This window comes from Streptomyces sp. NRRL S-646 (assembly GCF_000720765.1).
In the GTDB taxonomy this organism is placed as follows: domain Bacteria; phylum Actinomycetota; class Actinomycetes; order Streptomycetales; family Streptomycetaceae; genus Streptomyces.
This window is the reverse complement of the sequence record NZ_JODC01000013.1, coordinates 225,977-283,647: the sequence shown is the minus strand read 5'-3', so window position 1 is coordinate 283,647 and position 57,671 is coordinate 225,977. Positions and strand designations below refer to the sequence as shown.

General features: G+C 70.4%; 37 protein-coding genes, 1 tRNA gene and 3 pseudogenes (1 of these 41 cut by a window edge). 16 read left to right on the top strand and 25 right to left on the bottom strand.

Features of this window, described 5'->3' with window-relative positions; translation table 11 throughout:
• The 7 genes from IH68_RS51945 to IH68_RS50410 form a co-directional block, all read right to left on the bottom strand.
• Nucleotides 1-836, bottom strand: the 5' portion of a protein-coding gene (locus IH68_RS51945) for a helix-turn-helix transcriptional regulator (protein WP_051833864.1). 187 nt of this gene lie to the left of the window's left edge; only the first 836 of its 1,023 coding nucleotides appear in the window; the start codon lies at nt 834-836; the stop codon falls past the left edge of the window.
• A gap of 282 nt (nt 837-1,118) precedes the next feature.
• Nucleotides 1,119-2,735 carry a citramalate synthase gene (cimA, locus tag IH68_RS0133480; protein WP_030942481.1) on the bottom strand — a complete coding sequence of 539 codons (1,617 nt, stop codon included), beginning with the start codon at nt 2,733-2,735 and terminating at the stop codon, nt 1,119-1,121.
• Nucleotides 2,732-3,874 carry a branched-chain amino acid aminotransferase gene (locus IH68_RS0133475; protein WP_051833863.1) on the bottom strand — a complete coding sequence of 381 codons (1,143 nt, stop codon included), beginning with the start codon at nt 3,872-3,874 and terminating at the stop codon, nt 2,732-2,734. Before IH68_RS0133475 ends, cimA begins: the two co-directional genes overlap by 4 nt.
• Nucleotides 3,871-4,617, bottom strand: a complete 747-nt coding sequence (locus IH68_RS0133470) for a thioesterase II family protein (protein WP_030942477.1) — start codon at nt 4,615-4,617, stop codon at nt 3,871-3,873. The genes IH68_RS0133475 and IH68_RS0133470 overlap by 4 nt, the downstream gene beginning before the upstream one ends.
• Nucleotides 4,614-6,104, bottom strand: coding sequence for an AMP-binding protein (locus tag IH68_RS0133465; RefSeq protein WP_051833862.1), 1,491 nt, complete (start codon nt 6,102-6,104; stop codon nt 4,614-4,616). The genes IH68_RS0133470 and IH68_RS0133465 overlap by 4 nt, the downstream gene beginning before the upstream one ends.
• Nucleotides 6,101-7,369: an MFS transporter gene (locus tag IH68_RS0133460; RefSeq protein ID WP_051833861.1), complete on the bottom strand. Its 1,269-nt coding sequence runs from the start codon at nt 7,367-7,369 to the stop codon at nt 6,101-6,103. The genes IH68_RS0133465 and IH68_RS0133460 overlap by 4 nt, the downstream gene beginning before the upstream one ends.
• Nucleotides 7,366-9,279, bottom strand: coding sequence for a condensation domain-containing protein (locus IH68_RS50410; RefSeq protein WP_030942473.1), 1,914 nt, complete (start codon nt 9,277-9,279; stop codon nt 7,366-7,368). Before IH68_RS50410 ends, IH68_RS0133460 begins: the two co-directional genes overlap by 4 nt.
• Before the next feature lie 303 nt (nt 9,280-9,582).
• Here IH68_RS50410 and IH68_RS0133450 point away from each other — a divergent pair, with 303 nt between their 5' ends.
• The 6 genes from IH68_RS0133450 (at nt 9,583) to IH68_RS0133425 (ending at nt 26,453) form a co-directional block, all read left to right on the top strand.
• Nucleotides 9,583-11,376, top strand: coding sequence for an acyl-CoA dehydrogenase family protein (locus tag IH68_RS0133450; protein ID WP_051833860.1), 1,794 nt, complete (start codon nt 9,583-9,585; stop codon nt 11,374-11,376).
• Nucleotides 11,373-16,304 (top strand): non-ribosomal peptide synthetase, encoded by a 4,932-nt coding sequence (locus IH68_RS0133445; protein ID WP_030942471.1) that lies wholly within the window; start codon nt 11,373-11,375, stop codon nt 16,302-16,304. Before IH68_RS0133450 ends, IH68_RS0133445 begins: the two co-directional genes overlap by 4 nt.
• The gene (locus tag IH68_RS51940) at nt 16,301-22,351 is read left to right on the top strand and encodes a type I polyketide synthase (RefSeq protein ID WP_051833859.1); all 6,051 of its coding nucleotides are present in this window, start codon (nt 16,301-16,303) and stop codon (nt 22,349-22,351) included. Before IH68_RS0133445 ends, IH68_RS51940 begins: the two co-directional genes overlap by 4 nt.
• Nucleotides 22,352-22,437: 86 nt before the next feature.
• The gene (locus tag IH68_RS0133435) at nt 22,438-24,372 is read left to right on the top strand and encodes a non-ribosomal peptide synthetase (protein ID WP_051833858.1); all 1,935 of its coding nucleotides are present in this window, start codon (nt 22,438-22,440) and stop codon (nt 24,370-24,372) included.
• Between the two features lie 136 nt (nt 24,373-24,508).
• The gene (locus IH68_RS0133430) at nt 24,509-25,501 is read left to right on the top strand and encodes a helix-turn-helix transcriptional regulator (protein WP_030942464.1); all 993 of its coding nucleotides are present in this window, start codon (nt 24,509-24,511) and stop codon (nt 25,499-25,501) included.
• A 31-nt stretch (nt 25,502-25,532) separates the two neighbouring features.
• Entirely contained in the window at nt 25,533-26,453 is a 921-nt protein-coding gene (locus IH68_RS0133425) for an AfsR/SARP family transcriptional regulator (protein ID WP_324607693.1), read from the top strand.
• 36 nt (nt 26,454-26,489) lie between these two features.
• Here the strand turns inward: IH68_RS0133425 and IH68_RS53855 are convergent.
• The 12 genes and pseudogenes from IH68_RS53855 to bldG form a co-directional block, all read right to left on the bottom strand.
• Nucleotides 26,490-26,681, bottom strand: a pseudogene (locus tag IH68_RS53855) (JmjC domain-containing protein); the annotation flags it as partial.
• 380 nt (nt 26,682-27,061) lie between these two features.
• Nucleotides 27,062-27,138 (bottom strand) — tRNA-Thr (locus IH68_RS0133420).
• Nucleotides 27,139-27,245: 107 nt separating this feature from the next.
• Complete coding sequence (locus IH68_RS0133415; protein WP_030942461.1) at nt 27,246-28,829, bottom strand: alpha/beta hydrolase; 1,584 nt, start codon at nt 28,827-28,829, stop codon at nt 27,246-27,248.
• 106 nt (nt 28,830-28,935) lie between these two features.
• Nucleotides 28,936-30,141: a DNA polymerase III subunit delta' gene (locus IH68_RS0133410; protein ID WP_030942459.1), complete on the bottom strand. Its 1,206-nt coding sequence runs from the start codon at nt 30,139-30,141 to the stop codon at nt 28,936-28,938.
• A 346-nt stretch (nt 30,142-30,487) separates the two neighbouring features.
• Complete coding sequence (gene tmk / locus IH68_RS0133405; protein WP_030942457.1) at nt 30,488-33,703, bottom strand: dTMP kinase; 3,216 nt, start codon at nt 33,701-33,703, stop codon at nt 30,488-30,490.
• Between the two features lie 180 nt (nt 33,704-33,883).
• A complete protein-coding gene (gene topA / locus IH68_RS0133400) occupies nt 33,884-36,697 on the bottom strand; it encodes a type I DNA topoisomerase (protein ID WP_030942456.1) in 2,814 nt (937 codons plus the stop codon).
• A gap of 249 nt (nt 36,698-36,946) precedes the next feature.
• Entirely contained in the window at nt 36,947-37,144 is a 198-nt protein-coding gene (locus IH68_RS0133395; RefSeq protein ID WP_030942454.1) for a hypothetical protein, read from the bottom strand.
• 376 nt (nt 37,145-37,520) lie between these two features.
• Nucleotides 37,521-39,056 carry a DUF7059 domain-containing protein gene (locus tag IH68_RS0133390; protein ID WP_030942452.1) on the bottom strand — a complete coding sequence of 512 codons (1,536 nt, stop codon included), beginning with the start codon at nt 39,054-39,056 and terminating at the stop codon, nt 37,521-37,523.
• Between the two features lie 44 nt (nt 39,057-39,100).
• On the bottom strand, nt 39,101-39,694 hold the full coding sequence (locus tag IH68_RS0133385) for a hypothetical protein (RefSeq protein WP_030942449.1): 594 nt from the start codon (nt 39,692-39,694) through the stop codon (nt 39,101-39,103).
• Between the two features lie 192 nt (nt 39,695-39,886).
• Nucleotides 39,887-42,292, bottom strand: a complete 2,406-nt coding sequence (locus tag IH68_RS0133380; protein ID WP_030942447.1) for a sodium-translocating pyrophosphatase — start codon at nt 42,290-42,292, stop codon at nt 39,887-39,889.
• Nucleotides 42,293-42,601: 309 nt separating this feature from the next.
• Nucleotides 42,602-43,033 carry an ATP-binding protein gene (locus IH68_RS0133375; RefSeq protein ID WP_030942445.1) on the bottom strand — a complete coding sequence of 144 codons (432 nt, stop codon included), beginning with the start codon at nt 43,031-43,033 and terminating at the stop codon, nt 42,602-42,604.
• A gap of 118 nt (nt 43,034-43,151) precedes the next feature.
• Nucleotides 43,152-43,493 carry an anti-sigma factor antagonist BldG gene (bldG, locus tag IH68_RS0133370; protein ID WP_003975386.1) on the bottom strand — a complete coding sequence of 114 codons (342 nt, stop codon included), beginning with the start codon at nt 43,491-43,493 and terminating at the stop codon, nt 43,152-43,154.
• 161 nt (nt 43,494-43,654) lie between these two features.
• Here bldG and IH68_RS0133365 point away from each other — a divergent pair, with 161 nt between their 5' ends.
• Nucleotides 43,655-46,153 (top strand): DEAD/DEAH box helicase, encoded by a 2,499-nt coding sequence (locus IH68_RS0133365; protein WP_078912726.1) that lies wholly within the window; start codon nt 43,655-43,657, stop codon nt 46,151-46,153.
• Here IH68_RS0133365 and IH68_RS53850 read toward each other — a convergent pair.
• From IH68_RS53850 to IH68_RS0133340, 6 genes and pseudogenes are all read right to left on the bottom strand, one after another.
• Nucleotides 46,092-46,493: pseudogene (locus IH68_RS53850) on the bottom strand (Rv3654c family TadE-like protein); the annotation flags it as partial. The gene IH68_RS0133365 and the pseudogene IH68_RS53850 sit on opposite strands and share 62 nt — an antisense overlap.
• The gene (locus tag IH68_RS0133360) at nt 46,490-46,855 is read right to left on the bottom strand and encodes a TadE family type IV pilus minor pilin (protein WP_030942441.1); all 366 of its coding nucleotides are present in this window, start codon (nt 46,853-46,855) and stop codon (nt 46,490-46,492) included. The gene IH68_RS0133360 and the pseudogene IH68_RS53850, both read right to left, overlap by 4 nt.
• Complete coding sequence (locus IH68_RS0133355; RefSeq protein WP_030942439.1) at nt 46,842-47,051, bottom strand: DUF4244 domain-containing protein; 210 nt, start codon at nt 47,049-47,051, stop codon at nt 46,842-46,844. Before IH68_RS0133355 ends, IH68_RS0133360 begins: the two co-directional genes overlap by 14 nt.
• A gap of 98 nt (nt 47,052-47,149) precedes the next feature.
• Nucleotides 47,150-47,938, bottom strand: a complete 789-nt coding sequence (locus IH68_RS0133350) for a type II secretion system F family protein (RefSeq protein ID WP_030942438.1) — start codon at nt 47,936-47,938, stop codon at nt 47,150-47,152.
• Nucleotides 47,935-48,795: a type II secretion system F family protein gene (locus tag IH68_RS0133345; RefSeq protein ID WP_030942436.1), complete on the bottom strand. Its 861-nt coding sequence runs from the start codon at nt 48,793-48,795 to the stop codon at nt 47,935-47,937. Before IH68_RS0133345 ends, IH68_RS0133350 begins: the two co-directional genes overlap by 4 nt.
• Nucleotides 48,788-49,135, bottom strand: a pseudogene (locus IH68_RS0133340) (ATPase, T2SS/T4P/T4SS family); the annotation flags it as partial. The pseudogene IH68_RS0133340 and the gene IH68_RS0133345, both read right to left, overlap by 8 nt.
• Nucleotides 49,136-49,196: 61 nt before the next feature.
• On the opposite strand from IH68_RS0133340, the gene IH68_RS0133335 reads away from it, so the two are divergent.
• The 9 genes from IH68_RS0133335 to IH68_RS0133305 all read left to right on the top strand — a co-directional run bounded on the left by IH68_RS0133335 (nt 49,197) and on the right by IH68_RS0133305 (nt 57,257).
• Nucleotides 49,197-50,732, top strand: coding sequence for a recombinase family protein (locus IH68_RS0133335; protein WP_030942432.1), 1,536 nt, complete (start codon nt 49,197-49,199; stop codon nt 50,730-50,732).
• Nucleotides 50,733-52,067: 1,335 nt separating this feature from the next.
• Entirely contained in the window at nt 52,068-52,337 is a 270-nt protein-coding gene (locus IH68_RS0133330) for a hypothetical protein (RefSeq protein ID WP_030942430.1), read from the top strand.
• A 178-nt stretch (nt 52,338-52,515) separates the two neighbouring features.
• Nucleotides 52,516-52,824 (top strand): HNH endonuclease, encoded by a 309-nt coding sequence (locus tag IH68_RS59900; protein ID WP_078912724.1) that lies wholly within the window; start codon nt 52,516-52,518, stop codon nt 52,822-52,824.
• Between the two features lie 662 nt (nt 52,825-53,486).
• Entirely contained in the window at nt 53,487-53,702 is a 216-nt protein-coding gene (locus tag IH68_RS56600; protein ID WP_159403760.1) for a hypothetical protein, read from the top strand.
• A 227-nt stretch (nt 53,703-53,929) separates the two neighbouring features.
• Nucleotides 53,930-55,120, top strand: coding sequence for a phage major capsid protein (locus IH68_RS0133320; RefSeq protein WP_030942426.1), 1,191 nt, complete (start codon nt 53,930-53,932; stop codon nt 55,118-55,120).
• 153 nt (nt 55,121-55,273) lie between these two features.
• Nucleotides 55,274-55,522: a hypothetical protein gene (locus tag IH68_RS56595; protein WP_159403759.1), complete on the top strand. Its 249-nt coding sequence runs from the start codon at nt 55,274-55,276 to the stop codon at nt 55,520-55,522.
• Nucleotides 55,523-55,632: 110 nt separating this feature from the next.
• On the top strand, nt 55,633-55,878 hold the full coding sequence (locus IH68_RS0133315; RefSeq protein ID WP_030942424.1) for a hypothetical protein: 246 nt from the start codon (nt 55,633-55,635) through the stop codon (nt 55,876-55,878).
• Nucleotides 55,879-55,880: 2 nt separating this feature from the next.
• On the top strand, nt 55,881-56,396 hold the full coding sequence (locus tag IH68_RS0133310) for a DUF6879 family protein (RefSeq protein WP_030942422.1): 516 nt from the start codon (nt 55,881-55,883) through the stop codon (nt 56,394-56,396).
• A gap of 12 nt (nt 56,397-56,408) precedes the next feature.
• The gene (locus IH68_RS0133305; protein WP_030942421.1) at nt 56,409-57,257 is read left to right on the top strand and encodes a helix-turn-helix domain-containing protein; all 849 of its coding nucleotides are present in this window, start codon (nt 56,409-56,411) and stop codon (nt 57,255-57,257) included.
• Nucleotides 57,258-57,671: the final 414 nt, after the last annotated feature.

Genomic DNA, 57,671 nt, shown 5'->3' with positions numbered 1-57,671 from the left:
TTGTTCACACTGAAGTGGAGCCGGTTCGCTATCTGCATGCTCGTGAGGCCCTGCGCGGTGAGTTCCAGGATGGTGGCCTCCGTGGGGGTCAGCGTCGGCTTGTCCGCGGGGCGCCCGGCCTTCTCCGTCGCCGGTGTCTCGACCTCGTCGTGCAGGACGACCAGGTGCTGCGCGCCCTCCTCCGGCCAGGGAATCCAGGTGCAGCACGCCAGGAAATCGCTGTCGTCCGCGCGGACGAACCGGACCCGGTCGCCGTCACCGCCGTCCGCGCGAGGCGGGCGGCCTCGGGTGAGACGGGACAGCGGGCGGCCCGCCAGTTCGTCCGGGGCAGCGCAGCCGAAGAGGTCGGCGGCGGCCGGGTTGAGGTGTACGACCACTCCCTGGGCCGAGACCTTCAGCAGCGGAATCGGCAGCCGGGACAGCTTCAGGTCCATCTCGTCGGCGGACCACGTCGTGGCGGACGGGGACGGTACGAACGGGGTGTCCTCGTCCGAGGTCCGTAACGCCGCCGGGTCCGCGGGCTCCGTCGTGGCCGGCATGTGCCAGGCCGCTCCGATGACCCCGGCGACGGTGCCGTCCGCGGCCCGGTCCGGGGAGAGGACGACCTTCCACAGCTGGGTGTCGCCGCCGACCTCCAGAGAGATGGTCCGGCCGCTCAGCGCCAGGCGGTGGGCCCTGCCCAAGCAGTCGGCCAGGTCCGGGTCCCGCCCCGTCAGCATGGTGACGTGGTCTCCTCGGCTCAGTCCGATCCGCCAGGCCGACCCCGCCATCACGGACACGGCCAGGGACCGGTCCGTCTTCCAGGTCGCTATCGCGACCGGACTTTGAGTGAGCACCTGGAGTACACCTCCGCACGAACAGGCTTGTGTCGTGGGCCCGGGCGAGGCGTCCTTCTGCAACCTCTCGCCAGCTGACATGATCATTGTCGTGGGCGGGAACAAGCGCTGTCATCGCCTGCGGCTGGCCACAACCGGAATGGCATATTCCGTCCACCGAGGCGTGCATGGTGTCGCGGGGCAGGCGGGAATCTGACGACAGGACCCAGGACACACAGAGGCGGTGAGGCCGCCCCTGGCAACCGCCTCACCGCCTCCGCTGCCGCCCGCCGCCGGAACCCGTCAGGGAACGGCCTGCGCCTCCGCCTCATCAGCCGTCACGACACCGCTGTGCAGCAGCCCGTGGACATAGGCGTCGTCGAGGGCGCGCCATGTGGCGGTGACCAGGTCCCCGCCCGCGCCGACCGTGGTCCATCGTCTGGTGCCGGAGGCCATGGTGAGCAGGACACGGCAGACACATCCGCCGCCGGTGTCGAGCGTGCGGACCTTGAAGTCCACCAGCCTCAACTCGCCGAGTTCCGGGTACATCTGGCCGAGGCCCCGCTGAACGGCCATGTGCAGGCCGGCCTCGGGGCTGGACGCCTTGGCCATGGCCACGGTCTGCTGCTGCCCGGCCCGCAGTTCGACAATGGCCTCGTGGACGGGACGGCCCCCCGCTCGTCGCTCCGAGACGACCCGCCAGTACTCGACCTCGAAGGGGCGCGGGAAACCGGCCCCGGTCTCCTCACGGATCAGCATTTCGAGGGAGGCGTCGGCGGATTCGTAGGAGTATCCCTCCAGTTCGCGCTCCTTGACGCGGGCGATCAGCCGGGCCGACAGCTCGCGGTCGCCGTGCAGGCCGATGCCGAGTTCCTCGGCCTTGAGTTCGAGCGAGGCCCGGCCGGCCAGGTCGGAGACGAGCATGCGCATGCTGTTGCCGACCAGTGCCGGGTCGATGTGCTGGTACAGGTCCGGGTCCACCTTGATGGCGGAGGCGTGCAGGCCGCCCTTGTGGGCGAAGGCGGACGCGCCGACGTACGGCTCGTGCGTGGGCGGCGCCATGTCCGCGATCTCGGCGATCTCGTGCGCCAGCCGCGTCATGTGTGCCAGGGCGCCCTCGGGCAGGACCCTGCGGCCGTGCTTCAGCTCCAGGGCGGCGACGACCTGGAAGAGGTTGGCGTTGCCGACGCGCTCGCCGTAGCCGTTGGCCGTGCACTGCACGTGCGTGGCGCCCGCCTCCACCGCGGCCAGCGTGTTGGCGACGGCGCAGCCCGTGTCGTCCTGGGCGTGCATGCCGAGCCGAGCTCCGGTCGCCTCGCGCACCTCGGCCACCGCGGAGTGGATCCGGCCGGGCAGCCAGCCGCCGTTGGTGTCGCACAGGACGGCCACCTCGGCACCCGCCTCGTGGGCCGTGCGGACGACGTCCAGGGCGTACTCGGGGTTGTCGGCATAGCCGTCGAAGAAGTGCTCGCAGTCCACGAAGACCCGTCGGCCGTGCGCGCGGAAGTGGGCGACCGTGTCGCTCACCATGCGCAGGTTCTCCTCCAGGCTGGTGCGCAGGGCGAGTTCGACGTGCCGGTCGTGTGCCTTCGCGACGAGGGTGACGATGTCGGTGCCCGCCTCCAGGAGGGCGGCGACCTGGGTGTCCTCCTCGACCCGGATCCCGGGCCTGCGGGTGGAGCCGAAGGCAACGAGCGTGGCGTGGCGGAGCCGTATCTCCTCCTTGGCCCGCCGGAAGAACTCGGTGTCGCGGGGGTTGGCGCCCGGCCAGCCGCCCTCGATGAAGCCGACGCCGAAGTCGTCGAGGAGGCGGGTGATGGCGAGCTTGTCGTTGACGGTGAGGTTGATGCCCTCGCTCTGCGCTCCGTCGCGGAGCGTGGTGTCGAAGACGTGGAAGCTGTCGTCGGGAACGGTGTTCATGCGAGGTCTGCTCCTTGGGGCGGGCAGGCGGGAGCCGACGGGACGGCGTGGGCGAGCCGGTGCATCCAGCCGTGGTGGTCGGGGACCCGGCCCGTCTGGATGTCCAGGAGTGCCTCCCGTAGCCGCATGGTCAGCGGGCCCGGCCGGCCGTCGCCGACGGTCCAGTCGCCCCGCGTGGAGCGCACCGAGCCGACCGGGGTGATGACCGCGGCCGTACCGCAGGCGAAGACCTCGGCGATCCGTCCCTCGGCGCACTCCCGCCGCCAGTCGTGCACGCTGACCCGGCTCTCGACGGCCTCGTGGCCGAGGTCGGCGGCGACACGAAGCAGGGAGTGGCGGGTGATGCCGGGCAGCAGGGAGCCGCTCAGCAGCGGTGTGACGATGCGGCCGTCCTCGTACACGAAGTAGAGGTTCATGCCGCCCATCTCCTCCACCCAGCGGCGTTCGACGGCGTCCAGCCAGACCACCTGGTCGCAGCCCCGCTCGGCGGCCTGCGCCTGGGCGAGGAGGGAGGCGGCGTAGTTGCCGCCGCACTTGGCGGCGCCGGTGCCGCCGGGGGCGGCGCGCACGTAGTCATCGGAGATCCACACCGACAACGGGCGGACGCCGTCGGGGAAGTAGGACCCGGAGGGGGAGGCGATGACCGTGAACAGGTACTCGCGGGCGGGCCTGATGCCGAGGCCGGGCTCGGTCGCGAACAGGAAGGGCCGCAGGTACAGAGAGCTCTCACGGCTGTCGGGCACCCAGGCGGCGTCCTGGGTTACGAGCGCCTCGATCGCCGCGACGAAGACGTCCTCGGGGAGTTCCGGCATGGCCAGGCGCCGGGCGGACTCCCGGAAGCGACGGGCGTTGCTCTCCGGCCGGAACACGGCCACCGATCCGTCCGGCTGGCGGTACGCCTTGAGCCCCTCGAAGATGGTCTGGGCGTAGTGCAGGACCAGGGCGGCGGGGCTGAGGGTCAGCGGCGCGAAGGGCGAGAGCAGGCCGTCGTGCCAGCCCCGTCCTTCGGTCCAGCGGATGGTCACCATGTGGTCGGTGAAGTCCCGGCCGAAGCCGGGAGCGGCCATGAGGGCCGTCCGTTCGCCGTCCGACAGGGGCTGCGCGGAGGGCTTCGACTCGATGACGACGGGTGGGGTCATGACACGTTCCTCGCTGTGACGATCCGCAGGACCTGCTCGGTGGCGTCCCGGAGATAGAAGTGGCCGCCGGGGAAGAGGTGGGCGGCGAAGGGGCCGGTGGTGCTCTCCCGCCACGCCTCCACCGCCGAGACCGGTACGAGGGTGTCGGCGAGCCCTCCGAGGGCCGTGACCGGTAGGTCCAGCGGGGGCACCGGAGGGTGTTCGTAGGTCTCGGAGACCGTGAAGTCGGCCCGCACCAGCGGCAGGAGCGACTCCATCAGGCCGGGCAGGGCGAACGCCTCCTCGGGCATCCCGCCCAGTTCCCGCAGCACCTCGACCAGGTCCTCGTCGGAGTACCGGTGCCGTGCCGCTCCCCGGTGCCCGATCTGCGGTGCGGGGCGGGCCGAGACGCACAGGTGGCGGGGCAGCGGCAGGCCCTCGGCGCGCAGCCGCAGGGTGAGCGTGTAGGCGATGAGCGCGCCCATGCTGTGTCCGAAGAACACCGCGGGCCGGTCGAGGAGGTCCCGTACCTCGGGCAGCAGCCCGTCCACGATCTGCGACACATGGGTGAGCGGCTCCTCGCCCGCCCGCTCCTCCCGCCCCGGGGGCTGCACCAGGCACAGTTCGAGGTCGTCGGGGATCCGGCCCAGCCAGGGGCGGTACATCATCGCGCCGCTTCCCGCGCACGGGAAGCACAGCAGCCGGGCCCGCGGCGCCGGGTGCGGGACCGGGCGGCGCACCCAGGAGGTGGCGACGGCGGTCACATCGCCTCCAGGGCCTTGTAGTCGACCTTGCCCCGCGCGGTCTTCGGCATCACCGGCACGGCGTGGAACCGGGCGGGCACGTGGGAGGCGGGCAGCGCGGCGCGGGCGCGACGGAGGAGGTCGGCGGGCTCGGCGGGCTCGTCCGGGTCCGCCACGTAGTACGCGGCGATGCCGACGGCGTTCCCTGCCGCGTCCCTGCTCGCTCGTACGGCCACCGCGTGGACGCCCGGCAGCCGGCTGAGGCCCGCCTCGACCCCGTCCAGCTCGATGCGCTGGCCGCGGATCTTGACCTGCCGGTCGGTGCGGCCGATGTAGCGCAGCAGCCCGTCCTCGCCGGTCAGGACCTTGTCGCCGGTCCGGTACATGCGGCGGACGGCACCGCCGACCTCCACGTCGACGAAGCGCTCGACCGTCAGCTCGGGCCGCCCGACGTACCCGAGGGCCACACCGGAGCCCGCCGCGTACAGCTCGCCCGGCGTGCCCGGCGGACACTCGCGTTGCGCCTCGTCGAGGACGAACACCTCGGTCCCGGGCACCGGCAGACCGATGGGGATGCCGTACGGGTCCTCGAAGTCGGCCGGGACGACCGGGTGGACGCTGGTCAGCATGGTGTTCTCGACCGGGCCGTAGGCGTTGATGAGCACCGTGTCCGGGTGCTCCTCCAGGAAGCGGCGCATGTGGGGCACGGAGAGCCGTTCGCCGCCGACGGACACGTACGTGAGCCCGGAGAAGCAGCCGACGCCCTCGTCCACCAGCAGGTTGAACAGCGCGGTGGTCATGAAGAGGTTGTCGGCGCCGCGCTCCTTGACCAGCTGGGTCATCAGCTCGGGGGTGACATAGGGGTGGTCGGTGACCAGGACGGTACCGCCGCTGACCAGCGCGCCCCACAGCTCGTAGTTGCCCATGTCCCACTGGAGCTGGGCCAGTTGGGGGACGACGGGGCGGTCGGCGAAGGCGGTGAGCGGGTCCGGGTGGAACATCCGGGTCACCCCGCGATGGGGACAGAGCACGGCCTTGGGGACGCCGGTGGATCCGGAGGTGAAGAGCAGACAGGCCGGTGATTCGTCGTCGCCGGGCCCGGGGGCGGGGGCGTCCGGGGCGGTGAGCAGTTCCCCGGTGGAGGGGGGCGCCCAGGTGTCCGGGGAGCCGGGCTGCGCGGTCTGCGCGGGCGCGGCGTCGGTGACGGTCAGGCCGATGCCGAGCAACCCGGTGACCTCGGCGCGCAGTTCGGCCGGCCATCCCGGATCGGCGACCGCGTACGCCCGCCCGGCGCGCAGCACGCCGAGCAGGACGGCGGCGCGGCGCACGGAGGCAGGCAGGTCGACGAGGATCACGTCGGTGGCCGAGGGCAGCTCCCGCAGCCGTACGGCGACGGCCTCGGCGGCCGCGTCGAGGCGCCGGTAGGTGAAGGAGCCGTCGGGGCCGGTCACGGCGGTGTGTTCCGGGGTCCGTACGGCGCGCTCGTGGACGAGGCTGTGGATGGTCATACCGGGGCCTGCCTTTCTGTGTCGGTCTCGGGTGCCCGCTCCTGCGGGGCGGCGCGGCGGGCCGGGGAGGCCAGGGCGATGACCAGGAAACCGAGGACCCCGCCGACGGCCGCGACCGAGAACGTGGTGCGCAGTCCGGTCTGCTCGGCCAGGAAGCCGCCCGTGGTGGCGCCGAGGGGGATCACGCCCCAGATCACGAACCGGATCGAGGCGTTGACCCGGCCGAGCATCTCCGGGGGGGTGAGGGTCTGGCGGAGGGTGACCTGGTGGATGTTGAAGACGACCGTGCCGAACCAGGCGATGGCCATGCCCGCCAGGAACACGCCCTTGGCCCAGGTACCGGCGGCCAGCGGCAGCAGCCCCATGCCGAGGACGTTCAGCGCGACCGCGCCGGTCATAGCGGGGCCGGTCCCGAAGCGCCGGCCGATCCTGCTCGCCAGCAGCGCACCGGCCACGAACCCGATGTTGCTGAGCCCCAGCAGCAGGCCCGCGGTGCCGGCCGGCATACCCAACTCCCGTACGGCGTACGGGATGAGCAGGGAGTACATGATGCCGCCGGAGAAGAAGTTCAGCAGCGCGAGGCAGACCACCAGGGGGGCGAGAGTGCGGTGGGAGAACACCCAGCGCAGCGCGGTCGCGACTTCCTTGAGCAGGTGCTGCTTCGCACGGTCGCGCGGGGCGGGGGCCCGGGTGCGGATGCGCCACAGGAACAGCGCGGACCACAGGTACGACACGGAGTCGGCGAGCAGCACCAGGGGCGCCCGCAGGAACGAGACGAGCAGACCGGCCAGGCCCGGTCCGGCGATCTGCGCGCCGGACCTGCTCAGTTCCAGCCTCCCGTTGGCGTGCGCCAGCCGCTCCTTGGCCACGATCTCGGGCAGATACGTCTGGTAGGCGACGTCGAAGAACACGGTCAGGGTGCCGTGCAGACAGGCCACCAGATACAGCAGCGGCAGCGACAGCGAGCCGAACAGGTACGCGACGGGGACGGCCAGGAGGACCAGGGCCCGCCCGAGGTCGCAGACGATGAGCACGGGGCGGCGGGCGAGCCGGTCCACCCACACGCCGGCCGGCAGACCCAGCAGCAGGAACGGAAGGAACTGGGCGGTCACCAGCCCGGCGACCGCCGAGTTGCCGGCGTCCAGTGCGCGGAGGGCGACCAGGGGCAGGACCACCGGGGTGATCTGGCTGCCGAGCTGACTGACGGTCTGACCGGCCCACAGCAACCGGAAGTCGCGCTCGGCGTGCTTGGCCTGTTCCGTCACCGCGGGACCGCCGTGCCGGTCAGCTCCGCGATCCGGGCGGCCAGTTCCCGGGCGGTCGGGTGGCGCAGCACGGCCAGGGCGGGCACCTCGACGCCGAGGCGGGTGGAGAGGCGGGCCGCCGCGCGGATGGCGAGCATCGAGTCGCCGCCGAGGGAGAGGAAGTCGTCGTCGGGGGCGATCTGCTGCGTGTCCAGCAGTTCGGCCCAGACGGCGGTGACGGTCTCCTCGACGGTCGCGGACTCCACGGCGCACTCCTTCAGCGGGTTCTCGGGGTGCTGGACGGCCCAGCCCAGCAGCTGCTGATACTCGGCGGCGACGCGCTCGACGGTGGACTCGTCGAACAGGTCGGTGGCGTACTCCCAGATGAGGGTGATCGAGTCGCCGTGTTCACCCGGCGCGGCGCCGATGCTCTGCTCCAGGCGGGGCACGACGATGATGTTCATGTCGAACTTGGCTGATCCGTTGGAGATGCCCTCCGTCACCGACATCCGCACGTCCGGCAGGGCGAGGGAGGCCAGCGGGGCGTCGTGGAAGCCGAAGCTGACCTGGAAGAACTCGTTGCGGGACAAGTCCCGGGAGGTCTGCGAGGCGGCCAGGATGCGGTGGAAGGGGACGTCCGGGTGCTGCTGGGCCTCCAGGACGGTCGAACGCGCCGCGGACAGCAGTTCGGTGAACGGCAGGTCGGGGTCCACGGTCACCCGCATGGGCAGGTTGTTGACGATCATCCCGATCATGCGCTGGGTCTGCGGCAGCACCCGGTTGGCCAGGGAGCTTCCGACGCACAGGTCGCGCTGTCCGGTCAGCCGGTGCAGTTCGGCCAGCCAGCCCGAGAAGAGGACGAGATACAGCGAGACGCCCTGGCCGCGCGCGAACGCCCGCAGTCCGGCGCTCAGTTCGGCGTCCAGCTCGATGCGCAACGACCGGCCCTCGAAGCTCGGCACAGCGGGGCGCGGCCGGTCCACGGGCAGTTCCAGAGGGGCGGGCGGGTTGCTGAACCGTTCGCGCCAGTACGCCAGCTGGCCGTCCAGCTCACCGCTCTCCAGGCGTCGGCGCTGCCACACGGCGACATCGAGGAAGTCGAACTCATGGGTGGCGGCGGCCTGTTCCTGTCCCGTGACGGCACGCCGGTAGCCCTCGGCCAGCTCGCCGAGGAGCACGTTGTACGACCAGCCGTCGTGGATGAGGTGGTGCTCGACGTGCAGCAGGACGTGCCGGTCGGCGGCGAGCCGCACCAGGCGCCAGCGCACCAGCGGCGGACGCTCCAGCGGGAACCTCTCCGCGAGCAGCCGGTCGGTGAGCTCCCCCAGCGCGCCCTCGCGCTCACCCTCTGCCAGGGCACTCAGATCGGTCACCGGCAGGACGTAGGGCTCGTGCGGGTGAACGCGCTGGACAGGGAAGCCGTCCTCGCCGAGGTGGACCGAGGTGCGGAAGACCTCGTGCCGCTCGACCACGCCGTTCAACGACGCCTCCAGGGCCGCCGCGTCCAGGTCTCCGTCGAAGTGCAGCAGCGCCTGGAAGTGATAGCTGCAGCTGTCCGGGTGCAGCTGCTGAAGAATCCAGATCTGCTCCTGGGCGGGTGAGAGGGGAGCCGGCCGCGCCCGATCCCAGTGACCGAGGCCGACCGTGGCGTCCCCGTCCGCGGGGGCCCGCGTCCCGGTCTCGTGGATCCAGCCGGCCAGCGCCCGGACGGTCGGGTGAGCGGCGACCACCGGGTAGGGGACGTCGACGCCGAGGCGCTCCTTGATCCGGATGGTCGACCTGATGGCCAGCAGAGAATGGCCGCCGTGGAAGAAGAAATCGTCGTCGGGTCCCAGATCGTCCACGCCGAGCAGTTCCTGCCACACCTCGGTCAGCTCACGTTCCACGGACGTGAGCGGCTGCCGTACGCCGATCGACTGATCAAGACTCACTGCGGAATCCACCTCACTTCGTCAACGGCGCGGAAATCGCCGATGGCACGAGAAAGTAGGCGCACGATGCCCCGCACGCCAGAGGTTCCGACCGCCACTGGGAAAAACCGGAATTGCCTCGCCGAACACTGTGGGATCCCCTAGCGAAGGCAGGTTTGACCGTCGTCTCCGCACGTCACGGGATGCCTCTCCAGCAGGCCCCGACTGTCATTTCCCCCATTGAATGCCCAGGATCACCTGCGGCATCTTTTTCCGCATGCGCATTCTTGCCGCAGATGAACGGAAAGGGAATAGGAAACGACCATGGCGTCCGCACGAGACCTGCTGAGCAGGCCCGATTCTCCGAGTTTTCTCGAAAACCTCTACGCGGGAGAACTGAGCTGGGGCCTGCTCGCCCCCTTTCCCGACCAGCCTGCCGACGACCGGGCGGCCGGTGACCGCGCCGTGGCAGAGATCGCCCGGTTCCTGACGGAGTGGATCGACCCGGAGGCCGTGGACGAGACGGGCACCCTTCCCGCCGGATTCGTCGACGAGCTCAAGAAGCGCGGGCTGCTCAAGCTGGGCGTCCCCGAGCAGAGCGGCGGCTGGGGGCTGTCCCCGCGCAACATCTTCCGCGTGGTCACCGAGGCGGCGAGCCGGTCCGTGGCGGTCGCACTCATCATCGCCATCGACAACGCCATCGGGCTCAGCGGCTACCTCCCCCACCTGCCCCCGGGCGCGCTGCGGGACTTCGTCCAGGACCGGGTCGAGTGCGGTGCCGTGTCCTGTACGGCGGACACCGAGCCGGAGGGGGCCGCCAACACCGAACGCCGTACCGTCGCCGAGCCCGTCGAGAACGGCGAGGCGTTCCTGATCACCGGGTCCAAGGTCTTCGTCGGCAACGCGCCCATCGCCGATGTCGTGATCGTCTCGGCGACCGTCACCGAGGAGGGCACCGCGCACCGGCGGCTGTTCTTCGTGGACGCCGACACACCCGGCCTGCGGGTGCACGCCGGGCACGGGTTCATGGGGCTTCGGGGGTTCCCGAACGGGGCGTTGACCTTCGACCACGTCCGGGTGGGGCGCGAGCGGATGCTCGTCGAGGAGGGCGAGGAAGGCTACGGGGGGCGGATGCCGCGCGCCGCCAACCTGGCGACGATACTCGGCCGCAACTACCTGATCGCCGCGCCGTCGCTGGCGCTGGCCCGGCTCGGTACGGCGTGGGCGCAGGACTTCGCGTCCCGCCGGTCCGTCGACGGGCGCGCGCTCGACCAGTACGACGAGGTCCAGCGGATGCTGGCGGCCACCGCGGCCGACTGTTTCGCCATCGACACGGTGACCACGTGGACCATGGAGCAGCCGGACCCCGACGGGCCGGTCAACACGGCGTTCGAGCAGCTCGCCGTGAAGAACGTCAGCTCGCTCGCGGCCTGGCGTGCGCTGGATCGCGCCATGTCCCTGCTGGGCGCCGAGGGCTTCGAATCCAGCCCGAGCAAGGCCCGCCGCTGCGCCGTGCCCGTGCCGCTGGAACGTGCGGTGCGTGACGCGCGCGGACTGCGGATCTCCGGCGGCGTCGACTTCGCGCTCGACTACTGGGCCGGGCGGCTCATCCTGCCCACCTACTACCCCGAGCCGCGGACGGCCGCCGGCCTCGACGACTCCGAGGATCTGTCCGGCCTGCCCACCGACTGCCTCAGCGAGCGCAACGTCGGCCACGCGCGGTACGCCACACGGCAGGCGAAGGACCTGGCCGGGTTCATGATGCGGCTCAGGGCCAGCTACCCCGAAGCCTCCCACCTGCTGGCCGAGGAACGCATCGTCATCTCCGTCAACGGCGTCGTCAACGAGATCCTCACCATGGCGGCCGTGCTCGCCCGGGCGGCGAAGCTCGCCGAGACCGGTCACAGCTGGCCGCAGGGGCTCGCCGACATGTACTGCTCCGAGGCCAGGCGGCGCATCGCCGACCTGTGGGCCGCCGCCGAGGCCGCGGTGAGCGGGGACGAGCCGGACCACGCCGCCATCTGCGCGGACCTCACGGAGGACGGCCGCGCCGCGGGCATCTTCCAGCACACCGGCGTGCCGGCCCACCTCGCCTGCGGGGAAGGGGACGCGCGATGACGGACACAACGGACACATTCGAGCCGACCACGACGCCGGGACCCGGCACGGACGAACACCCGCTCCCCGCGGCCGGGTTCCAGGAGCGGATCTGGTTCGCCGAGCGGCTGGAGCCGGGCACCGGGCTGTACAACGTGCCCCTGGCCTGGCGGGTCCGTCCCGCGCTGCGGACCGAGGAGCTGCGCCGGGCGCTGGCGGAGGTGGTGGAGCGGCACGAGATCCTGCGGACCCGGTTCGTCGAGCACCTCGGCGGCCTCGGACAGCTCGTGGGCCCGGCCTGGGCGCCCGAGCCCCGAGTCGTGGACCTGCGGGCGGCGGACGAGGACGAGCGCACCCTCGAACTGGCCCGCATCCTCGACGAGGACGCCCGTCACCCCTTCGACCTCGCCTCCGGCCGGCCGCTCACCGTCTCCCTGATCCTTCTCGGCGACGACGAACAGGTCCTCTCCCTCTGCGTCCACCACCTCGTCTGGGACGCCGAATCCGCCGAGCCGTTCCTCAGCGATCTCGGGTACTTCTACGAGAGGGCGGTGACGGCCGCCGACGGAACGACCGCCGCCACCCCCACGCCGGCCGAGGACACCCCGAGCACACCCACCGCCGCCCTTCCCTCACTCACCCCCACAGCCACCCAACTGGCCACGCTCTGGCAGGAGTTGCTCAACACCGACGGCTTCACCTCCACCTGCTCCTTCTTCGAGCGCGGCGGTCACTCCCTCCTCGCCGCCCGCCTGGTCGGCCTCGTCGGCGAGCGCTTCGGTGTCCGGCTCGGGCTGCGGGACGTCTTCGAGCACCCCACCCTCCAGGCGCTCGCCGACCGCATCGACGAGGACCGCGACGATCCGGCGGCCTCCAACCCCGGCCCCGCCCCGGACGGCGCCGAACCCGCCTCCGAGTTCCAGCAGAACGTCTGGCTCGCGGAACGCGGCCGCGACCTCGGCCGCTACCAGGTGCACCTCGTGTGGCGGGTGGCCGGCGAGCTGGACCCCGGGACGCTCTCGGCGGCCCTCGCGCTGCTGGTGGAGCGGCACGAGATCCTGCGGACCCGGTTCGTCGAGCACCTCGGCCGGGTCCATCAGGTCGTGGCCGGAAACTGGACTCCGGAGGTGGTGGCGGAGGACGCCACGGCCTTCGGTCCGGGCACGGACGGGGCGGAGCGGTGGGCCGTGGAGTGGCTGCGCCGCGAGACCCGGCTGCCCTTCGACCCGGCGTCGGGCCGGCTGCTCCGCGCCACGCTCGCGCGGCTCTCCGACGACGAGCAGGTGTTCGCGCTGTGCGTGCACCACCTGGCGTTCGACGGGGAGTCGGTCCCGGTGTTCCTGCGCGACCTGGCGGCCTGTCACACGGCCGTCCGCGCGACGGGCACACCCGGACTCACCCCCGACCTGCCGCCCCCGGTCCAGTTCCGGGACGTCGTCCGTGCGCAGCATGCCCGCACGGACGCCCAGGACGAGGCGCTGGAGCGCCGGGCCAGGCGGCTGGACGGCGCCCCGCCCTACCCTGCGCTCACCCCGCCCGAGCCCGCCGAGCCCGACGGCTGTGTGCCCGTCCCGCTCCCGGACGACCTGGCGGCACGGCTTCGCCCGGTGCAGTCCGCGCACCGGGCCACCTGGTTCACGGTGGCCACGGCGTCCCTGGCGACCGTGCTGCACCGCTGGACCGGGCAGGACGACCTCACCCTCGCCACCCCGGCCACCACGCGTGCGGCCCAGGAGGACGCCGAGGCCGTGGGCCCCTGCCTCAACACACTGGTGCTCAGATCCCGCGCCGCCGCGACGACGACGATCGGTCAACTCCTGGACGCCACACGGGAGTCCGTCTTCGAGGCGCTGGACGACCGGCACGTGCCTTTCGGCGCCCTGGTGCAACGCCTCGCACCACCGCAACGACCCGGCTGGACGCCGTACACCGACTTCTACGTCAACGTCAACGACGTGCCGCGGTCCGGCACCTGGCTCGGCGACGCGTTGCTCGAACGTCTGCTCCCCGAGGAGTTCTGGGGCCACCAGGTGAAGTTCGGGCTGTCGCTGACCCTGTTCCCGGGCAGTGAACGGCCGCGGATCCTGCTGTCCTACCGTGGGGACCGTTTCCGCCGCGCGGACGCCGAGGAGATCGCCCGTGGGCTCGGCGAGCTGCTGGGCTCGCTGGCCGACCGCCTCGACGAACCGGTGCGCGAGGTCACCGCGGACCGCGGCGCGTCCGATCGGCGCGGCCCGGCCGTGCAGTACCGGCAGTACGTCGAGGCCCAGCGGGCCAGGGCCGCCGACGCCGAGGGGCGTGCGCTGGTCGGCCGGTGGGCCGAGCGGCTGGCCGGGGCGCCCGCGTACCCGGCGTTCGGGACCGTGCCGGAACCCGAGCCGCACGGTGTCGTACCGCTGCCCTTCGCACCGGACCTGCTGCCCAGGGTGCGGGAGGTCGCGGCCCGGTACCGGGTGAGCTGGTTCACGGTGGTCGCCACGGCCCTGGCGGCGGCGCTGCACCGCTGGACCGGGCAGGACGACCTCACCTTCGGCACCCCGGTGGGCAACCGGGACACGGAGACCGCGGGCGTGATCGGCCCCTGCATGAACACGATCGCACTGCGCTCCGCCCTCACCGAGGACATGACGCTCGGCGCGCTGCTCGAACAACTGAATGAGACCGTCCTCGACGCGCTGGAACACCGGGACGTCGCGTTCGAGACGGTCGTGGAGCGGCTCAACCCGCTGCGCAGGCCCGGCTGGACGCCGTACCTCGACGTCACTCTCGCCACTCTGGTCGAGGCGCCCGAACGCCGGCTCGCAGCGGCCCGGCTCACTCCGCTCGCGCCCGTGTCACAGGCGGGCGAATCGGTCAAGTACGGCCTGCTGTTCGGCGTCCGGGTCACCGGCGACCGGATCGAGGGCACCCTCAGCCACCGCGGCGACCGGATCACGGCCGTCGACGCGGAGCGGCTCGCGGCCGTGCTGGCCCGGCTGCTCGACCGGTTCGCGGACCAGCTCGACCGCCCGGTGGCCACCCTGGACCTGACGGACCCGGCAGAACGCGAGCTCCTCGCGTCGTACGAGACCGGCCCCGCCCCCTACCCTGCGACCACCGTCCCCGCGCTGCTCGCCCGGCACCTCGCCGAGCAGCCCGGCGCCCCCGCCGTGCGAACCGACGCCGAGACCCTGAGCTACGCCGAACTCGTCGCCCGGGCCGGCGTGCTGGCCGAGGCGCTGCGGCCGTACGCCACCGAGGAGCAGCCCGTGGTGGCGGTGCTGCTGAACCGCGGCGCCGACTACGTGGTGGCCATGCTGGCGGCCTGGCTGGCGGGCTGTGCCTACTGCCCGATCGACCCCGACTACCCGGCCGAACGCGTCGACTACGTCCTGCGCGACCTCGGCACCCGGGCCGTGATCACCAGCCCCGCCCTGGGCCTGGACCTCGCGCGCCTGCCCGTCCCCGCCGTCGACGTGGCCCTCGCCCGTCGCACCCCGGCCGTGCCGACGACCCACTCGTTTCCCTCTCCCGAGCCGTCGGACATCGCCTACGTCCTCTACACCTCCGGCACCACGGGCCGCCCCAAGGGCGCCGCGGTCACCCATGGCGGGCTGGCCCAACTGTCGCTGTGGAAGCAGGAGTTCCTCGGTCTCGGCCCCGCGGACCGGGTCAGCCACGGGGTCAGCGTCGGCTTCGACGTGGCGCAGGCCGAGGTGTGGCCCACCCTGGCCGCGGGTGCGGTGCTGCTGCCGTACGAACAGCCGCTGAGCCCCGACGGCTTCGCCCGCTGGCTCGACGAGCGGGAGATCACCGTCGCCTGGGCGGCCACTCCCGTCGCCGAGCTCATCTGGTCGCTGGGCCACGAACTGCCCGGCCTGCGCCAGCTGATCGTCGGCGGCGCGGCCATCACGTCCCTGCCCGCCCGCCGCCCGGGCTACCGGATCCTGAACGCCTACGGTCCCACGGAGGCCACCGTCTTCGTCGGCACCCAGCAGGTGGACTACGACGCCCCCGCACCGCTGAGCCGGATCGGCCGCCCCGTGACGGGTGCCCGCCTGTACGTGCTCGACGCCGAGGGCCGGCGCTGCCCGGCCGGGGTCCCCGGCGAGATCTGCATCGCCGGGACCCCGCTGTCCGCGGGGTACTGGCGCCACCCCGAACTCACCGCGCGTGCCTTCCGGGACACCGGCCCCGAGGGCCGCCCCGAGCGCGTCTACCGCACCGGCGACCTGGGCCGCTGGCTGCCCGACGGCACCCTCGACTATCTGGGCCGCCTGGACCGGCAGATCAAGGTCCGCGGACACCGGGTGGAGCCCGCCGAGATCGAACACCAGCTGCGGCGGACTCCGGGCGTCGCCCACTGCGCGGTGCGCGCGTTCCCTGGTGAGGCCGCCGAACTCGTCGCGTATGTCGTCGCGCGGGACGGCAGCCCCGTCGACACCACCGAGGTGCTCGGGGCGCTCCGCGGACGGCTGCCGCGCTTCATGGTGCCGGACGCGATCCTCCTGCTCGGAGAACTGCCCAGGACCGTGCACGGCAAGGTCGACTACAACGCGCTGCCCCGGCCCGACCTCGCCGAGCTGGCGGGCGGCGGACCACGCCAACTGCCCCGGACCGAACTGGAGAGCCGCGTCGCCGCGGCCTGGTGCACAGCGCTGCGGACCGAACAGGTCGGCGTCCACGACAACTTCTTCGACCTCGGGGGCAACTCCCTGCTGCTGGCGGCCCTGCACGGGCTCCTGCGCACCGAGCTGGCTCCGGACCTTCCCCTGACCTGGCTGTTCGAACACCCCACGGTGCACACGATGGCGACCGCGCTGGCCGCCGGCACCAGCGGCCCCGCCGGTGGGGCCGGCACGGGGACCCGGGGGGCGGCACAGCGCGCCGCCGCGGGCCGCGCGTCCCGCGGCCGGGCCCGCGGCACCCGGGCGGTACGCCGCCGGCAGAACCACGAGGAGAACTCATGACCGACCGGCCCGCGATCACCGGCACCACGAACGCACTTTCCCACGACACCGCAGTCCACGGCCACGGCCCCGACGACACCGCCCCCGATGACGCCGACACCGGCATCGACCTCGACCCCGACCTCGACCCCGACCTCGACCTCGACCTCGACCTCGACGAGAACAGCATCGCGATCGTCGGCATGGCGTGCCGCTACCCCGGCGCCGCCGACGTCCACGAGCTGTGGGAGAACCTGAAGAAGGGCATCGACGGCATCTCCCGCTTCACCGAGGACGAACTGACCGCGGCGGGCGTGCCCGAGAGCGTCGTACGCCATCCCGACCACGTGCCCGTCCGCGGTGTGCTGGACGGCGGCGACCGCTTCGACTGGGCCTTCTTCGGCTACAGCCCCGGCGAAGCCGCGCGGATGGACCCGCAGCACCGGGTGTTCCTGGAGACGGCGTTCACCGCGCTCCAGGACGCGGGCCTCGACACCCGGCGGGCAGACACCTGGATCGGCGTGTTCGCCGGGTGCGACGTGCCCACCGCCGACTTCGTCACCGAGGACGGCCTGGCCACGGAGATGATCGCCCGGGACAAGGACTTCCTGGCCACCCGGGTGGCGTACAAGCTGGGGCTGCGCGGCCCGGCGATGACCGTCCAGACCGCGTGCTCCACCTCCCTGGTCGCCACACACACCGCGGTCCAGAGCCTGCTCGGCCACGACTGCGACGTCGCCCTCGCCGGCGGGGTCTCGCTGCGCCTGCCCGCCGGGACCGGATACGTCTACCAGCGGGGCGGCATCGCCTCCCCGGAGGGACGGTGCCGCCCCTTCGACGCGGGCGCCGACGGCACGGTGCCCGGCAGCGGGGTCGGCGTGGTCGTACTGAAGCGGCTTGCGGACGCCGTGCGGGACGGGGACCGGATCGTCGCGGTGATCCGCGGCTCGGCCGTCAACAACGACGGCAGCGAGAAGATCGGCTACACCACGCCCTCGGTGACCGGCCAGCGCGAGGTGATCGCCCTGGCCCACGAGCGGGCCGGGATCGGTTCCCACGACGTCTCCTACGTCGAGACCCACGGCACCGGCACCGCGGTCGGCGACCCGGTCGAACTGGCCGGGCTGAGCGCCGCCTTCGGGGACACCTCGGACGGCCGGCCGCGCTCGCGGCGCTGCGTGCTGGGCGCGGTCAAGAGCAACCTCGGGCACACGGGCTCCGCCGCCGGTGTGGCCGGCCTGATCAAGACCGCCCTCATGCTGCGGCACCGCACCCTGGTGCCGAACGCGCACTTCGCCGAGCCCTCGAAGGAGCTGGCGGAGAGCGTCTTCGAGGTCTGCCGCGAGACCGGCCCCTGGCCGGGCGACGGCCCGCTGTTCGCCGGGGTGAGCGCCTTCGGGGTCGGCGGGACGAACGCCCACATGGTCCTGGAGAGCCCGCCCGTACTGCCGTGGCGGGAACCAGAGCCCGAAGTCCCCCGGCTGCTGTGCCTGTCGGCGCCCGCCGAGGCGGGACTCGACCGGCTGCGCACCTCGCTCGCCGAACGGCTCACGGCAGACGCGGACGCGCCGCGCCTGGATGACACGGCCTGGACCCTGGCGAGGGCCCGGCAGCACTTCCCCCTGCGCACGGCCCACGTCGTCACCGGCCGGGAGACCGTCCGGGAGGCACTCCTCGGCCCGGTCGCCGCGGTACGTGCCGCCGAGGCCCCCGAGCGGGCCGGGATCGTGCTGACCATGCCGGGCCAGTCGGGGCTGCGGCCCGGTTCGGGCCGGGCCGCGCACGCGCTGCTGCCGCGTTTCCGTACGGCGTTCACCCGGGTCCGGGAGGAGACCCTGGACCGCTTCGCCATCGACATCGCCAAGGTCCTCGACCCCGGCACGCCGCCCGAGTGGCTGGCGGACACCCGCAACCAGCAGCTCGTCCTGTTCGCCCTCGGCCATGCCCTCGCCGAGCAGCTCGCCGCCTGGGACATCCGGCCGACGGCACTGCTCGGCAACAGCAGCGGCGAGTACGTCGCCGCCGCCCTCGCCGGGGTGTGGGACCTGTCGGACGCCATCGGGATCGTGCAGGCGCGCGGCGAGGCGATGTGGGCGGCGCCCGAGGGCCGTATGCTCGCCGTCTCGCTCACCGCGGCCGAGGCCGCCGCGCTCGTCGCCGAGCACGACGGGATCGGCCTGGCCGTCGACTCCCCCGGGCACGTCGTGGTCTCCGGCCGCGTCGAGGCGGCCGAGGCATTCGCCGCCGAACTGGAGCGCCGGGATGTCAAGTTCACCGTGCTGCGCAGCCCGCTCGCCTCGCACTCCGACGTGATGGCGGGCGCCGCCGACGTGCTGCGCCCGGTACTGGCCCGTGTCCCCGCGCAGGCACCCACCGTGCCGGTCGTCTCCAACCTCACCGGCTCCTGGCTGACCGCCGAGCAGGCCGCCGACCCCGAGTACTGGGCGGCCCACCTGTGCACCACCGTCCGGCTCAGCGAAGGCATCGGCACACTGCTCGACGGCCCCTCCGCTCTCGTCCTCGAACTGGGTCCCGGCGACTCGATGACCCGGTATGTGCGGGCCCACCCGGCGTGGAGCTCGGCGGACCGTACGGCGGCGCCGACCCTGGGCCGGGCGCCCGGCCAGGAGCAGGAGAGCCTGCTGGAGGCCGTGGGGCGGGTGTGGGAGCGCGGGCTGCGTCCCGACTGGCGCGACCTGTTCCCCGGCCCGCAGCCCCGGCGGACGGCACTGCCGCCGGTACCGCTCGACTCCCGGCCGCTGCCCCTGCACAAGCCGCGCCACGCCGCCCGCAGTGCGGTGCCGAGCGGGACCGGCCCGCTGGTCACCCACCGCCGCTGGTCCCGGGCCGGCACGACGACGGAGGCGGTCCACGGTGCCGTGCTCGTCGTCTCCGACGCGGCCGAGCCGGGTGTCGGCGCGCTGGTCGACGCGGTGAGCGCACCGGACGCGTACCGGGAGCGGGCGGGGTGGGCACAGGCCGACGCGGACGGGTTCTTCGACGGGCCGGGCGGCGAGGACGGGCGCGACCGCCAGGCCGCCGTGGTGGCCGTGCTGCCGCCTGCCGAGGGAACCCAAGTGCCCGATGCCGTACGGCTGCTGGCGGAGCGCACGGGGGAGCGTGACGTGCCGCTGGTGCTCGTCGCCCGGGGTGTCGTCGACGTCCTCGGGGAGGGCGAGGCCACCCGGGCCGATGCCGCCGAGCTGACCGCGTGGGTGACCCGGCAGGCCCGTACCGGCGGTCGGATCCAGTTGCTCGACCTGGGCCCGGTGGACGCGGGCCCGGTCGGCAGGCCCCGTGGCCGGGCGGGGACCGCGCTGTTCGCCTGGCGCGGCGCGCACTGGTGGGGTCTGGACCGGGAGACCGTCGCACCGGACGACGTGGCGGGCCCGCCCGCGCCGAAGCGGCCGGCGATCGGGGCCGACGGGGTGCCCGGGGCCGCGCGGCTCGTCCGCGATCTGGCCGCCGCCGGAACCCCGGTCGGCGTGTTCGTGGCCGCCTCCCCGGACCGCCCGGTCCTGGGCGGCGTCGCCGCCGCGCTCCCCCCGGTACCGGCCTGGGACCGCACGGACCGGCTCTCCGCCCGCCCCCGGGTGCGGGCCGCCCTCGACCGGTACTGCGCCGGACTCGCCGGACGCCACCTGCTGGACACCGTCCGCCTCGCCCCGGGGGACCTGGTCGCCGACGACGGGCTGCGCCGCCGGCTCGACCCGGCGTCCCTGCTGCCCCGTCACACCGGCATGCTCATCGGCATGCTCGCCGCCGAGGGCTGGCTGACGAGTGCTCCGGGCGGGGCCTGGCGGCTGGGTCCGGACTTCGCGGAGCGGGTGGAACAGGCCCTGCGCCCGGGTGCGGAACTGGACGAGGTGCCCGGGCTGCGCCGGCTGCTGGATCACTGCGCCGCCGCGCTCCCGGAGGTCCTCACCGGCCGGCGCACCCCCGTCGGCGTCCTCTATCCCGACGGCCGCCCCGACCTGATGCGCGAGCACCTGCGCGACAACCGGGTGGTCGTCGGTGACGCGTCGGCCTGTCTGGACAGCCTCGTGGCAGCCGTCCACGCGCTTCCCGTGGATGCCGGACGCCCACTGAACATCCTCGAAGTCGGCGCGGGACAGGCCGACTTCGCCTCCCGGCTGCTGGACGGCTGGGACGCCCGCGACCATGTGGCATACCACGTGACCGACATCAGCCCGCTGCTGGTGCGCCGGGCGAGGGAACGCTACGCCGACGCCCGGGCCATGGCGTTCTCGACGTACGACCTCACCCGTGCCCCGGAGGAGCAGGGCCTGGTGCCCGGCGTCTACGACCTCGTCGTCGCCTACAACTCCCTGCATGTCGCGCACGACGTACGCCAGGCCGCCGGGCATCTGGGCCGGCTGCTCGGCCCGACGGGTTCGCTGTGCCTGGTGGAGATCACCCGGCCCGGCCGCTGGGAACACTTCGTGTGGGGCCTGGCACCCGGCTGGTGGGACTTCGACGACGATCTGCGCACCGACTCCGTCCACCTCGACCGGGCGACCTGGCACACGGCACTGCGGGACACCGGCCTCACCGAGGTGACCTGCCTGCCCGGCACGGACGAGGCCGACCACACCCTGCTCATCGCCTCCCGCGCCGGTGCCACAGACCCCCGGGGCGGCGCGGACCTCGTACGCGAACTCGCCACCCGCGCCGAGGAGTCCGGCTGCGACGCCGTCGTCCACCTGGTCGGCCCGGACGCCCTGGGATCGCCCGAGCCCGCACTCGGCACACCGGCCGCGCTGCGGCACGCAGCCACCGCGGAACGGCCCGTGCTGGCAGTGACGGTCGACGATGCCGGGCCCGATCCCGCACAGCCGATGGCTGAACGGTGGCGCCGGGCGTTCGACCCGCCGACCGACGGTCCGCTCCGGCATGTGGAAGTCCCCCTGCTGGACACGGCCGTACTCGCCACCCTGCCCGCACTGGCCGTCGGCACGACCCTGCCGCCGACCGTGCGCCTGGAACGCCCGGCGACACCGGCGCCATCGCCGACACGCCCGGAGCCGACCCCCACCACACCGCAACCCACCGGCGGGGCTCCCGCCCCCGGCCGCCCGGCAGTGGTCGTCACGGAGCACGACGACCCGGCGGCAGAAGCGCTCGCGGAGGTGTGGCGAGACCTGCTCGGTGTGCCGTCCGCCGCGCACGGCGACGACTTCTTCGCGCTGGGCGGCGACTCCCTGATGGCCGTGCACTTTGTCAGCCGGGTGAAGGACCGCACGGGTGTCGCCCTGCCGCTGACGGCCTTCGCGGAGACGGCGAGGTTCGGCGACCTGAGCGCGCTGCTGCGCAGGGCCACCCCGGCGCCCCGGGAAGAGCGGGAGACCGTTCCGGGGCTCATGGTCCTGCGCGGCACCGGCACCCGCACGCCCCTGTTCCTCGCCGCGCCCGCGGTGGGCAGTTCGCTGTGCTACCGCGGCCTGGCCCGCCGGCTCGGCGACGACCAGCCGGTCTACGGCATCGAGTCACCCCTGCTCGACGGCGGCCTCCCGGGCCGGGCCCGCATCGAGGACATCGCGGAGCACCATGTCGACCTCCTGCGCCGGGCGCGGCCCGAGGGCCCGTACGTGGTCGGCGGCTGGTCGGTGGGCGCGATGGTGGCGCACGAGATGGCCCGGCGGCTGACCGCGGCCGGAAGCCCGGTGGAGGCGGTGCTCGGCATCGACGGCTATGTGATCGACACCCGCGGCCGCCCCCAGTACACGCTGCCCGAACTGCTCCTCCAAGGCGTGCGCTACCAGGCGCAGGCCGCCCTCGGCAGGCGGCCGGACATCGAGCGGATGGGCGGGGACCAGCGGGTCTACCGCCGCGCTTTCCAGCGCAACGTCAGCGCGATGCTCCGCTACACGCCCCGGCCGGTCACCGCCGACGCGATGGTCTTCAGGGCCGGGGCCGACGCCGCGGCCCTCGCCCGGGTACGGCAGCGGATCGGCGCCCTGTACGAGGGCGAGGTCGACGTCCGCGCCGCCTCCGGCTCCCACTTCACGGTCCTCAACGACCCGCACGTGGAGCGGGTGGCCACCGAGTTCCTTCAGCGCCGGGGCTGAGCCGAAGACCCCGTACGAGCGGGGGCGGAGGCCTCCTCCGCCCCCGTCGTGTCACATCCGCACCACCGACGTCTGGAAAGAACACCGTGGGAAACCTGACGAACGCGACTGTGCCGCATGCCCTGACCGGCCCGGAACTCCCCCTGCCAAAGCTGCCGTTGCCGGAACTCCTCGACGGCGTCGCCGCCGCGCGACCGGACGCGACCGCCTTGGTGGCTCCGGACGCGACCTGCACCTTCGGAGAACTCCTCGGCCGGGTGCGGCGGTTGGCGCGCCTGCTGCTGGACCGGGGCATCGCCGCCGAGGACATCGTGGCCGTACTGCTGCCCCGCACCTCCGACTCGATCGTGGCCCTGCTCGCCGTCCTCACCGCCGGTGCCACCCATCTGCCGGTGGACGGCGGCTACCCGCACCGGCGCATCACGGCCATGCTCACCGACGCGCGGCCAGACCTCCTGATCACCACGTCCGCCCTCGCCGTGCCGCCCGGATGCGACGCCCCCGTGCTGCTCCTGGACGATCCGGAGGTCGCCGCCGCGCTCGCCGCCAGTTCGCCGGCACCGCTGGGCCCGGCCGACCGGGCCCGGCCGATCGCGCCCCACGACGCCGCCTACGTGCTGTTCACCTCGGGGTCGACCGGCCGCCCCAAAGGGATCGTCGTCGAACACCGCTCCCTGGCCAACCTGTTCGCCTCGCACCGCGAGCTGTTCTTCGGCCCCGCCACCGCCCATCTCGGCCGGACCCGGCTGCGGGTGGCCCACACCGCCGCCCAGTCCTTCGACGCCTCGTGGGACCCGGTGCTGTGGCTCTTCGAGGGACACGAACTGCACCTGGTCGACGACAGGACCCGCCGGGACCCGTCGCTGCTGGTCGAGTACCTGGTGGAGCAGCGCGTCGACGTCGTCGAGACGACCCCGACCTTCGCCGAACAGCTCGACCACAACGGCCTGTTCGACCCGTCCCACCCGCACCGCCCTGGCGTGCTCGCCCTCGGCGGCGAGGATGTCGGCCCCGCGCAGTGGCAGCGGCTGCGGACGCTGCCACGGCTGCTCGCACTGAATCTGTACGGCCCCAGCGAGTGCACCGTCGACGCGTTCCTCGCACGGCTGTCCGCGCACCCGGAGCCCGCCATCGGGCTGCCGGTTGCCAACACACGGGCCTACGTCCTGGACGAGCGGCGACGGCCGAGCCCGCCCGGGGAGACGGGAGAGCTCCATCTCGCGGGCCCGGGGGTGGCCCGCGGCTATCTCAACCGACCCGACCTGACCGCCGAGCGCTTCCTCGCCGACCCGTGGTGGCCACAGGGCGGGACCATGTACCGCACGGGAGACCTGGTGCGGCGGGCACCCGACGGCACGCTCGTCTTCGTGGGGCGGGCAGACGGGCAGGTCAAGCTCCGCGGGCAGCGGCTGGAGCTCGGCGAGATCGAAGCCGTACTGCTGCGTCACGACAGCGTGGCGCAGGTCGTGGCGGTACTGCACGAGGAGGCTCCCGGCGTGCGGCACCTCGTCTCGTACGTGGTGCCCGCCCGTGGCCGGCGGTGCGTGCCCGGGGAGTTGCTGGCCCACGCGGCCGGGGAGCTGGCCGCCTACATGGTGCCGTCCGCCGTCGTACCGGTGGACGTGCTTCCGCTGACCCCCAACGGCAAGCTGGACCGGGCCGCGCTGCCGCGCCCGGTCTTCGGCGGAGCGACGACCGGACCGGGGCCCGGTACTCCGACGGAGCGGCTGCTGTGCCGGCTGTTCTCGGAGGCTCTCGGTGGCACGGACATCGGGCCACGGGACGACTTCTTCGAGCGCGGAGGGGACAGCATGGCCGCCATCCGCGTCGTCTCCGCCGCCCGCGAGCGGGGACTGACACTGCGGCTCCAGGACGTCTTCGAACACCGTCGAGCCGACGACCTGGCCGAGGCGGTCGACGGCTGCCGGGCCGATGACGGGAATCTCTTGGCAAAGATTCACCACGAAGACCAGGGCAGGAAAACACCTTTTCACAATCCGCCGCCGAAACCGGGCCGGTGACAGCGCGGGCACCCACGATAGCTCCGCGATAGCGAGAAGAAAGCGCATTCGCGTTGTGTGGGTGCCGAACAAAAGGGAGGTCGAGTAATGGAACCGATTCCATACAGCGACCATCTGACAACGGAGAGTGAGGGCGATGTTCGGACTGCTGGGCCTCGCACCGGTGCAGGAGGCCGTATACCAGGCCGTTCACGACTGGCCGCAGTTGTCCACCGGTGAGCTCGCCGCGAAGCTCGGCTTACCGGAGGACGAGGTCAAGGAAGCCCTCGACGACCTGGTCGAACTGCGCATCATACGGACGTCGCACGAGCGACCGGACCGGCATTACGCGGTGGATCCCCTGCTGGCGCTCCAGGAACTGCTGACCCGCGAGCAGGAGCAAATGCTGGCCCGCTACGAGAGGATCATGGCCGGTCACACCACGATCCTGCGCATTCTGATGGCACAGAAAATCCGCAACACCCCCGACCGCCCGGACGGCGAGGGCTCCGCCCAGCTGCTCGTCAGCGCGGACGCCGTTCAGCAGCGGCTGGAGCTGCTCTCGGAACAGGCACAGCACTCCGTCGTGGCCTTCATGCCCGACGGGCCGCAGGCCTCCAAACTGGAGCTCTGGCGCCGCGATGCCAGGCGCGTGCTGGACAGGGGAGCCTCCGTCAGGGTCGTCGGCCTCACCTCGATCCGCGAGAACGAGGCGGCGCTGAAGCACGCGCGATGGCTCGCCGAGCAGGGCAGCGAGTTCCGTACGGCACAGACCATGCCTCCCCCGATGGTCCTGGTGGACAGCCGGACAGCCATTCTCCTCGCCGACCCGCGGGACAGCGGCAAGGGCGGGCTGCTCATCACGCAACCGGCGCTCACCAACTTCCTGGCGACACTGTTCGAACAGGTCTGGGACGGGGCCGTCCCTCTGGGGACCTCCCAGCACCCGGACGAGATCACGGGGCCCTCGGCACAGGAGAGACAGCTGCTCATGCTCATCGCGCAGGGCCACACGGACGAGGTGGCGGCCTCGAAGCTGAGCATCTCCTCGCGGACGGCGCGGCGGATGATGGCTTCCTTAATGAAACGCCTTGACGCGCGCAGTCGATTCGAAGCGGGTGTGCGAGCGGCCCAAAACGGTTGGCTGTAGCGGAGGTTACGGGCGCTTGCTGCGCGTGACCATGTTGCTACACTCTGGGTCCCCGTCCGAAAGCAATGCCTCCAGAAGGCGAAGCATGACCATCGCTTTTCGCATCCTCGGTCCACTTCAAGTGACAGGACCTCTAGGGGCTATCTCGATCCCGGCGGCGCGGCAACGCGCCATTCTCTCCGCACTGATTTTCAACGCCGCCAAAGTGGTGTCGGCGGATCGGCTGGCGGAAGTCGCATGGGGACATTCCGCGCCGCGTACCGCCAACACCCAGATCCAGATCTGCATATCCAAGCTCCGACGCGCCCTGGAAGGCGTCGGACTCCCAGACCGAATCCTCACCGTCTCCCCCGGCTACCGGCTGGTCGCCGACGAGAACGAGATCGATCTGTTCGTGTTCGAACGACGGGTGGCCGCCGCGCTCAAAACCATCCGTCAGCGCCCGGGCGCCCGGCTCCTCGCCCAGGCGGTCGCCTCGGCCCGGCATGCGCTCGAAGTCTTCCCCGCCGAGCCGCTGCCCGGCGTCGACAGCCACGTGCTCCAAGGCTGCGTCCGGCAGTTGTTCGAGCACCGCCTGCACATCCTGGAGGAGTGCCTCGACGCCCAACTGAGCCTGGGCCAGGCCGCCGACGTACTCGACGACACCGCACGGCTCGTCGCCGAACATCCCCTGCGGGGCAGGCTCCAGTGCATCCATATGCGGGCGCTCCAGCAGCTCGGCAGAAGGGCCGAGGCCATCGCCGCCTACCGGGAAACCCGGCGGGCGTACCGGGAACAACTCGGCGTGGAACCCGACCCCGAGCTCCGCAGACTGCTGGAGGACATCCTGCGCGACCTGACCTCCCCCGGCACCGCCCCCGTCCCGACCCTCCGCGTCGACAAGCCCAGCCGCCCGCCGCAGGAACCGTGGCAGACACGGACCGGAAACAGCCGCCACCTGCCTCGCCCTTGAGTACGGCCAAGCCCCCCGGCATCAAACCCGTGACCAGCGCATTGCGACTTCTTCGACGGGTGCGCCTGCCGGAGGCTCCGGGGCTTCGGTGTCCTGGTGAAGCGGGTTGATCCGGGTCGGCCCGTAGAGGCACCACCGCTTGACCCCTTCGAGCTGGACCACGATGACGTCGTGGTCGTCCCAGTGGGTGCCGAAGCCCTCCGTCGCGGTCCAAGACGCATAGCCAGACGCGACAGCGGCCCCGTGCCGGCAACAAGACGCCGGCCGCTTCCCCTGCGCACAGGCGCACACGGAGTGGGTCGACCCTGCGGTTGTCGAGATCTCACAACTTTGCTTGCGTCAGCGCAGCTCTGACCTGAGCACCCTCCGCACGATCGCTGCACGCGCGGCCACCAAATGGCCACCAGCCCGAACCAGGTGACCCTGGACAGGCCGACACGAACGAGAGAAAGCCCAGGTCACAGCCATACAATGCGCATCGGCCACTGGCCGTCAACCTCGGACCTACGCAGTGCGATGCGTGGACCGCATGTGGCCGTTCAGCCCTGATTCCAAGGTCACTCGAACCGGAGAAACCCCAGATCAAAGACATGACCTGGGGTTCACCATGGAGCCGCCTTCGGGATTCGAACCCGAGACCTACGCATTACGAGTGCGTTGCTCTGGCCATCTGAGCTAAGGCGGCGCGCTGTCCGCACCATGGTGCGATCAGCAACGTCGGTAAGTCTACACAGTTTCGATGGGTGCTCCGCACCAGCCCCGGGCAGTGGCTCCGCGGGGCTGGTCGCAGGGCTATGAGCAGCGCTTTCCCTTGGTCGGAGGGGTTCCGCGGAGCAAGTATGCGTCGATCGTGGAGTCGATGCAGGTGCTGCCGCGGCCGAAGGCGGTGTGGCCGTCGCCCTCGTAGGTGAGGAGGCGGGCCGAGGTGAGCTGGCGGGACAGGGACTGGGCCCAGCGGTACGGGGTCGCCGGGTCGCGGGTGGTGCCGACCACGACGATCGGGGCCGCGCCCTTCGCCTTGATGCGGTGCGGGGCGCCGGTGGGCTGCACCGGCCAGTACGCGCAGTTCAGGGAGGCCCAGGCGAGGCCCCTGCCGAAGACCGGCGAGGCCTCCTCGAAGGACGGGAGCGCCTTCTCCACCTGTTCCGGGCCGGCGAAGGCACCCGGGAGGTCCAGGCAGTTCACGGCGGCGTTGGCGGACATCAGGTTCGTGTAGCGGCCCTTGGCGTCGCGCTCGTAGTAGCTGTCGGAGAGAACGAGCAGGCCCGCGCCGTCCTTCTCCTTCATGGCCGAGGTCAGCGCCTCGCGCAGCTGTGCCCACGTGCCCTGGTCGTACATCGCCGCGATCACGCCGGTGGTGGCGAGGGCCTCGCCGAGCTTGCGGCCGTCGGCGTCGCCGGTGGGGATGGGTTGCGCGTCCAGTTCCTTGAAGAAGGCGCTGAGGTTGTCGCCGACCTGGGCGGGCGTGGTGCCCTTGCCGCCGAGCGGGCAGTCGGGCTGCTGCACGCAGTCCTTCGCGAAGGACTGGAACGCCGTCTCGAATCCCGCGGTCTGGTCCCTGTTCAGTTCCCGGCTGCTCAGCGAGGGGTCCATCGCGCCGTCCAGCACCAGCCGGCCCACCCGGTCCGGGAAGAGTCCGGCGTACGTCGCCCCGAGGAACGTCCCGTACGACGCCCCCACATACGTCAGCTTCGAGTCCCCCAGCACCGCCCGCAGGATGTCCATGTCACGGGCCGCCTCGACAGTGGAGACGTGTCGCAGCAGCTCCGCCGAGTGCTTCCCGCAGCTCTCCGCGAACTTCTGGTACGCGTCGACCAGTTCGGTCGTCTCCTCGGGGCTGTCCGGTGTGGTGTCCGTCTGTGTGTACGTGTCCATCTGCCGGCCGTCGAGGCATTCGACGGGCTCGCTGCGGGCTACTCCGCGCGGATCGACGGCGACCATGTCGTAGCGGGCGCGGACCTCGGCCGGGTAGCCGACACCGGCGTACTGCTGCAGGTACCCGATCGCCGAGCCACCCGGCCCGCCCGGGTTCACCAGCAGGGAACCGAGTGGCCGGCCCTTGCCGGTGGCCTTCTTGCGGGCGACAGCGAGCCGTACGTCCCCGGCGTCCGGCCTGGCGTAGTCGAGGGGTGCCTTCATCGTGGCGCACTCGAAGCCCGCGGTACCGCAGGTGCGCCAGCTCAGCTTCTGCCCGTAGTAGGGCGAGAGAGCGGACGGTGTCGACCGCGGCAGCGCGGCCAGCACCGCATCCGCCGCAGTGCCGCCGGTGCTCGCGGTGCCTCCGGAGGAGCAGGCGGAGACGAGCAGTGCGGCCGCGGCGAGGAGGGTGGCTGCGGTTCTGGGACGGCAGGAACGGGAGCTGCGCCTGATGTACATCACGCGAGCGTAACTCTGTGCAGCCATTCAGATGCGTTCCGTGCACACCGTGGCTCGTACGAATTACCTCGTCAACTTCCCGTTGATCACCGGCCTTCGCGTGCGGTCAGCCCGCTCTGAGTGCCATCGTCATCGCCTCCACCGCCAGCAGCGGAGCCACGTTGCGGTCGAGGGCCTCCCGGCAGGCGGCGATCGCCTCGATGCGGCGGAGGGTGGACTCGGGGGAGCCGGCGCGGGCGAGGCGCTCCAGGGTGTCCTCGGCGTCCGCGTTGGCGAGGGCCACGCGGGTGCCGAGCTGGAGGGCCAGCACGTCGCGGTAGAAGCCGGTGAGGTCGGTCAGGGCGAGGTCGAGGCTGTCGCGCTGTGTACGCGTTCTGCGCCGCTTCTGCTTGTCCTCCAAGTCCTTCATCACACCCGCCGTGCCGCGCGGCATCCGGCCGCCCTGGCCTGCGCCCATCGCCGCTTTCAGCTCCTCGGTCTCCTTGCCGTCCCGCTCCTCGGCGAGCTGCTTGGCGTCCTCGGCGGCCGCGTCCACGAGCTCCTGGGCAGCCTTGAGGCAGCCTCCGACGTCCTCGACGCGCAGCGGCAGCTTCAGGACGGCGGCGCGGCGCTCGCGGGCGGCCGGGTCGGTGGCCAGGCGGCGGGCCCGGTCCACGTGCCCCTGCGTGGCGCGGGCCGCGGCCGCGGCCACGGGCGGTTCGATGCCTTCCCGTCGTACGAGCATGTCGGCGACGGCGTCCACCGAAGGCGTGAGTAGGTTCAGGTGCCGGCAGCGCGAGCGGATGGTGGGCAGGACGTCCTCGATGGAGGGGGCGCACAACAGCCAGACCGTACGCGGGGCGGGCTCCTCCACGGCTTTCAGGACGGCGTTGGCGGACTTCTCGTTCAGCCGCTCGGCGTCCTCGACGAGGATGACCTGCCAGCGGCCGTTGGCCGGCGAGGTGAACGACTTGCGGACGGTGTCACGCATGTCGTCGGCGAGGATCTGCGTGCCCACGGCGGCCACGGTGGTGACATCCGCGTGCGTGCCGACGAGGGCGGTGTGGCATCCGTCACAGAACCCGCAGCCCGGGGCCCCGCCGAGCGCACGGTCGGGGCTGACGCACTGCAGCGCTGCGGCGAACGCCCGCGCCGTCTGGTTCCGCCCCGCCCCCGGCGGCCCCGTGAACAGCCAGGCATGCGTCATCTTCGACGCCTCGGGCGGCGGCGTGCCGGCGGTGGCCGCGGTGACCAGCGCATCGGCGTCCCGGGCGGCGGCGCCGAGCTGCTCGGCCACCTTCTCCTGGCCGACGAGGTCGTCCCAGACGGTCATGCGCTCACCCCGCCCTTTCGTCACGTTTCACGTTGCGGGATCCATTGTGCGGGGCGGCACTGACAACGGCGGACGAGCGACCGCTGCCACCCCGGGGCAGGAAGACCGGTCCGGCAGCTCCACGCCTGGCACGATCGCACTGAGCAACAACTCAGCCGGTCAGCCAGTCTCCTACCACCGACCGCCACACCCCCGCGCGCACGCCGGGCCGGCCAGACCCACACCTCTGCGACCGCAACGAGGCGCAAACCAGCCGGCTCCCTACCAACCACCGGCACACCCCGGCACCGAGGCGGGGCGGTGCCGGCCCACCCTGCGACCGGGCCGGGCCACGGGCCGGCCGGCCTCAGCCCCGGCGTCCCCGGCCGCGCCTTCCGCGGCCCGCGCCGTCGTCGTCGTGCTCGTCCTCGCGCGGGCCGAGCAGTTCGTCCGCCAGCGTCGGCAGGTCGTCCAGCGGTGTCTCCTCGGCCCAGTCCGAGCGCGCCCGGCGCCTGGGCTCGCCGTCGGCGTCGACCTGCGGCATCTCCCGCGTGCGGTCCTCGGCGCCGTCCGGCCGTGCGGCCGCGCGCTCGTCCCGGAACAGCCCCGGCGGCACCCGATGCGCAGGGTCCTCGCCCCGCACGGGAGGCAGCAGAGCGGTCTCGTCCTCCGCGCCGGACGGCACCGGCGGCAGCACAGCCGTCTCGTCGGCCGCTCCCGGCACGACCGGCGGCAGCACGGCCGTCTCGTCCGTCGCCCCCGCGGGAGCCGGCGGCTGCGGCAGCTTCGCCGTCACCTCGGACTCGGACTCGCCGCTCCGCGCAGCGCCCGGCTTCTCCTCCCGCACCGGCCGCAGCACCGCGGTCTCCTCCACCGGGCCGCCCGACGCGTTCGTCGGTGTCACCACCGGCGTCGGCACCGTGGACGCCTCCTGCGGCACCGCGGGTGCCGCAGGCCGCCTGGGGCCCGCCTCCGCGGCGGCCGCGGCCTGCTCGGCGAGGCGCCTGGCCTCCTCGGCGCGCAGCAGCGCCTCCTCGGCCTTGCGCTGCTTCTCCAGGCGTCGCGCCTCGGCCTCGGCGTGCAGCCGGGCCTCTTCCTCTGCCTGCTTGCGCCGCCGGTCCTCCTCGGCCTTGCGGCGAGCCTCCTCCGCGGCGCGGGCCTTCTCCTCGGCGAGGAGACGTGCCTGCTCCTCCTCGGCACGGCGGCGCGCTTCCTCGGCACGCTGCCGGGCCTCCTCCGCCTGCCGTTCGGCCTCGCGACGCTGCGCCTCCTCCAGCTCGCGCCGCTTGCGCTCCTCCTCCTCGGCGCGCAGCCGCTCGAGCTGCTCCTGGCGCTCACGCTCCAGCCGCTCTTCCTCGGCCTTGCGCGCGGCCTCCTCCTCGGCCTTGCGGCGGGCCTCTTCCTCGGCCTTCTTCCGCGCCTCTTCCTGGGCCTTCACCTCGGCCTCGGACAGCGGCAGCATCTGGTCGAGCCGGTGCCGTACGACGGTGGTGACGGCCTCGGGCTCCTGGCCCGCGTCCACCACCAGGTACCGCCCGGGGTCGGCCGCGGCCAGCGTGAGGAAACCGGACCGCACGCGTGCATGGAACTCGGCCGGCTCCGACTCCAGCCGGTCCGGCGCCTCCGTGAACCGCTCGCGCGCGATGTCCGGCGAGACGTCGAGGAGCACGGTCAGATGCGGTACGAGTCCGTTCGTCGCCCAGCGGTTGATGCGGGCGATCTCAGTCGGGGACAGGTCACGGCCCGCCCCCTGGTAGGCCACCGAGGAGTCGATGTAGCGGTCGGAGATGACCACCGCGCCCCGCTCCAGCGCGGGCCGGACCACGGTGTCCACGTGTTCCGCGCGGTCCGCCGCGTACAGCAGGGCCTCCGCCCGGTGGGACAGCCCCGCGCTGGACACGTCCAGCAGGATCGACCGCAGCCGCTTGCCCACCGGCGTGGCCCCCGGCTCGCGGGTCAGCACGACCTCGTGGCCCTTGGCGCGGATCCACTCGGCGAGGGCCTCGGCCTGCGTGGACTTGCCGGCCCCGTCGCCGCCCTCCAGGGCGATGAAGAAACCATTCGAGGCCGGTACGGTCACCGGGTCGTCGCCACCCAGCAGCGCGTCCCGCAGGTCGTGCCGCAGCGGCACGCCCGAGCGGTCGTCGACCTTGGCCAGCACCAGTGCGGCCACCGGCAGCAGCAGTGCCCCGACCAGCATCAGCGTGAACGCGGCGCCGCCGTGTGCGAACACGAACTTGCCGTTCTCCAGCCGGTGCGGCCCGATCCCCGCGGCCACCACGGGCGCGATCACCGCGCCGAGCGCCACACACACGCGTACCACCGCGTGCAGGTGCTCCGTGGTACGCGCCCGCCGGTAGTCCTCGGCCTCCTGGTCGAGCAGCGTGTGCCCGGTGTTGGCGGCCACGCCCGCGCCGATACCGGCCAGCGCGACGATCAGCATGACCGTGGTGACGTCCGGGACGAGCCCGGCGGCCAGCAGCGCGACGCCGGTGAAGGCGATCGCCAGCGCGAGCAGCCGGCGCCGCGACAGGGTCGGCAGCACGGAAGGCGCCGTACGGATGCCGACGACGACACCGCCCGTCAGCGCGAGCACCAGCAGCCCGTACGTCACCGGGCCGCCGCCCAGGTCCTTGGCGTGCAGCACGCAGACGGCGACGGCCGCGGAGATCGCCCCGGCGACGGCGGCGGCCGAGAGCACCAGCAGTGGGATGGCGCCCGTGCGGCCCTTGTCCACGCCCGTGCCCGTCTTGGGGCGGCGCAGCCCCTCGAGCGGCGAACGCGCGCGCGGGGTCCGCGTGTCGGGCAGCTCCAGGAAGGTCACCACGGACAGGGACGCGGCGAACAGCCCGGCCGCCACATACGAGGCGAGGGCCGCCTGGTGCTGGTCGAACCAGGCAAGACCGGTGCCGAGCAGGTTGTTGAGCAGGCCCGCGACGACGAGCGCGGCGGCCGCCAGCGGGATCGCCACGAAACTCGTACGCAGCGACAGGCGGCGCAGAGCGTCCATGTGGTCCGGCAGCGGTCGTACCGTCGCGCCCTCCGGGGGCGGGGCCGGCAGCAGGGCGGGCGCCGCGCTCTCGCGGCAGACCGTCCAGAAGCGCTCGGCGACTCCGGTGACGAAAGCCGTGACCAGCAGCACGGCGAGCGCGTTGTCGGGCGTCCAGTCGATCCACAGCGGCGCGACGATCAGCGCGGCGACCCGGACGCCGTCGGCACCGACCATGGTCCAGCGGCGGTCGAGCGGGCCCTCCTGAGAGGTGAGCGAGGTCAGCGGTCCGAGCAGGACGGCTCCGAAGAGCAGCGTCGCCAGGATGCGCACGCCGAAAACGGTCGCCACTGCGAACGCCACGCCCCGGTACCCACCGCCGAACGAGCCCTCGGCGATCGCCGTCTGAAGGGCGAGGAGGACCAGCACGAGGAGGGCGAGGGTGTCGCCGACTGAGCCCACGAGCTGTGCGCTCCACAGCCGTCGCAGCTGCGGTCGGCGCAGCAGGGCGCGGACGGCACGCTCGCGGGAGTCCGCAACAAGGGCGTCGTCGGGGGCCGGCTGGTGGGCCGTTGGCTGCTCGGCACGCGTCATGCATTCAGCCTATCGGGACCGACTGACAGGCCGGGGCGCGCGTGCGGACGTGCGCACGCCCCGACACCAAAGCGATATCGGGGCGTTCGTTTTGCGAAGCGTCCGTGGAGGAACCTGCCTCGGCTCAGTCGTCCTGACTCAGTGGTCCCGACTCAGTGGTCCCGACTCAGTGGTCCCGACTCAGTCGTCCGACGCCGTCGCCTTCTTCGCGGCGGTCGTCGTCTTCTTGGCGGTCGTCTTCTTCGCAGCCGTCGTCTTCTTGGCCGCCGTCTTCTTGGCGGCTGTCGCCTTCTTGGCCGGAGCCTTCTTCGCAGGTGCCTTCTTCGCCGTCTTCTTGGCGGGCGCCTTGGCCCGCTTCTCGGCGAGCAGTTCGAAGCCGCGCTCGGGGGTGATCTCCTCGACGCTGTCGCCGGAGCGCAGGGTCGCGTTCGTCTCCCCGTCGGTGACGTACGGCCCGAAGCGGCCGTCCTTGACGACCACGGGCTTCTCGCTGACCGGGTCGGTGCCCAGCTCCTTCAGCGGCGGCTTGGCGGCCGCGCGGCCACGCTGCTTGGGCTGCGAGTAGATCTCCAGCGCCTCTTCGAGCGTGATCGTGAAGAGCTGCTCCTCGGACTGCAGCGAACGCGAGTCCGTGCCCTTCTTCAGGTACGGCCCGTAGCGCCCGTTCTGCGCGGTGATCTCCTGGCCCTCGGCATCGGCGCCGACGACCCGCGGCAACGACATCAGCTTGAGCGCGTCCTCGAGCGTCACCGTGTCCAGCGACATCGACTTGAACAGCGAGGCCGTACGCGGCTTCACGGCGTTCTTGCCGGTCTTCGGGGTGCCCTCGGGGAGCACCTCGGTGACGTACGGGCCGTAGCGGCCGTCCCGGGCGATGATCTGGTGGCCGGTCTGCGGGTCGGCACCGAGCTCGAAGTCGCCGCTCGGCTTGGCGAGCAGTTCCTCCGCGAACTCGACGCTCAGCTCGTCCGGCGCGAGGTCCTCGGGCACGTCCGCCCGCTGGTGGCCCTCGGCGTCCTTCTCGCCGCGCTCGATGTACGGGCCGTAGCGCCCGACGCGCAGCACGATGCCGCTGCCCACCGGGAACGACGACACCTCGCGCGCGTCGATCGCACCCAGGTCGGTCACCAGCTCCTTGAGGCCGCCGAGGTGGTCCCCGTCGCCGTTGCCCGCCTCCGCGGCGTTGCCGTTGTCGGTGCCCTCGCCGAAGTAGAAGCGCTTCAGCCACGGCACGGACTGCGCCTCGCCGCGGGCGATGCGGTCGAGGTCGTCCTCCATCTTGGCCGTGAAGTCGTAGTCGACGAGCCGCCCGAAGTGCTTCTCCAGGAGGTTGACCACGGCGAAGGACAGGAAGGACGGGACGAGTGCCGTGCCCTTCTTGAAGACATAGCCACGGTCGAGGATCGTGCCGATGATCGACGCGTACGTCGAGGGGCGGCCGATCTCGCGCTCTTCGAGCTCCTTGACCAGGCTGGCCTCGGTGTAACGGGCCGGGGGCTTGGTGGCGTGCCCGTCGACCGTGATCTCCTCGGCGCTGAGCCGGTCGCCCTCGGCGACCTGCGGCAGCCGGCGCTCGCGGTCGTCCAGCTCTGCGTTCGGGTCGTCGGCGCCCTCCACGTAGGCCTTCAGGAAGCCGTGGAAGGTGATCGTCTTGCCGGACGCGCTGAACTCGACGTCCCGGCCGTCGGCGGCCGCGCCACCGATCTTCACGGTGACGGAGTTGCCGGTCGCGTCCTTCATCTGGGAGGCGACGGTCCGCTTCCAGATCAGCTCGTAGAGCTTGAACTGGTCGCCGGTCAGTCCCGTCTCCGCCGGCGTGCGGAAACGATCACCCGAGGGCCGGATCGCCTCGTGCGCCTCCTGCGCGTTCTTGACCTTGCCGGCGTACGTCCGCGGGGCCGACGGCAGGTAGTCGGCGCCGTACAGCTGCGTGACCTGCGCGCGGGCGGCAGCCACGGCGGTGTCGCTCAGCGTCGTGGAGTCCGTACGCATGTAGGTGATGTAGCCGTTCTCGTACAGCTTCTGCGCGACCTGCATGGTGGCCTTCGCGCCGAAGCCGAGCTTGCGGCTCGCCTCCTGCTGCAGCGTCGTCGTACGGAACGGGGCGTACGGCGAGCGGCGGTACGGCTTGGACTCGACCGACCGCACCGAGAACTGCGTGTTCTCCAGGGCGGCGGCGAGGGCGCGGGCGTTCGCCTCGTCGAGGTGGAGGGTGTTCGCGCTCTTGAGTTGTCCCAGGGAGTCGAAGTCGCGGCCCTGCGCGACCCGCCTGCCATCGACGGTCTGCAGGCGGGCGACCAGCGACGACGGGTCCGACGAATCCCCCGCGCGGCCGGTCGCGAAGGTGCCCGTCAGGTCCCAGTACTCGGCAGAACGAAACGCGATGCGCTCGCGTTCCCGCTCCACCACAAGTCGTGTCGCGACGGACTGGACGCGGCCGGCCGACAGCCGCGGCATGACCTTCTTCCACAGGACCGGCGAGACCTCGTAGCCGTAGAGACGGTCGAGGATGCGGCGGGTCTCCTGGGCGTCGACCATGCGCTTGTTGAGGTCGCGCGGGTTGGCGACGGCCTCGCGGATCGCGTCCTTGGTGATCTCGTGGAACACCATGCGCTTGACGGGGACCTTGGGCTTCAGCACCTCCAGGAGGTGCCACGCGATGGCCTCGCCCTCGCGGTCCTCATCGGTGGCGAGGAAGAGCTCGTCGGAGTCGGCGAGCAGGTCCTTGAGCTTCTTGACCTGGGCCCTCTTGTCGGCGTTGACCACATAGACCGGCTGGAAGTCGTGTTCGACGTCCACACCGAGGCGGCGGACCTCGCCGGTGTACTTCTCCGGCACCTCCGCGGCACCGTTGGGAAGGTCGCGGATGTGCCCGACGCTCGCCTCGACGATGTAGCCGGGGCCGAGGTAGCCCTTGATCGTCTTCGCCTTGGCAGGCGACTCGACGATGACGAGTCGGCGGCCGCCGTGTGCGGTCTCGCTGGTCGGGGACAACTTCGCTCTTCTCTCCGGTCGACGCTGGGGCCTCCCCGGGGGTTTCTCGGTCCCGGGGGCGGGTCGTGGTGACGCTGCGGAGTGTGACGGTACATCCCGCCCCCGTGTCAAACGGGAAAAGCCCGCAACGGCCACTCGAACGGTAACCCGACTACCGCCATTCCTGCCGCCCGGAGTACCCACCGGTCTTTTCGAGCCTGTCCGGAGGATCACCTCTCAATTAACCAAGCCGCAGCTCCGGGGCGGCTTTCAGACCCGGGTGAGGCACCACGTTCCGAGGGCCAGCATGATCACCGAGGCAATGCTCGCGAGGGCCGCCGATGCGACGGGGTTCACACCGTGGGCGACCGGCTCGCGGTGCCGTACCCGGGCCACCGTCCATGCCAGCAGCGCCCCTCCGAACAGGGCGAACACCACTCCCGCGAAGATCGCCGGTCCGCTCTCCATGGCCTTCCGTGCCCCTTTTTTCCCGTTCACGAGTGCCCAGCCCGGCGAGACTGACACGCGTGGGCGGCGCACAGGCGAACCCGGGGTGAACGCGGAGCCGACGGACCCGGAGACTCACCCGGGACCGGGCCCCCGTCCGGCCCTCACCCACGGCCCCAGCCGTTCCCCTCCGCCACCCAGCCGTGCACGGGTGCGCTCGGGCCCGGCGCCAAGGTCGACTCGAATTGGTTGCTGCACAGCTTGTTCCCGCACAACTCGTTCGCTTTGTCGATGACCTTCTCGCAGCTCGATTTGCCAGGGGGCACGAACAGCCGCTGTGACAGACCCGAAAATCCGTGCCCGCGTCCCGAAAACGGCCCCCTTCGGTGCCCGGCCCCTACGCCGGCTCGAGGAATCCCTGCTCCACCAGCAGTCTGATCTGCGCCGGCGTACGGTCGCGCAGCAACACCGGGTCCTCGCCGACCAGTTGGGCGATCGCGTCCAGGATGCGGCCCGCGCTCAGTGAACCGTCGCAGACGCCCGCGAAACCCGCGCCCACCGTGTCCACCTTGGTGGCCCGGCGCATGCCGCGGTGCTGGCGCAGCACGACGTGCTCCGGGTCCTCGGCGCCGGGCAGTCCGACCTGCTCCTGGACGACCTCGGAGACGAGCCTGAAGTGCCCTGCCAGCAGGGCCGCGTCGTCGTGCGCACGCAGAAAGTCGAGGCGGTCGAAGTGCGCCCGCACCGTGTCGCCGAGCGGCTGCTCGACCGGATGCGGCCACTCCTCCACGGTGACCGAGGGCACCGCGGCCCCCGTCCTGCGCAGGGTGATCCAGCCGAACCCGACGGCCTTCACCTTGCGCGCCTCGAACTCGTCCAGCCATGCGTCGTAGTACGCCTGGTACTCGGCCGGGTCGCCCCGGTGGTCACCGGCGTCCCTGAGCCACAGCTCCGCGTACTGCGTGACGTCCTGGACCTCACGCTGCACGATCCACGCGTCGCAGCCGCGCGGCACCCACGACCTGATCCTGTCCTGCCAGTCCTCCCCTTCGACGTGCTGCCAGTTGGCGAGGAACTGCGCGAACCCGCCCTCGTTCAGCCGCTCCCCCGCCTGCTGAACGAGCGTGCGGCACAGATCGTCCCCGCTCATCCCGCCGTCCCGGTACGTCAGCCGCGCACCGGGCGAGATCACGAAGGGCGGGTTCGACACGATCAGGTCATACGTCTCGTCGTCGCGCACCGGCTCGAGCAGCGAGCCCTCGCGCAGCTCGGCCGCGGGGGCGCCGGACAGCGCCAGCGTGAGCGCGGTGATGTGCAGCGCGCGCGGGTTGAGATCGGTCGCCGTCACGCGCGTGGCGTGCTGCGCGGCGTGCAGCGCCTGGATGCCGGAGCCGGTGCCGAGGTCCAGGGCCGCGGAGACGGGCGTACGGACGGTGATGCCCGCAAGGGTCGTGGACGCGCCACCGACGCCGAGGACGACTCCTTCGTCACGGCTGCCGATCCCGCCCGCTCCACCGACCGCGCACCCCAGGTCCGACACGATGAACCAGTCCTCGCCGCCGGGCCCGCCGTACGGCCGTACATCCACGGTCGCGGCCACGTCGTCCTCGGAGTCTCCGCCGACGCGCACCAGCCAGCCGCTCTCCAGGCACTCCTCGACCGGCAGAACGTCGGCCACGCGCGCGTGCGGCACGGGCTGCTGCAGCAGGAACAACCGTACGAGCACCTCCAGCGGCGTGTCCCCGCGCGTCGCCCGCAGCGCGGGCACGGTCTCGCTGCGGGCCAGCGCCGCGTACGCGGGGGCGCCGAGCAGCTCGAGCAGCCCGTCGGCGGTGAAGGACGCCCCGAGGAGGGCGCCCCGCAGCCGGGCGACGACGTCGGAACGGCCGGTAGCAGGGGCAGCGGGCAGGGCGGGCAGACCTGAGGTACTCACGCCCCCCATTGTGGCGGGGCCGAGGGGTCGGCTGCAGCTCCGGCTCAGCTCGCCGCCGGCGAGGGGGCGGTGGACGCACTCTTGCAGCTGGCCTGCTTGGCCATCGCCTTGCCGACGTCGCCCGCCTCGAGGTTCTTCAGGGCGTCGTTGCCGCTCGTGCTCAGCTGGTCCAGCGAGGTCGCGATGCCCTTGAGACCGTCGGCGAACTTGGCCTGGTCCTTGACGTCGAGCGCGTCGACCTTCTTCTGCAGCGCGGCGTACGACGCGGCGATGTCGTCGAGTTCCTTGACCGCGTCCGTCTGCTTCTTCGCACCGTTGTCGACATCGGGCGCCCCGGCCTTCTGGACCGCGTCGCCGATCGCCTTGTAGGCGTCCGACATGTCCTGGAAGGCCTGGGCGTCGGTCTTGCGGACCGCCTCCGGCGTGCTGTTGTCCGAGGTCTGCTTCTGGATCGCGGCGTTGGCGGCCTCGATCTTCTTGGCCTGCGGCTGCACCGCGTCGCAGACCTGCTTGGCCCAGGCATCCAGCTTGTCGTTGCCCTTGTCGCTGCTGGTGCACCCCGACAGCGCCAGTACCAGTACCGCACCGCCGGACAGTGCGGCCGCGAGCTTCTTGTTCACCGGATTGGTCCCTTCCATGGCTCTCGGCCCCGGAACATACACGCCGGGCGGGTGACAGCCGCATGCCGAACGACGACTATGACACCTTTTGTAACTAATTACACCAGGCGAGAGAAGGCTCACGGTGAGGGTGTGAAAACACGAGGCGGGCGGGCGACGCGTCAACACGCGCCGCCCGCCCGCCTCTTGAGCCGGTCCTCGTGGGGCCGCCTACGAAACCACCGCAGGATCGGCCGACTTGGCCACCCGCTCGGCGCCGCCCTCGTCGCCCACGGCGATCCCGCGCCGCTTGGAGACGTAGACCGCCCCGACGATGACAAGCAGGGCGAGGACCGCGATCGCGATCCGTACCCCGAGGTTCTTGTCCTCGCCGTAGCTGAACTTGATCACCGCGGGCGCAATGAGCAGCGAGACCAGGTTCATCACCTTGAGCAGCGGGTTGATCGCGGGACCGGCGGTGTCCTTGAAGGGGTCGCCGACCGTGTCGCCGATCACCGTCGCGGCATGGGCCTCGCTGCCCTTGCCGCCATGGTGACCGTCCTCGACGAGCTTCTTGGCGTTGTCCCACGCACCACCGGAGTTGGCGAGGAACACCGCCATCAGCGTGCCCGCGCCGATCGCACCGGCGAGGAACGCGCCGAGGGCGCCGACCCCGAGCGTGAACCCGATGAAGATGGGCGCCAGCACGGCGAGCAGACCGGGCGTGGTGAGTTCCCGCAGCGCGTCCTTGGTGCAGATGTCGACGACGCGCCCGTACTCCGGCTTCTCGGTGTAGTCCATGATCCCGGGGTGCTCGCGGAACTGCCGCCGCACCTCGTAGACCACGGAACCCGCCGACCGCGACACCGCGTTGATCGCCAGCCCCGAGAAGAGGAAGACGACCGCCGCGCCCGCGATGAGGCCGACGAGGTTGTTGGGCTGCGAGATGTCCATCATCAGGCTCATCGGGGCGCCCGCTCCGGCGAGCTTCTCGCCGACGTCCTGCGCGCCGGTCGTGATCGCGTCACGGTACGACCCGAAGAGCGCCGATGCCGCGAGGACCGCGGTGGCGATGGCGATGCCCTTGGTGATGGCCTTGGTGGTGTTGCCGACCGCGTCCAGGTTGGTGAGCACCTGGGCGCCCGCGCCCGTGACGTCGCCGGACATCTCGGCGATGCCCTGCGCGTTGTCGGAGACGGGCCCGAAGGTGTCCATCGCGACGATCACGCCGACGGTGGTGAGCAGGCCGGTACCGGCCAGCGCCACAGCGAACAGCGCGAGCATGATCGACGTGCCGCCGAGCAGGAAGGCCCCGTAGACGCCGAGGCCGATCAGCAGGGCGGTGTAGACGGCCGATTCCAGACCCACCGAGATACCGGCGAGGACGACGGTGGCCGGGCCGGTCAGCGAGGTCTTGCCGATGTCCATGACAGGGCGACGGTTGGTCTCGGTGAAGTAGCCGGTCAGCTGCTGGATGACGGCCGCCAGCAGAATGCCGATCGCCACCGCGACCACCGCGAGGATCCGCGGATCGCCGTCCTTGGCCTTGATGGCGGCATCGGTGACGCCGTCGAGGTCCGAGTACTTGGACGGGAGATAGATGAAGACGGCCGCCGCCACCAGCACGAGCGAGATCGCCGCGGAGATGAAGAAGCCCCGGTTGATCGCGGTCATGCCACTGCGGTCGGCCCGGCGCGGGGCGACCGCGAAGATGCCGATCATGGCGGTGACGACACCGATCGCGGGCACGATCAGCGGGAAGGCCAGTCCGGAGTCGCCGAAGGCGACCTTGCCGAGGATCAACGCGGCGACCAGGGTCACGGCGTACGACTCGAACAGGTCGGCCGCCATGCCCGCGCAGTCGCCGACGTTGTCGCCCACGTTGTCGGCGATGGTCGCGGCATTGCGCGGGTCGTCCTCCGGAATGCCCTGCTCGACCTTGCCGACCAGGTCGGCGCCGACGTCGGCGGCCTTGGTGAAGATGCCGCCGCCGACACGCATGAACATGGCGATCAGGGCGGCCCCGAGGCCGAAGCCTTCGAGCACTTTCGGCGCGTTGGCCGCGTACACCAGCACCACGCAGGAGGCGCCCAGCAGACCGAGCCCCACTGTGAACATGCCGACGACGCCGCCCGTACGGAAAGCGATCTTCATGGCTTTGTGCGAGACGGCGGTGAGATCCTTTTCCGGCTCACCCTCCGCCGGGGTCGCTTCCCGGGCCGCCGCGGCGACACGGACATTGCTGCGCACGGCGAGCCACATGCCGATATAGCCGGTGGCTGCCGAGAACGCCGCACCGATCAGAAAGAAGATCGATCGTCCGGCGCGCTGATTCCAGTCGTCCGCGGGCAACAGCATGAGCAGGAAGAACACGACCACGGCGAATACGCCGAGCGTGCGCAGCTGCCTGGCCAGATAGGCGTTCGCACCTTCCTGAATCGCCGTCGCGATCTTCTTCATACTGTCGGTGCCCTCGCCCGCCGCGAGCACCTGGCGTACCAGGATGCCTGCGACCACGAGCGCGGCCAGCGCGACGACTCCGATGACCATCACGATGATCCGGTTGTCGTCCGTCAGTACCGCGGCTGCGAGGGTTGTGGGGTGGTCAAACTGATGAGGGGTAGAAAGCCCCGCCATTCGTCCTCCTTGACGCCTGTGCTGAGCTCAAGATGTGGACGGATTCTAGGTACCCGCACCTGATCAAAACAGAGCACGGTAAACGGAATTAGCCTTCACATGCTCTTCAGCAAATGATCGACGTCACGCCACAGAACCCGAAAGAGGTAATGCCTCAAAGGCATTGACGCCTGCATTGACGCTTGATCGAATTATCACGTGATCAGTCACGCGTTTGATCGTGAATTCCTTCACTAATTCCCGGGAACGGCCGGAAAAGCACCAAGGGCCCTGCTCAGCAGGGCCCTTGGGACATCGTACGAAGGTGAGTCAGGTGAGCACCGCGGTGGGCGGCGTGGTCGGCCAGGTCATGCGGATCAGCCCGCCGTGCGCGCCGGCGGACACCTCCACGTCGTCAACAAGGCCGCTGATGACCGCGAGGCCCATCTCGTCCTCCTCGGTCTCCACGTCCTCACCGGCCGAGCCCGGCGCCCCGCCTCCGGGGGACGAGCGCGGTGCCTCGTCGCCGACCTCGATGGAGAACTGTTTCTCCTCCTCGACCAGCTGTACCTTCACCGGCGCGGTGATCCCGGCACTCTGGTGCAGTCCGACGGCACGGCTGCAGGCCTCGCCGACGGCGAGTCTGACCTCGTCGAGGACGGCCTCGTCCACTCCGGCCCTGCGCGCCACCGCTGCCGCCACCAGTCGGGCGGTTCTGACGTGCTCGGGCAGCGCGCTGAAGCGGAGTTCAACGGTGGCCATGCATCCCCCTCGGGCCTACGGGCGTGCTGTCGGGGGACCGGGCTGCCGAAAGCCCGGACCCCCTCATTGAACTTCTTCCGCCTTGGGAGCGGTCCTTTCCCGCTCCGTCAGGCGGTGGTCAGTCGGTGGCCGCCACCGCTTCCTCGACCGAGGTGTGGATCGGGAACACCTTGGTGAGGCCGGTGATGCGGAAGATCTTCAGAATGCGCTCCTGGTTGCAGACCAGGCGCAGTGAGCCCTCATGGGCACGCACCCGCTTCAGGCCGCCGACCAGCACGCCGAGCCCGGTGGAGTCGAGGAAGTCCACGCCCTCCATGTCGACGACGAGGTGGAAACTCCCGTCGTTCACCAGCTCGACCAGCTGCTCACGCAGCTTGGGCGCGGTATATACGTCGATTTCGCCACCGACCTCGACGACCGTACGATCGCCGACGGTACGGGTCGACAGGGACAGGTCCACGGATCCTCCAGCACCTTGCTACTCGAGCGGTCGCCCCTCGGGACACCTCGGCAGAGCCCCCGGAACGGTTCGCCAGCCGCGATGGCATTCAATCACTTACGGCAGGCGTGCACGACGCCTTGGTCCCATTGTCCGTCACGCCAGTGACACACTCGGTGCCGATGGCCAAGAATCACCGATCCGATCGATCCCCGACGGACCCCGTCTCCCGGCTCGCACCGGGCACGATCCTGGGCCGGCTCGCCTCCGGGCCGAGCCGGGCTTCGCGCATCACTCATACGGAGCACTTGCCCCCGCGCGAGGGTCGCCATGCCGTCTGGCCTGACCGGATTCGCCCGGAGGTCATCGCCGCGGTGCAGGCGTGCGGCATCGAGCACCCCTGGGCCCACCAGGCACGGGCCGCCGAGCACGCGCTGGACGGCGACTCGGTGGTCGTCGCCACGGGCACGGCGTCCGGCAAGTCCCTGGCGTATCTGGTCCCGGTGCTCTCGACGCTCCTGGACGGCTCCGAGGCCCCGAACGGCCGCGGGACCACCGCCCTCTACCTGGCTCCCACGAAGGCTCTTGCGGCGGACCAGTGCCGATCCGTGAAGGAACTTTCACAACCTCTGGGAAATGCCGTACGTCCTGCGGTGTACGACGGGGACACGCCCTTCGAGGAACGCGAATGGGTCCGCCAGTACGCCAACTATGTCCTGACCAACCCGGACATGCTGCACCGCGGCATACTCCCGTCCCACCCCCGCTGGTCCTCCTTCCTGAAGTCGCTGAAGTACGTCGTCATCGACGAGTGCCACACCTACCGCGGTGTCTTCGGCTCGCATGTCGCCCAGGTACTGCGCCGCCTGCGCCGTCTGTGCGCCCGCTACGGGGCCTCCCCGGTCTTCCTGCTGGCCTCCGCGACCGCCGCGGAGCCCTCGGTCGCCGCCCGCCGCCTGACCGGCCTCCCGGTGGTCGAGGTGGCCGACGACGCCTCACCGCGCGGTGAACTGGTGTTCGCCCTCTGGGAGCCCCCGCTCACCGAGCTGCAGGGCGAGAAGGGTGCCCCTGTCCGCCGTACCGCCACCGCCGAGACGGCGGACCTGCTGACCGACCTCGCCGTACAGGGGGTCCGGTCGGTCGCCTTCGTGCGGTCCCGGCGCGGCGCCGAGCTGATCTCGGTGATCGCCCAGGAGCGCCTCGCCGAGGTCGACCGCTCCCTCGCCCGGCGTGTCGCGGCGTACCGCGGCGGCTATCTCCCCGAGGAGCGCCGCGCCCTCGAACAGGCCCTGCACTCCGGCGAACTCCTCGGTCTCGCCGCGACCACCGCGCTCGAACTCGGCATCGACGTCTCGGGGCTGGACGCCGTGCTGATCGCCGGCTATCCGGGCACCCGCGCGTCCCTGTGGCAGCAGGCCGGCCGCGCGGGCCGTTCCGGGCAGGGCGCCCTGGCGGTCCTGGTCGCCCGCGACGACCCGCTGGACACGTTCCTCGTCCACCACCCCGAGGCCCTGTTCGACCAGCCCGTGGAGTCCACGGTCCTCGACCCCGACAACCCGTACGTCCTGGCCCCGCACCTGTGCGCGGCCGCCGCTGAACTGCCGCTCACCGACGAGGACTTCGAACTCTTCGGCCCCGCCTGCGAGGAACTGCTGCCCCAGTTGGAGGCCGCAAAGCTGCTCCGTCGCCGTACGAAGGCCTGGCACTGGACTCGCCGGGAACGGGCCGCCGACCTCACCGACATCCGCGGCGAGGGCGGTCGGCCGGTACAGGTCGTCGAGTCCGGCACGGGCCGCCTGCTCGGCACGGTCGACGCGGGCGCCGCCCACACGACGGTCCACGAGGGCGCGGTCCACCTCCACCAGGGCCGCACGTATCTCGTACGCTCCCTGGACCTGGAGGACTCGGTGGCCCTGGTCACGGAGGCGAGCCCCTCGTACTCGACGGTCGCCCGCGACACGACGTCCATCACCGTCCTGGAGACGGACACCGAGATCCCCTGGGGGGACGGACGCCTTTGCTACGGCTCCGTCGAGGTCACCAACCAAGTGGTCTCCTTCCTGCGTCGACGGCTCATCACCGGTGAAGTGCTCGGCGAGACGAAACTCGACCTCCCTCCTCGTACGCTGCGCACACGCGCCGTGTGGTGGACGGTCACCGAGGACCAGCTGGACGAGGCCCGGATCAACCCGGAGATCCTCGGCGGCGCCCTGCACGCCGCCGAGCACGCGTCGATCGGCATGCTGCCCCTCTTCGCGACCTGCGACCGCTGGGACATCGGCGGGGTCTCCATCCCGCTGCACCCCGACACCCTTCTCCCCACGGTCTTCGTCTACGACGGCCACCCGGGCGGCGCGGGATTCGCCGAGCGCGCCTTCCACACCGCCCGCGCCTGGCTCACCGCCACCCGCCAGGCCATCGCCTCCTGCGGGTGCGAAGCCGGCTGCCCGTCCTGCATCCAGTCCCCCAAGTGCGGCAACGGCAACGATCCGCTGCACAAGAGGGGTGCGGTGCGGTTGCTCACGGTGCTTTTGCGGGGGGCGCCACAGGAGAAGGCAGAGCCCGTCGCGGGGATGCCGGAGGGGCAGGCCGAGACTGGGCCGGGGGCGCCGGAGGAGAAGGCCGAGGCAGAGCCTGGTCGGGGAGCACCGGCGGCCCCGCAGGTCCCGCCCGTGCCCTGACCTCCGCCGCGAACGGCCCCCGTCCCGACGCCGCCGTCACGTCCGAGACCTCGCCGACGATCACGCACCGCACCAGCCGCGTGCCCTGCGCCCGCGCGACCCGGCCGGCCCGGGCGCAGGCCGCCGCAGTGCCGTCCGCCCAGTGATCCGCCGCCGCGAGTGCCGCGAGGTCCGCAGCGCCGGCCGCACGGTGCCGGACCACGACGGCCTGCCCCAGGGCGAGCACGACCCCGAACACCACGCACAGCACGGTGATCGCACCGACGCTCCAGACGGTGGCGGAACCGCGGTCCCCGCCCTGGAGGACGGCCCACCGGCATTTGAAGAAGCCGCCGGTCACGGCCCCACCCCCACGGTCTCCTCCGCCGCGGCCACGGCCTCCTCCCGTACGTCGAAGGGCAGACCGCGCAGCACCGGCGGCCTGGCCACCACTGCCACCCGGACCAGGCCCCCCTCCCGGTGAACCGTGACCCTCGCGCCCCGTGGGGCCGCCTCACGGGCCACCTGGACGACCTTGTCGCCCGGGTCCTGGCGGGCAGCCGCACGAGCCCCGGTCCGTGCCGCGTCCACGCACTGGATCTGCGCGGCCACGACCAGCAGCGCCCACACCAGGGCCATCGCGAACATCACCAGCACGGGCAGCACCATGGCCGACTCCGCCGTCACGAACCCCCTGTCCCCGCCCTGCTCACATCTGCGCATCGAGCGCCCGCTTCACGATGCCCTGCAGCTCCGCGCTGACCTGCCCGCTCGTCACCACCTTGTAGAGGACCACCGCGAACGCCACCGCCGCCACGATCCCCATCGCGTACTCCGAGGTGACCATCCCCGCGTCCCTGCGCGCCGCACTCGCCCTGCACACCAGGGCACGCAGCCGCGCCCGTACCGCCTTGCACATCTCAACCCCCGTGAGGTTCAGTCCCGTTGACCATTCACTGCTCGATTGACCGTTCACTGCTCGATGTCGGCGTCATGGCGCCGTCCGCCCGGTCCCCGTCATCCACCACCCCCGCCCAGCACCCCACCCGCGAGCCCGATCACCACGGGCAGTACGCCGACCGTGATGAAGGCGGGCAGGAAGCACAGGCCCACCGGTGCGGTGACCATGACGGCCGCCCGCCGGGCGCGTGCCGTCGCGGTGCGGGACCGGTCGGCGCGGGCGTCCGCCGCGAGCCGTGCGACCGGTGTGGCGGCGGGGAGTCCGGACACGCCGGCCCGTTCCAGCAGCCGGGCCAGGGCTCCGGCGCCCGGCAGCTCGGCCAGCCGCCGCCAGGCCTCGGCCGGTTCGCCGCCGAGCCGCACCTCGGCCGCACCCCGCGCCAACGCGTCCCCGACGGGGCCGCCCAGTGCCTCGCCCACGGCCTGCGCCGCGGCCACGGGCCCCGCACCGGCGGCGATGCAGGCGGCCACCAGATCGGCCGAGAGCGGGAGTTGACGGGCCGCCTCCCCCGGGTCGTACGCCTCCGGGGTGCTCCCGGCTGCCTGCCGGCCACGCCATCGCCACAGCACGCCCGCGACGGCCAGCCCCACCGCGACTCCGGCGAGGCCGCCGACCAGTACCCATCCGGCACACGCCACCCCCGCCGCGGGCAGCAACCGCCGCGCTGCATCCCTTACCTCGAAGCGCGGCCGGCCCTGCATCGCCTCGACGTCGGCCACCAGCCCGGCCAGCCGCCTGCGCACTCTCCGCTCACGCCGTACGTTCTCCAGCCGGCGCAGCAGCCACCCGAGGACGAGCAGCATCCCCACGGCCGCCCCCAGCCTGTGGACAACTTCCGTGCTCATGCCGCCTCCGCTCGCCGCACGATCCGCATCGCCCACCACATCCCGAGGCCTTCCAGCAGACCGCCGACCAGCAGGCAGCCCAGCCCACCCCCGGTGTGCAGCAGCACGTGCAGGGGGTCGGCGCCGAGGGCGGTCCCCAGGGCGAGGCCCAGAGACGGCAGCCCCGCGAGCATCACCGCCGTGGACTTCGCCCCAGCCAACTGGGCCCGCAGATCGGCGCGTTGGTCCCGCTCGGCCCGCAGCGCCCCTTCGAGGCGGTCGAGCCCGGCGGCGAGGCCCGCGCCCTGGTCCACGGCCACCCGCCAGCACGCGGCGAGGCCCAGCAGTCCCTCGGCGCCCGGCTGCCGTGCCGCCGCCACGAGCGCGTCCGGGACGTCGCCGCCGAACCGTGCCGCCGCCAGCACCGCCGCCTGCGCGCCCCCGAGCCCGCCGGAGTCCCGCGCGGCACGCGGCAGGGCCTCTCCCGGCTGCCGCCCGGCCCGCACCTCCCCGGCGAGCGCCCCGCACAGCGCGATCACCGCGTCCCCGCGGCGCTCCCGGGCCCGCCGGGCCTCCCCTGCCAGCCGCATGCGTCGCAGCAACGGCACCCCGGCCGCCCCCGCGACGACCGGCAGCACCGACGCACCCAGCAGCGTCAGCACCACTCCGACGGCCAGCGCCCACCACTCGGGCCGCAGCCGCCCGCGGATCCGCCGCAGCCCTCCGGCGACCTCCCGCCAACACGGCGGCCCGGCGCTCACGGCCCCGCCGCCCGCGAGCAACAGCTGCGCCCGCCGCGCCCCGGAGTGCCACCCGCCCATCAGCAGGGCCGCCGCACCGACGCACAGCACTCCCGCCCCCATCGCCGTCTCACCCATGACGTCCCCCTTCGAAGGACTCGCCGGACTCGCCGGACTCGCTGTGGAGCAGCTCCCGCAGCCGCTCCCAACCGCGCTCGTGCACGAACGCCTCCGCACCCCACCGAAGCGCCGGTACCGTCCGCACCAGCCCCGACGGATCCCGCTCCAGTACGTGCACCTCGGCGATCCGCCGCCGCCCGGTCCGGTCCCGCACGAGATGCAGGACCACCGACAGCGCCGCCGCCAACTGGCTGTGCAGCGCGGCCCGGTCGAGCCCGGCCGCCGTACCGAGCGCCTCCAGCCGGGCCGGCACTCCGGAGGCGGCATTCGCGTGGACGGTGCCGCAGCCGCCCGGGTGCCTCGCCTAACCATCCACAGGCGAGAACCCCTCTCTAAAGGTCATCGTGAGAAGAAAAACTGTGGTCATCTACGACCGACTGTCACGACTGTTCGCCGAAGAGGCACCCGACCACCGCATTGCCGCCTGCAAGGCATACGCCGAACAGCGCGGGTGGGAAGTGGTGCACGTCGCCACCGACACCAACGTCAGCGGAGCTAGCCGCCTGGAAGACCGTCCCGGTATGCGGGAAGTCCTTTCTTGGCTCCCGCGCGCTGACTACGTACTCGCCGCGAAGCTGGACCGGTACGCGCGCAGCGTCCTGGAGTTTCAGCGTTTGCTCGACGCCGCTAAGTCGACCCACACCACGATCGTCACAGCGGACGGCGTGGTAAGCCCGGAAAACGCAAGCATAATCATCAACGTACTGGCCGCATTCGCCGAGTACGAGCGCGACATGATCACGGCTCGTATCACGGACAGCAAAGAGCACTTCCGTAAGCGCGGAAACCACCTGGGCGGATTGGCGCCCTACGGCTACGCGGTTACCGGCCCGATAAACGACAAGCGTTGGGTGATCGACGAAACCGCCGCAGCAGTAATCCGCGAATGCGCCGACAAGCTCATCAATCACGGCGCGACGCTGACCGGCCTTACCCGCGAACTCAATGAGCGGGGCATACTCCCGCCCGCCGACCATGCCCGACAGCGCGACGGCCGCAAGCTGCGCGGCAACAAATGGCACCTAACGACACTCAGGGATGTTCTCTACACGCCCGGCATTCGCGGGTGGCTTGTGCAGTCCGTTCCCGGCAAGAAGCGCAGCGCCGTACACAATCAACCGGTTCTTGACGCCGAAGGTCGCCCCGTATCCGCCGGTCCCGAAATACTCGACGGCGAGACCTGGGGGGCAGTGCGCGCCATCATCGACGGTAAGTCCAAGGGGCGCGGAGCTGAGCGCACCGGTAAGGCGCTACTTCTACACGTCGCGCTGTGTTCCGAATGCGACGGGCCGATGTACCGGCAGCGCCGAGCGGTCAACGGCAAGGACTACAGCACGTATGTGTGCCGAAATGGCGTCGGCAAGCGAGGAACTCACCGGCCGAACGTAATCACTGCCCCGATGCTCGATGAGCTTGTGACCGCCGATTACCTCAAGCGGTTTGGAAACATGGCGCTAATGCGCTGGGCTGAGCCTGACGGCAGCGCGGTACTCCAACTCTCCGACGTAACAACACAGATTGAGCGACTGGCCGGGAACCTGGCGCAACTCGAACCCAACGGCACAGCGGCACGCGTGGTCATTTCCCAACTGACCGCACTGGAAAAGCGACAAGCCGAATTGCGGGCGGAAGCAGACCACGCCGTGGGCCGCTGGGTCGACGCTGGCGGCACCGTGGCGGACGAGTGGAAACGGCGGGACGACGAAGGGCGACGGGGCTTGCTCGCTGATCTCGGCACGCGCGTGGTCATCCGTCCGGCAACCCCGGGCGCCCCCAAGCGGTTCAACTCGGCGCGGGTGGCGGTCACCTTCGAGGGTCCGGCCTGGTTCCGAGACGATCCGGCGGCGGGTGAGCTTGCCGGTATCGCCATGACTGAGAGCGGGATGCTCGATTAAACGGCCCCGAAAGCCCCTCTGAGCCCCTTACAGCCCCGTCGGTGGGAATTCCCCCCGGCGGGGCTTTTTCATGCCCGCAGACGGCCGTACAGCGGCTCAGGTGCCGTCACGCAACTAGAGCACCCCTCTCTAATCCCCCCGTAGGAGTTTCGACGGATTACGCGGACACGGCCCGTACTTTCGCCGAGTTTCTACGCACATCACCAGCGACATACGCCGAATTACGCGGACTCTCGCCCGCACTTTCGACGTATTACGCGGAGACCACAGACCACTTTCGACGGAATACGCGGACAACAGACCATGGTTTCAACGAATTACGACGGACTACTAGCTCAGCTACGCGTGGCAGAAAAGGCAGCCTGGCAAGCAATCAGCGGCAGTATGGAAAGCCGGGAAGTCGCACACGAACTCATCCGACAGGTCTTGCTCATGGCAGAGTCGGCGGCTGACGCTCCGCTATGCGAGCTTCCTGCGTGCGGCAACGCTGTTGAGTACAGGGGGCAGGGACGACCGGCCCGGTACTGCTCGCGGCGCTGTCGGGACCGAGCGGCATACGCAACGAGAAGACAGCGGCAGAGCCTTACGTGACGAATGACGGTTCTTACAGCGATCTAGGTATCCCTTAAGAGTCTCTATAGGGAATCTGGAATCACACCTAAAATCGTCATCCGTCACTAATCCCAGCTCGGAGCCTGTATCGGCCTAGAGATCCCACCACTAACCAACATAGGACGTCACCATCTGGGAGGCACCAAGATGACTCGCTCTGAGGCTTACGCTGCTCGCATGTCGGCTGCCTGCCAATGCGGCAACCGCGCTAGGAAATGGTGCGGTAACGGTCGCCCTACGCTCTATTGCTCGGGCGCATGCAAGGCGCGTGCCTACCGTCAGCGCGTAAAGGCTCGATCGCTGGGATAATGGCGCGAAGCTCTGTGCGCCAATCTGAGCTACTTTCTCGCACCAGTGCGAGGGAAAGTACGCCAAGGCTGAGAAATGCCGCCACGAGCCGGCTGAGGGCCCTTAAAACCCCCGTTGTTCCTAACTCGGAGCGGCGGGGGTTTTCTTGTTGGTCAGCGTCACGAAACTAGAGAGACCCTCTCTAATGGTTCGTGGAGGGGCTGGTCACCTCTCCGATTCGAGTGGTTCTGTAGGTCCGAGAACCCCCGGTCGTTTCTCCTCACTGGCCGGGGCTTCTTGTTGACCGTTCCACCCAAAGTTCAGCGTGAATGGCAACCCGCGCTGTGCCCTAATACTTGCCCGTATCTAAATGATCCCAGGTTGCCACCAGGCGGGATCGTTTAGATACGGGCTTTTTTGTTTGGTGGATAAATCATGGTCGACGAGTACGACGAACTGCTACCGAAGATCAGCGCGCATAACGAGGCTTGCCGTGTGTGGCATGGCTCCCGGCTTGCTGCCGCCGAAGAGCGAAACAATGCGCTTGAAGAGATTCAGTGGCGTGCAGTGCAAGCGGCCTACGACGAGGGCGAGCCGCAGCGAGCGACAGCTTTTATGCGCCAGATTGCCGAGCAGCGAGCGGAGCTAAACGAGCTATGGACCGCGCTGGATAAGCAGGCGTGGGAGAAGTTCTATTGTGACTGATCGCACGTGTGCTATCTGCGCCGAGACGCTGCCCGCTGAAGCGTTCTATCCGGCCCCGGCTCTTCGAGGTGGCCGCGCATCCCGCTGTAAACGCTGCATTCTCATAGCTCGCGCTGCACAGATGGCTGACGCGCGAGTCAAGAAACTCAGCGGACGCAAGTAAGGCGGTAGGTCCCCTATGCCTTACAACCTATGCCCTCGTCACAAGCGGCTATACCCCCTTGGGAATGGGTGCCCCCTATGTGCCGCGCAGGGTGCCCCCAGGAAGTACCGCAGCAAGAACACCCGTACCGCTGGACGCTATGACGCCCAGTGGCAACGGCTACGCGCTGAGGCCATACGAGCACAGCCTTACTGCTCGTTCTGCGGTAGCGCTGAGGACTTGACCGGGGATCACATAATTCCGCTCAGCAAGGGCGGGACGAACGAGGCGAGCAATGTTCGTGTCTTGTGTCGATCATGCAACAGCAGGCGAGGAAACCGCTGACGCTTTGGTCACTCGTCTATGAAATGCGATCAGCAATGCGTGCCCACGAACCACTCACGCTGTGGTGCGCTGACGAGGAGTAAAGCCGAGAGGCTCTGTGCGGCTCTGTGGAGCCCTAAAGGCGCCCCACAGATTCCGGGCCACGGATGAGCAGTGAACGGCCCACAGCTGGCCACCAGGGAGATATACGGGGATCACTAAGGGGATAGGGGGAGGTCGAAAGTGCAAGGCTTGCCCCTCCCGCACCCCCGCCCTTCCCTCGAAATGAACGCGCGCATATTTCCCCGAATTGGTGGGATCGTCGCAGGTCAGCGCGTTTTCTCGTGCGTAACTCCGCATTTCTTTGTATTCCTGCGCGGTATTGCTCGCTGACCCGCTATTTGGGTTCCCCCGCGCCGCTGATTCCTTTTGGGGAGGTGTTGAGCTGTGGCAGCTTCTTTCGGCCCCGTGAGCCGGGGTGGTTTTTCGCACCCCTCGCTGTCTGCCGATCCCGCCTCTATCGACGTCGGCGCGGTACTCGACAGCCGCCCGAACCTCACCGCGCTCATATACGCATGGCACGCTTCCGCCGACTCTGCGCCGGACGAGCAGACACGCGCTGCCTGGTTGGCGCTCATCGCTGAATTGCGGGCGCGAGTAGCCGAGTGGGGGATGACGCTCCCGTGTCCGAGCTAGAAGCCTATCGGATTGAATCGCCCGGCCCTATCGACTACGGCTTTTTCCTCCACCTCGAATGGCATGTCGACTCAGAGCAGATTGAATCGCTGATTGAGATCTGGCGTCGTCGCGCTGAGGAATGCATCAGCGAGGTAGCACGCGCCGAATGGCACAAACGCATCCGGGAGCTTCGCGCTTTTCTAGCCGAAGGCTCGGAATAAGACTTCCGGCGCTTGCCGCCGGGGGACCGGGTGATGGTCAGCGCTTAGGCGGGCGCAAAACAGAGAGAGCACGGACACGGATTTTCCCTCTCCTGCCGTGTCCGTGCTGCTCTGCGAACCGCTGAATAGACCTCCCCTATAGCTAATTGCCTACCGCTTGGGCCGGAAGCCGGCTCGGCGGTTTTTTCATGCCCAAATCCCGGGCCCTTTCCATCAAGGAGACATTTATGGACTATGCAAAGCTTGCGAAGAATGCGCTAGAAAGGCGTGCCAGCGTCATTTCCCAGATGCGTGCCGTTCTCAATGACGCTGCGCTTTCTGAGGCTGAAAAGCGCAAGCGTGTCGAGGGTATGGACGCTCACGTCAACGCGCTTGACGCTGAGGCGCGGGACTACGTTGAGCGCGCTGAGCGTGAGAATGAGGCCCGTTCCCTTGCCGGGCGCGTCGGTGGCGCTGCGTTCACCGGCAACGAGGAGCGCGCTCTTGATGGCGGTGAAAGCTTCCGAAACGGCGGAATGCTCCCCTCCACCGCTGAATTCCGGCAGATGACCACCACTTCGGCGGCTGCTGTGATCCCGACGCAGACGCTTGGCCAGGTATTTGACTTCCTGCGTCAGAAGAGCGTGTTCCTCGCGTCCGGCCCGCGCGTTCTGAAGATGGACGGCAAGACGCTCAGCGTGCCGCGTATTTCGGCCAGCACGAGCGCGAGCATGGTTGCCGAAGGGTCGTCTATTCCGGTCACGGATATGACGCTTCAGGCGGTCACGCTAACTGCAAAGAAGGCAGCCGTCCTCACCAAGGCCACTAACGAAAGCCTTCTCGACTCGAACCCTGAGCTACTCCGCATTGTCGGCGAGGACCACATGAAGGAAGTTGCGCGTCTGCTCGATGCGCAGTTCCTCGCTGGTGACGGCACCGGCAACAACATGCGCGGTCTACGGAATTTCTCGGGCGTGACGGTTACCTCGCTGGGCACCAATGGCGCGAGCCTGACTCTAGACGCGCTAGCTGACGGTGTTGGGCGGCTGGAAAGCGCCAATGGCGACCTTAACGGCGCGGCTTGGTTCATGAGCGGTCGTTCTTGGGCTTCTATCCGGAAGGCCAAGGATGGTCAGTCTCGGTACCAGGTTTCTCCCGATCCGACGCAGGACGGCGAGCGGCGTCTATTCGGTATCCCGGTCTACATTTCTAACCAGATCAGCAACACTGAGACTGTCGGTACGTCTACTGACTGCTCGTGGATTGGCCTGGTTGACCTGAGTCAGATTGCCGTGGGTCGTCGCGCTGAGGTTTCCGTGGCGTACAGCCAGGACGCTTACTTTGACTCTGACGTGACCGGTATTCGGTCTACGTCTCGTTGGGACGTTGCTCCGCTGGACCCGAACGGCGTGCAGCTAATGACTGGCGTTCGCCAGTAATCAAGACTCCCCGGCTTTGGCGGGCCGGGGTTGGCCAGAAATGGCGTAATCCATTAATGGGGATGCCCCCGCTCTTGCTGCTTCCGGCGGCAGGGCGGGGGCTTTCCTGTTTTCTGATGGGCCGTCACCTTTGCTGTCGGTAGGATACCGGTCATGGATGCAGCCCCGATCGTTGCCAAGATCGAAGAAATGCAGCGCGAAATGGAAGGCCATTTCGACCAGATGGACGAGCGGCTGAGTGGCCTAAAGGACAAACTCGGCGCACTTGAGGGAAGTTTTAGCGGGCTTGCGGGCACTACCGCTGGGATAGTCGAGTGTCTTACCGACTTGACCGAGGGGCGTGCGACGAAAGCTGAAATACTGGCCAAGCTGCGAGCCCTATCTGACAGGCCGTCAGATTGACAACCTGGCCCTGGCTCCAAGTGCCGGGCGGACATGCCCTCTTGACGTCATCCATCGGGCGGGTGATGGTCGTGCAATCGGGTGCAATCGCATCGACTGAAGGAGTAGGCATGGGGCTACGGTTCCTCGGGATCATCCCGAACACGCCGGACACGGACTCGCCAACCATCTGGCTGGACGAGGAAACGGGAGACCTGTTGATCCAGTCGTACAAGGCCACGGAAGCGGAGGTGAAGGCGTGTCAGGAGATCGGCTCAATTCCCGGTCACTCAACTGACGTGCCGGATCACGAGACGATCATCAGGCTTCCCAAGGTCATGCTTCAGTACATCCCGCGCCCCGACAGCGAGCAGTAACAATGACGAATCCCGTGCTTGAGGGTCTGGCGAAAGCCCGTCACTCGGCCGTGCACTTGGAAATGCGTGACGCGTACCAGCCGAATGACCCTGAGTTCATCGCGTGGCAGAACGGCAAGCGTCTCGACCCTGCCGCTGACCGGTCGACGTGGTGGCGCCCGTTCCTGGACGTGGTAACCGAGATAACAGCGCGCGGAGTCGTTATGCGTCGTGCTCGGATCGTCTCGGAGCCGGTGACGGATTACATCAAGTACGAGTACGACGTGACGTTTCCGAACGTTGCGGCGGGTGAATTGGTCCGCTGGCTGCCCCGGCGCAAGGCGGCTGATATTCCCCTTCCCGGCACAGACCTATGGATGTTCGACAATTCGTCGGTGCTGTTCACCTATTTCTCGGGTATCGGGGAAGTAGTCGACCGCGAATGGTGTACCGAACCGGCCGTCGTAGAGCTGGTTAGCGCAGCATTCGAAACGGTCTGGGAACGGGCTACGTCTCACGAGGAGTACAAGCCGGTCTAACCGGTCCATGCCATGCCCGTATCAGGATCATCAAGTGTTCAAGCGGCCCGGAAAGTCCTTGCTGATCGTCTTCGGGAGATCTGCAAGGACGCCGGGTTGGACGGTAAGCGGCTCGCTGAGGCGTGCGGGTGGCATCCGTCGAAGGTGTCTCGGATCTCGTCCGCGAAAACGTCGCCATCCGCTGACGACATACGCGCATGGTGTCACGCGTGCGGCGCAGATGACCAAGCAGCGGACCTGATTGCCTCTCTGCGGGCCGTTGAGGGCATGTGGGTGGAATGGCGCCGGATGGAGCGCGCAGGGCTGCGACAGGCGCAGGAATCGCGTTTGCCACTGTACGAACGGACGCGCCGTTTCCGGTCGTATTCTCCGGGGCTTGTTCCTGGACTGATTCAGACCTACGGCTATACCGAAGACGTGTTGCGCGCAGTACAGCGACGGCGGGTTGAGATTGATGATGTGGCGGACGCAGTAGCCGCGCGTATGGAGCGTCAGCGCGTGCTGTACGAGGGTCACCGACGTTTCGCATTCTTGATCGAGGAGTCAGTTTTGCGGAACGCGCCAGGTGAGCCAGAAACTCAGCTTGAGCAACTTGAGCATCTGCTCACGATTGCTTTGCTGCCTAACGTCAGTTTGGGTGTTGTGCGAACGCGGCTCGGTCGTTCGCGAATGCCGGTTGAGGGTTTCTGGATCTTCGACACGGCACAGGTGAATGTCGAATTGATCTCGGGGTACCTCACGATCACACAGCCCCGAGAGGTGGCCATGTACGCCGACACCTTCGCCGAGTTGGCCGACAGCGCGGTCTACGGCGTGAAGGCTCGCGCGCTGATCAGAACAGCCATGGACTCCCTTGGGTGATTGGCGTGCAATCACGTGCAATCGGCTGTGAGTTGAGGGCCCACCGTTCCTAGCGTGGTTTCCATCGGACCACGTGAGGGGACGGCGAGGATGGCCACCAAGACACAGGAGCCTGACACCGACGCGCGACAGGTCGAGTACACGACTTACGCGCCCAACGGGGAGACGTGCCCCGACTGCAAGAAACCGATCAAGACCCTTGAGCCATGCCGCCGCATTGTGCGTGACCGGTCCTCAGCGGGTCCGGCTGTTCGGTATCGGCATGTGGAGTGCCCCCAGTGACCGCCCCGGCAAAGCGCGTCCGCGCCCGTGTGAGCGCCTTAACCGAGCCTGAGCTAGTCAGCCTGCCTGAGGACGGCAACGGGCCGTCTAAGCGGGACTGGTGGGAGCAGTACGGCGGGCGGCTCGATCTCG

What these genes read in the sequence shown, in the direction of transcription:
- cimA (WP_030942481.1), bottom strand. Translation starts at nt 2,735, where the DNA reads ATGAACACCGTTCCCGACGACAGCTTCCACGTCTTCGACACCACGCTC.
- IH68_RS0133475 (WP_051833863.1), bottom strand. Translation starts at nt 3,874, where the DNA reads ATGACCCCACCCGTCGTCATCGAGTCGAAGCCCTCCGCGCAGCCCCTG.
- IH68_RS0133465 (WP_051833862.1), bottom strand. Translation starts at nt 6,104, where the DNA reads ATGACCATCCACAGCCTCGTCCACGAGCGCGCCGTACGGACCCCGGAA.
- IH68_RS0133450 (WP_051833860.1), top strand. Translation starts at nt 9,583, where the DNA reads ATGGCGTCCGCACGAGACCTGCTGAGCAGGCCCGATTCTCCGAGTTTT.
- IH68_RS0133445 (WP_030942471.1), top strand. Translation starts at nt 11,373, where the DNA reads ATGACGGACACAACGGACACATTCGAGCCGACCACGACGCCGGGACCC.
- IH68_RS51940 (WP_051833859.1), top strand. Translation starts at nt 16,301, where the DNA reads ATGACCGACCGGCCCGCGATCACCGGCACCACGAACGCACTTTCCCAC.
- IH68_RS0133430 (WP_030942464.1), top strand. Translation starts at nt 24,509, where the DNA reads ATGTTCGGACTGCTGGGCCTCGCACCGGTGCAGGAGGCCGTATACCAG.
- IH68_RS0133425 (WP_324607693.1), top strand. Translation starts at nt 25,533, where the DNA reads ATGTTGCTACACTCTGGGTCCCCGTCCGAAAGCAATGCCTCCAGAAGG.
- IH68_RS0133415 (WP_030942461.1), bottom strand. Translation starts at nt 28,829, where the DNA reads ATGTACATCAGGCGCAGCTCCCGTTCCTGCCGTCCCAGAACCGCAGCC.
- IH68_RS0133410 (WP_030942459.1), bottom strand. Translation starts at nt 30,141, where the DNA reads ATGACCGTCTGGGACGACCTCGTCGGCCAGGAGAAGGTGGCCGAGCAG.
- tmk (WP_030942457.1), bottom strand. Translation starts at nt 33,703, where the DNA reads ATGACGCGTGCCGAGCAGCCAACGGCCCACCAGCCGGCCCCCGACGAC.
- IH68_RS0133395 (WP_030942454.1), bottom strand. Translation starts at nt 37,144, where the DNA reads ATGGAGAGCGGACCGGCGATCTTCGCGGGAGTGGTGTTCGCCCTGTTC.
- IH68_RS0133385 (WP_030942449.1), bottom strand. Translation starts at nt 39,694, where the DNA reads ATGGAAGGGACCAATCCGGTGAACAAGAAGCTCGCGGCCGCACTGTCC.
- IH68_RS0133380 (WP_030942447.1), bottom strand. Translation starts at nt 42,292, where the DNA reads ATGGCGGGGCTTTCTACCCCTCATCAGTTTGACCACCCCACAACCCTC.
- IH68_RS0133375 (WP_030942445.1), bottom strand. Translation starts at nt 43,033, where the DNA reads ATGGCCACCGTTGAACTCCGCTTCAGCGCGCTGCCCGAGCACGTCAGA.
- IH68_RS0133365 (WP_078912726.1), top strand. Translation starts at nt 43,655, where the DNA reads ATGGCCAAGAATCACCGATCCGATCGATCCCCGACGGACCCCGTCTCC.
- IH68_RS0133360 (WP_030942441.1), bottom strand. Translation starts at nt 46,855, where the DNA reads ATGCGCAGATGTGAGCAGGGCGGGGACAGGGGGTTCGTGACGGCGGAG.
- IH68_RS0133355 (WP_030942439.1), bottom strand. Translation starts at nt 47,051, where the DNA reads ATGTGCAAGGCGGTACGGGCGCGGCTGCGTGCCCTGGTGTGCAGGGCG.
- IH68_RS0133350 (WP_030942438.1), bottom strand. Translation starts at nt 47,938, where the DNA reads ATGAGCACGGAAGTTGTCCACAGGCTGGGGGCGGCCGTGGGGATGCTG.
- IH68_RS0133345 (WP_030942436.1), bottom strand. Translation starts at nt 48,795, where the DNA reads ATGGGTGAGACGGCGATGGGGGCGGGAGTGCTGTGCGTCGGTGCGGCG.
- IH68_RS0133330 (WP_030942430.1), top strand. Translation starts at nt 52,068, where the DNA reads ATGGTCGACGAGTACGACGAACTGCTACCGAAGATCAGCGCGCATAAC.
- IH68_RS59900 (WP_078912724.1), top strand. Translation starts at nt 52,516, where the DNA reads ATGCCTTACAACCTATGCCCTCGTCACAAGCGGCTATACCCCCTTGGG.
- IH68_RS0133320 (WP_030942426.1), top strand. Translation starts at nt 53,930, where the DNA reads ATGGACTATGCAAAGCTTGCGAAGAATGCGCTAGAAAGGCGTGCCAGC.
- IH68_RS56595 (WP_159403759.1), top strand. Translation starts at nt 55,274, where the DNA reads ATGGATGCAGCCCCGATCGTTGCCAAGATCGAAGAAATGCAGCGCGAA.
- IH68_RS0133315 (WP_030942424.1), top strand. Translation starts at nt 55,633, where the DNA reads ATGGGGCTACGGTTCCTCGGGATCATCCCGAACACGCCGGACACGGAC.
- IH68_RS0133310 (WP_030942422.1), top strand. Translation starts at nt 55,881, where the DNA reads ATGACGAATCCCGTGCTTGAGGGTCTGGCGAAAGCCCGTCACTCGGCC.
- IH68_RS0133305 (WP_030942421.1), top strand. Translation starts at nt 56,409, where the DNA reads ATGCCCGTATCAGGATCATCAAGTGTTCAAGCGGCCCGGAAAGTCCTT.